Origin of the sequence: Salarchaeum sp. III (assembly GCF_036418315.1) — an archaeon.
Classification (GTDB): domain Archaea; phylum Halobacteriota; class Halobacteria; order Halobacteriales; family Halobacteriaceae; genus Salarchaeum.
Window position 1 is genome coordinate 110,782 of the sequence record NZ_JAZHPG010000019.1, and the last position, 41,044, is coordinate 151,825.

Here is a 41,044-nt window from a genome sequence, read left to right on the forward strand (position 1 = left end):
AGCAGGTCCGCCTGCTCTTCGGTCACATCGAGTTTGACCGGAACAGTGCGGTGGACCTCCATATACATCACAAAACAACCTGTGATTAAAAGTATTAATAAGGAATAGTAGAGAGTCAACCCTGCTATGGACTGTGAGACGGCTCACGAGTGTCGGTTTTATCCCACACCCGTAGTCTCGGTTACTCCTATTGATCTACTATGAGACCAACATTCGGCCGCGAGTACATCGAGAACGAATTCCAGCGAATCGGGGACGGGTTATCTGAACCGCTCACAGTCTACCTGATCGGTGGTGGCGCGATGTCGCTGCGCGACCTCAAGGGGGCGACGAAAGATATCGACCTGGTCGTCCCGGATGGCGACGCGTACGGCCAGCTGTGGGCCGTCCTGATGGACCTCGGGTATGCAGAGGTCCAGTCGCTGGATCCAGATTACCGGGCGCTTGGCGCGACGAGCTGCGTCGAGAACGACGATGGGTGCCGCCTCGACATCTTCAACCAGCAGGTCGCGAACAAGCTCGTGCTCACCGACGGGATGCAAGAGCGCAGCGAGCCGTTCCTCGACACGGATCGACTGACGGTCCGGCTGGTCAGCAACGAGGATATCTTCCTGTTCAAGGCAATCGCAGGCCGCGATGACGACATCGAGGACATGAATATGCTCGTGCAGGCCGGCCTCGAATACGACGTCGTCCGGGATGAACTCGAAACCCAGATCGAACGCCTGGAGGATGATCAGTTCGCCACGTTCGCGAACGAGGCCCTGGTCGAACTCGAGGAGCGGTACGGAGTGACCACGCCGATCGAGGACCGCGTTCAGGAACTGACGAACAGGTACTACCGGGGGCTCGAAGTCCTCCAAGCACTCGACGAGCCGATGACCGTCGACGAACTGGCCGCCGAACTGGAGATGGATGACGAGGAGGTTCACGACCGGATTGCGTATCTCTCAACGTTCGATCGGGTCCGTCGAGAGGACGCGACAATCTGGCCGTTAGAGTAGACAATCGCAATCATTGCTCGCTGCTCAGTTATTCAGTGGAATCCCATGCTGATTGGACTATAAGGTCCTTATCACAATCTGGTTTAATAGTAAACAACAGGGGTCTTGGCCCTCTAGTGGGTAGTCAATGATATGACCAGCGGACGCCGTGTACCCGCCGAATTCGTGACTGGTGTATCCCACCCCTCATATGACTTCCACATCTAAGACCATTCTCGACGCGTCAACCATCGTCGTTGTCGGCGACACGGAGTGGACTGAAGCGTATACTGTTGCACTTCGAGAGCAGTTCGACGTGACGGCCCAGACGGCCTTAACAGTAGAAGCGGCGAGAGAAACGCTCCAGCACACTGCAGTTGATTGTGTCGTCACCGACTACAGACTCCCCGAACAGACCGGCGTCGATCTCGTTCGACATATCCGCGAGACGACGATAACGCTTCCAATTATCTTGGGGACTGCCGACGGAAGTGAAACAATCGCCAGTGAGGCTATCGAAGCCGGCGTTACGGACTACATCGCTGTTACCGATCCACTCGAGGAAACCGTCGATGACGCACTTCGGCGAACCGGACAGGCACTCCGTGACGCACAGCGAACGGACACCCAGCGCGAGCGAGCTCGCCAGTTCGACGCCACATTCCATGACACCAGATCGGCAACGTGGGTACTCGATCCCGACGGGACACTCACGCGCGTCAACCAAGCAGCCCGCGACATGATCGACGCGGACGCCGACGCAGTCGTCGGCGACCCGTTCTGGACGCTCCCCTGGTGGCCTGACGACACGCAGACCAGCGACGACGTCCGCCAACTCGTCGAGACGGCGCGACAGGGCGCGTTCGGACACGTTGTCGTCACTGAGGACGGCGTGACCGGCGAGCGTGTACTCGAGCTCTCCGTCCAGCCAGTCACGAACGAGCGCGGTGAGCCCGTTTCCATCATCGCCGATAGCGTCGACATTACCGACCGCGTCGATCTCGAGCGCGAACTCCGACAGTCGGAGGAACTGCACCGCGTCACGCTCAATAACATGACGGATACCGTCCTGATGACCGATGAGGACGGCGAGTACACGTACGTCTGCCCGAACGTCCACTTTATCTTCGGGTACACTGCCGACGAGATCCGTGACCTGGGCACGATTGACAACCTCCTCGGTGAGGACCTCTTCGACCGCGAGGAACTCGCCGCCGAAGGTGTCCTGAAGAACATCGAGACGACAGCGACGGACAAGGCCGGCCGCGAACACACCCTACTGGTGAACGTCCGCGAGGTCGACATTCAGGACGGGACGGTCCTCTATAGCTGCCGGGACATCACGAAGCGCAAGCAGCGCGAGCAGGCCCTGGCGACGCTCCAGGAGACCGCTCGGGACTTCCTATACGCCGAGACCCACCAAGAGATCGCCCAGCACATTGTCGACGACACGCCCGACGTACTCGGGCTCGATGCCAGTGCCGTCTACCTCTTCGATGCTAACGACAACACCCTTCAGCCAGCCTCACACTCGCAGGCGTTACGGGACGCACACGGGCCGCTTCCGGACGTCCACGCCGATGGACGCGACCTCGTCAGCCACAGTTTCGTCGAAAACGAGGCCCTGTTCTTCGATGATGTACACGACGCGGACGGTCTCGCTAATCCTGCCACCGATATTCGGAGTGCCGCGTACATCCCGCTCGGGAATCACGGGGTGTTTATCGCCGGGGCGACTGCTGTTGGAGCCTTCGATGACGTAACCCGGGAACTCGCTGATCTGCTTGCCGCAACCGCGGAAGCGGCACTCGATCGCGTCAGCCGGGAATCCCAGCTCCGCGAGCAGGACCGCGAGTTGCAGCGACAGAACGACCAGCTCAGTACGCTCAACCGCATCAACGAGACGATCCGTGAGATCGATCAAGCGCTCGTGGCAGCTGAGACCCGCGAGGAGATCGACCACACGGTCTGTGAACGACTCACCGCTGATGATCGGTTCCGGTTCGCGTGGATCGGCACACGCGACGACTCAGGGGAGGTAGTGACACCCCGGGCGTGGGCCGGGGCCGGTCAGGGGTACCTCGATACGCAATCCTTCCCAGTGTCCGAAGAGAACGTGGAGCCGGCTGGCCGGACTGCGGACACGGGCGAGGTCATTCACGTCTCGAACGTGGCGGCCGACCTCCGGGCGTCTCCGTGGCGGTCGGACGCCATTTCGCGTGACCTCCTCTCGGTGTTGAGCGTCCCACTGGTGTACAACGGCCTCTCGTACGGGGTCCTGACCGTGTACGCGGAGACGCCTGAGGCCTTCGACGAGACGGTCCAAACGGTGCTCACGGAGCTGGGTGAGACGATTGCTGCCGCGATCAGCGCGAGCGAGCGCAAGCAGGCGTTGCTCACTACGTCGATGACGCGGGTCGAGTACGCTATCGATGAATCTTCGTTCGTGCTCACACAGCTGGCGGCCGCTGCTGAGTGCACGCTGACCTACGAGGGTGGCGTCCAGCAGACCGCCAGCGGCAGCAACGTGTTCGTCACCGTCGATGATGCGCCCCTCGATACCGTCGTGGACGCAACAGACAGCCTCACGGTCGTTGAGGATGTCCAGCGGATTCGGGGTGGTGATTCCGGCGGTGTGTTGCGTCTTCGACTGTCTGAGCCGTTTCTCGCGACGGAACTAGCTGACCACGGCGCCGTCCTCCGGAGTGCGACAGCGACCGGCGGAGACACGACGGTCGTCGTCGACCTGCCCTCGAGCGTCGAGGTCAGGCACGCCACGAAGCTCCTCGCCGACAAGTTCAACACCGTCAATCTCGTGTCGAAGCAAACCCGCGAGCAGTCCTCCGAACACGGGTTCTACGCGTCCGTCCTCGATCGCCTGACGGACAGACAGCTCGAAGTTCTGGAGACGGCCTACTACAGCGGGTTCTTCGAATCACCGCGGAAAGCGACTGGCGAAGCCGTCGCGGACTCTCTGGATATCTCGCCGCAGGCGTTCTACCAGCACATCAGAACCGCCCAACGGAAACTGTTCGGCACACTCGTCGACGACCACACGCCGGTGGCCACTCAACACGCTGACTGACTTCGCCCCCGAACATGGTAAATGGATTGTAGGCGAGAGGGAGTGGAGACGAGCATTACTGTCGGTACCTCGTCGTGGGTTGGATAGTAAACCACGTCGTTCGATATCGGGTTCGGAGTTCAACTACCGAATATTCCCTTATATCCTCAATATGGGGAGGTAGAGTACCCCGCGCAACTCAGCTGGGACTTTCAATTAGCAATGAGAGACGTCGACCAGACCCCGACCGAGGAATCGCCATACGAGTGTTTCGAGTGCGGAAATGTCGTGTTCGCAGAGGACAATCCCGGGCTGTGCTCGGACTGTGGTGGAGAGATGCGGAACCGACGGACGCCGATCGAATAACTATGGCTTCGACATCCACGACGCACGACGACGAGCCGCCGGAGGAACCGACCGAGGAGGAGTCCGCGCTGGAGACCGCCCGCCGCCAGCTCGAGCATGCCGCTGACCACCTCAACATCGACCAGCACATCGTCGAACGCCTCAAACACCCCAAGAAGGTTCACGAGGTAACTGTCCCTATCGAGCGGGAGAACGGCGACGTTGAGGTGTATACTGGCTATCGAGCGCAACACGACAGCGTCCGTGGTCCGTTCAAGGGCGGCCTCCGATACCATCCTGATGTCACCCGTGAGGAGTGTGTCGGCCTCGGGATGTGGATGACTTGGAAATGCGCTGTGATGGACATCCCGTTCGGCGGCGCCAAAGGCGGAATTGCCGTGAACCCGAAGGAACTGACTGACGACGAGAAAGAGCAGTTGACCCGCCGGTTCGCCGATGAGCTCCGGGCGGTCATCGGCCCAACGCAGGACATCCCAGCCCCGGACATGGGGACGGATCCACAGACGATGGCGTGGCTGATGGACGCCTACTCGATGCAGGAGGGCGAGACCATCCCCGGCGTCGTCACCGGTAAACCGCCAATCGTCGGCGGCAGCAAAGGCCGTGATGGGGCACCGGGGCGGAGCGTCGCCATCATCACACGCGAGGCGATCGACTACTACGAGAAGGACATCAAGGAGACGTCGGTCGCCATCCAGGGGTACGGCAGCGTCGGGTCGAACGCCGCCCGCCTGCTCGACGACTGGGGGGCGAACGTGGTCGCCGTCAGCGACGTCAACGGCGGCATCTACGACCCGAACGGTCTGGACACGCATTCGATTCCCTCGCATCACGAACAGCCGGAAGCCGTCATGGGCCACGAGGCACCCGAGACGGTGAGCAACGATGAGCTGCTAGAACTCGATGTGGACGTGGTGATTCCGGCCGCTATCGGGAACGTACTGACGGCTGAGAATGCCGACGACGTTGTCGCGGATATCGTCGTCGAGGGTGCGAACGGTCCGACGACGACTGCGGCGAGCAAGATCTTTGCTGAACGCGGCGTTCCCGTGATTCCGGACATCCTCGCGAACGCCGGCGGGGTGACGGTGAGCTACTTCGAGTGGTTGCAGGACATCAACCGCCGCGCGTGGTCGCTGGAGCGCGTCAACGACGAGCTGGAGACAGAGATGCTAGCCGCCTGGGGGGACGTCCGCGAGGAGTTCGAAGCGCGGGATGTGACCTGGCGTGATGCAGCGTACATCGTCGCACTCTCCCGGATTGCGGAGGCTCACGAGGCGCGTGGGCTGTGGCCCTAGCTTCGGTCGCGCTGGGTTCTAGCCCGTGGCGTTGCGTGCATCGCCATTCGTGGTACTTGCACGGGTATCTTCGTCCCAAACAAAATCGAATGCTCCGGAACGGCCCCACGGGGCATCTGGAACCGACTGACGCTGTGGTAATAGATGGTAGGAGATACGATTAACACGGTTGTCAACCTCGGAACGACCGTCTTCGTCCTCTCGACGATGCTCGCTGTGGGGCTAGACTTGTCTCTCGGGCAATTCCGAGAGGCAGTCGGGAGACCTCGACTCGTGACGAAGTCGCTGCTGGTGAACTTGGTCGTTGTCCCGACACTCGCATACCTACTTGTCCGTACGATCCCGATGGCGCCCAGCTACGCCGCCGGCGTGGTGTTGCTCGCGGTGGCGCCCGGGGCACCGTTTGGGCCGAAGCTCGCCGAAATTTCGGACAGCGACCTCGCATTCGCGAGCGGGCTTATGGCTATCCTTGCAGTCGTGTCGGTTGCGACAATCCCCGTGTCTCTAGCGCTTCTCTTGCCAGGTAGTGTGACCGTGGACCCGTTCGCGATCGGCCGACTGGTCTTCGGCGTTCAACTCGTCCCCCTGCTCGCTGGGCTCGCTGTCACGGCCCTCAAGACGCCCGTAGCGGATGCGCTGTACCCGTCGGTGCAGCGGCTCTCGGATTACTCGTTCGCCTTCCTAATCGTCGTCCTGCTGGTCGCTTATCTCGACGACATGATGGCTCTCGTCGGGACGGGCGCACTGGCTGCTTCGAGTGTCGCTGTTGTCGGTTCACTGCTGGTGGGATATGCTCTCGGTGGCCCAAGGCGGTCAACACGTGAAGTGTTGGCAACGACGACCGCCGCCCGGAATGCTGCTATCGCGCTGTTCGTCGCTACTGCTGGGTTCTCTGATCCGGATGTCCTCACCGTTGTTCTGGCTTTCTCGTTCCTCGGTGTTGTCTCATCAGCGCTGATTGCAGCGAAGTGGCGGCGCCGTCCTCGGTGAATAGCGGTTCGGTATTGGAGCTGGACCAACTCAAGCGTGTCCGGGTGATGGAGTGTTGTTACTGGTGATCAGTCGCGTTGCGCCCCGAGATTCTGTGCCGTGGGGAGCTTCCAGTCGTACGTCACGGCGACCAATCGGGTTCCGACAGTCACGACTGCACCCATTATGGCTGCTGTTCCTCCAGCAGCTCCAACTGTCCCGGCAAGCCAGTATGTGGTGGCCCCGAGGACGGAACAACTCGCGTAGAAATCCTCAAAGAGAATGAACGGCGACCGGTCGAGAAGGATATCTGCGAAGGCGCCCCCACCGACGGCGTTGATCGTCCCAAGCGCGACGATTCCAAACGCTGAAACGCCTGCCTCAGTGGCGACGATCGCACCGGTTGTCGTGAACGCGGCGAGCCCGATGGCGTCCGCGACGAGGGTGACTGGATGCGTGTCGGGCGACGATCGGATAACGTTTAGAGAGATTGCCAGAGCGACGCCGAACAGCGCCAAACTGATCTCGATTGGAGATTGGAGGACCAATGGTATCCGGGAGACGAGAAGGTCACGAGTGGTCCCGCCAGCGAACGCCATCGCTAATCCAACGATGCCGATTCCAAACACGTCGAACTCTTCGCGGATCGCCTTCGATGCCCCGACGAAGGCGAAGGCGACCAATCCAATCGTGTTCATGACGGCGAAGGGGTCACCAAAGAGGATGGTTATGACGTCCTGACTCACTGTGTTCAGCTATGGGGACGAGTATCTTGAGTCCCACGTATCGTCCTTTCACTCTATTCTCCTTCATGAAGAGCTGCCCGTACAGTTGAGGTCCATTCGCGATCCCGACTCCGGCCATGTAGACCTTTTCTGGAAACTCGACGAGTACTGTCTACTGGTCTGCTGGAAGGCGGCCGTCTGGTCGAGGAACGCGGCCCCGTTTGATCTCGTGATCGACGCGACGCAGGTGTTTGCAGCCGCCTTCGGGTGAACGCTGCTGCCAGTCGGGACAGGTACACGATTCGTCGACGACGTCGACTTCATACCTGTTGCCGGACGCGGACTGCACCTCGTAGCGGCCACCTTTCGAGAGGAGTGAGACGTCCATCGCTTCGGCGACGGCACGCTTCGTGCGGGGCTCGAGATCGTCCTTTGACTGTGCGTTCTCGTCGACGACCAGTCGGTCGCGAACGTCGCCCGTTCGGCCCCCGTCGGGAGCGACGGCTTCCGCAGGGCCACTGAGCCGCTCGTGGAGCACTTCCTCCACCGGATGGCCTTCCGGCCACAGGTAGTGGACCTCGCGGCGCTCGCGATGGTCGTAGGAGCCGCACGCGGCTGCGCTCCCGGTCCAGACGCGCCAGGCACCGAGCGCGGCCATCACGTTGACGATGTCGCGGGGGACCGTCTGGTGGTCGTCCGGGAAGAACACTCGGAAGCGGGTACACGCTTCTTGCGGCGGGAGGGTCTCCCACCAGTCTTCGCTGGAGCCCCAGCTATTGTACATCGCCTCGTCGCTCCCGTAGCCGACGGTTACGCCGTCGATCGGCGTCCAGTCCGCCGGGAGGTGATCCGCCTCTCCTTCAAGCACCCGGAGAACGGCGTATCGAAGGTACTCGTGGGCTTGGTTGTCTGTCGTACGAGCGACCTGGTCGTGCTGCTCGGCAACGTGCTCAGCTTCCTCGAGGACCGTCGTGAGATAGGGTTCAGTCATCATTCGACGGAGGTCAGAACGCGCCTCCGGCTCTCGGCGGGCGCAGAAAAACTTAACCAACAGAGCGGGAGGAATCCATCACTCTGTTGGTTAATCAGGTAGGGACGAGGATTCGCTCTCAAGAACGTCGATGAGCTCTTCTGCTGTGGAACTGATCCGTCCGAGCCGCTCGCGAACGACCTCGGGATCGTCCGACTCCCACGCAGCGAGGTAGAACGCCGACCCACTAGTGTCGAGCCCGCAGTACCGCCCGACGACGTACGCGACGGCTTCGGCCTCGACTTCGCGTTTCGCCCGCTCGGTGTCGTCGTCGACGTCGAAGTGGAGCAGAGCGTGGGCGTACTCGTGAATCAGCGTCCGCGCGAGGTCGGCCTCGTTCTCCCGATCACGCACCTCGACGAGCGGCTGAACGTCGACGAGGCTCAGCTGCTCGCAGATGCCCTTCGCCTCGCCGTGGGTCCACTCCTCGGCTGGAACGATCCGCACCGTCACGCCGAGGTCGTCAGCGGCGTCAGTCAGCTGTTCGACGAGGTCACCGGCGTCCCCGGACGCTTCCGTGTCCAGGTCGGGAAGCGGCTCGCCCTCTGTCTGGGAGACGTCGAACACCGGCGCAGGCTTGAACCCGACGAGGCCCTTCGACCACTCCTCAGGTGGCGTCTCGTCGTACTCACAGTCGGTGTCCTCGTGGTAGCTCGGGGAGTTTTCGCATTCCGGGCACTGCTTGGTGATGATCGGCGCCCAGATCCAGATGGCCGACTCGCCCTCCGTGACGTGGCGGTCGAACTCCTCCTGCCACGTACGGTAGCCCGCAACCCGGCTCGCCTCGGGACACTGCCGCTTGATGAGGAGCGTGTTCCGATACGAGTAGTCGTGGAAGCGACTCTGGACGTCGAGCCACTCCTGGAACTCTTCGCTGGCCTGCGCGTCGTCGACGCCGACGACGAGGTCGTCGATCCACTGTTCGATAGTGCTGTTCATCTCGTCGGATCGCGTGTCGGTCTGGTCGAAGGAGACCGACGAGTCACTGGTCGTAGCCATTGTGTGCACCGAATCACGTTCACGGCGACTGCGTCTGTTCAGACCGCGCCGCACCCCTCAGGGGCGTTCAAAAACCGCTCTGTCGGTCAGCGGAGCTCGTGGCGTTCGTCCGCAAAGCCAACCGAGATGAGGTACTCGAGGAACTCGTCGAACCGCTCGACGTCGCTAGGCGTGTCGGTCGCAAGATGACGCGCCCACTCGATGGCCCACTGGAAGGCGGGATCCGTGCCGCCCTTGCCGTGAATGTACCACCACCGGGCCGCTTTGAGAACCACTATAGGATTCGTCGGCGGCTGCTCACCGGCGAGCCCACGGGTGATGGATTCGATTTCGTCGGGGACGTCGGCGGAATCTACCTCTGCTGATTGCGTGTTGTCGATATCGACCGGGATCTCGTCGATCGAGACGTTGTCGGGACGCTGTTGTTGACTCACTGGAAGTCACCTCTGAGAGCTTTCGAAGGAGCCCTCGCCCTCTCTGGGGGCACGAAAAACAGGTCGCGAAGTCACGTCGGCGGGAGGTAGACGCTCTGTTCGCCGGCGATCTCCTCCAGGTTGTTTCGATGACGGTGGCTGAAGTAGCACTCGTAGCTGCAGTATCCACAGATCGCGCCGGTATCGTATTCGGCCACGTACGGGCCGCGGCGAGTTCGCCAGACGTTCGTCCCGCACTCGGTACAGGCGGCGTCCTCGAGATCGGCAGGACTCGGACCCTCGTACTCGACGTTGAGCCCCTCGTCTTGTGGAGTCGTTTCGGGCCAGATTCCGTGGGTCCTCCAAAACTCACGGACGCGAGCGAGGCTGTGGCGCACCGTCTTTCGGACGGTGACGTGGTCGGCGTCGCGACCGCTGTCGTCCCAGCCGTCGGCCGTCCAGAACTTGACGTGGTCGGCGTCGCGACCGCTGTCGTCCCAGCCGTCGGCCGTCCAGAACTCACCGAACTGCGCGCCGCGATGCAGCCCGTTCCAGTCGACGCCGACGATGTCGGCTGGTGGCTCGTCCGTGAGTGTCGGTCGGGTCAACTGTCGAATGGCATCGAGCTGCTTGGGCGGACTCCCGCCAAGAATGTGGACGCGCCGCCCTCTCCAATCGGCTGGGTCGGAGAACTCGTGGGCCAGGCGGTCGGCGTATCCTCGTGAATACCCGAGGACGAGGGTCTCGGGAATCGCGTCGATCACCGCCCGCGACTTCGGAACGACGATGAGCTCGGCCTCTGGATAGCTCGCTTGGATCTCACGAGCAGCAGCGACGTGGGCGTCGACGTCGTCGATTTCGTCGACGTCCCCGATGACCCCGACCTGTGGTTCGTACTCGAAGAAACGGTCGACGAACCGCTCCAGATCGGGATTCCGGAAATCGTTGTCGAGCATCCCAACGGGAATCTCGAGGTCCAGGTACTGATCCGTCTGATACCCACAGTCTTCCCGAAACCCGGGGAGAAATCCGAGGGCGAGAGCATCGCCGGCAAAGGGAGCTCGGTGGAGGAACGCCACGAAGTCTGTTTGTCTGGCGGCGGCGATTTCGTGGGCGGTGCTGGCGCTAGAGCTCAGCTTGAGAGACATGATTAGACTCGCGAGGCCGCTGCTGGCTGCCCCGCACCCATTCAGGGACCCGAAAAACCGAGGCACAGTCTGTTAACCAACAGTAGGGGAACCCACGCGGAGTGTGTTGGTTAAGAACAGAACTTCCTCTTCGTTCTCACGCAGCTCTTCAGCCTTCCACTTGAGCCGGCGCAGAATCTGCGTTCGGTTCTGGTGGGCGTTCTCGTAGGCAACGCACTCCTGGAGGATCTCCATATCGGGAATCGTCGCGATACCGGCCTTGATTAATCGGTAATTCGGTGCTTCGAGACGTTTCTCAGGTGGGAATTCGTCGTCACTCCCGTCGCTGATTGTGGACTGTTCCATCTCTGTAGCCCTCCACCCCTTGAGGGCGAGAAAGACAGAACAGACGACTACGTCACCGACACGGCGTCAGGCCATCGCCTCTTCGAAGCGCTCGCGAAGCACATGATACTACTGAACAAACTGATTGGTTTTATTTGAGCCCGGTGTTATCGAGTGATTTCAGTCGTATAGTTGCGAACATTCGGTAACTCCCATCCATATCTGACTGCAATAAGTCGTGATCCCACTGTCATGGTCGCACATCCACCAGCTGCGAGCGCACCGGTTCCAAAATGATTCGACAGTAGCCAGTAGAGACCTCCACCAAGCACGGCACAGCTCGCATAAAAGTCCTGAAGTAGAATAAACGGGGGACGATCAAGAAGAATATCAGCGAATGCACTTCCGCCAACGGCATTAATTGTCGCGACAGCAACTACGCCGAAGGGAGACACTCCGGCATGGGTCGCGACGATTGCTCCGGTGGTTGCGAACGCGCCAAGACCGATTGCATCGGCAACCAGTGAAACCGGATGCCAATGCGGCTCATCGAGGAGCACCGAGAGTGCTACGGCTAAAATCACTCCAAGCACTCCAAACCCGATATTTGATAGTGTCTGGAGCGAAAGTGGCATTCGCAAGACGAGGTGATCCCGTGTTGTGCCGCCGCCAAATGCAGTAACGAGCCCAACCACACTGACGCCAAACGGATCAAATCCCTCTCGAATGGCTTTACTGGCACCAACGAGTACAAATGCGACCAATCCGACTGCATTTGCAACCCAGAATAATGCGTTTTCCAACATCAATCACTACGAACTTCGTGGTCCGTATGTGCCGATGAATCTGTTTCTCGGAGGCTGACAATCGCTTGACGCATTGTGGAACGACTGACAAGTGTGAACCCTGCAGCCACGGCCACAAACCCGACAACTGTTGTCATACTAATTGTTTGGCCAAGGAGTAGAACTGATACGACCGTTGCAGCTACTGGTTCCAGATACGCGACAAGTGTCGTTTCAGTCGCGCCAACCTCTCTTACCAACCGGAAGTACAATAGATACCCTCCGGCTCCAGCGACGAGAGTGATGTATACAAACGAGACAACTGCTACTGGGGAAAGCGACTGTACATCCGGCACCGATTCACCACGAAGAAAGCTACCACAAAACAGAAGTGTTGCCCCAACTAGCATTGCCCACCCTTGGAGTGCTTCCATAGGGAGCCCTTCGTCGAATAACTGGATTGTCACAGATCCAACTGCAAACAGTATCGTTCCGAGAAAGACCAAGCCGACACCGAGTGCCGTCGACGACAGTGATGTAGTACCCACTGATGGTTGTGAGAGAACTACAACGCCACTTATGCCGAGACAGAACCCAATCACGTCGGGAAGTCCACGGGATTCCCCGAGGATGGGGACTGCAACAAGAGCTGCAACGACTGGCGACATCGTGGTGACGACGGATGCGACGGCGCCTGTAATGTGCTGTGTGCCCAAGTAGAGACCCGCTTGATAGCCACCAAACATGAACCCGCCAACGATGCTGATACTCAGGAGTTCGCGTGTCGTTTCTGGTCGCAACCGGTCCGTAGTCAATCGTGCATACCCGAGGACGATACAGCCAGAGACAGCATATCGAATCCCAGCAGCACCTAGTGGGGGAAGCTGTGAAACGACGATGTCAATTGCGGGGAACCCGGCTCCCCAGAGAAGACCCAACCCGATGATAGCTAAGCCTGCCGGAATGTGAAATCGGAATGTGTTTAGGACCCCCATATTCTGTTGGTCGACGGTATGTGGTAGATTGGGAATAAGTGAAGGAATGCGGTATTACTCCGAGCGTATTACGGTAAGTTCGTCATCTATTCGAAACTGGGGCTGCATTTAGTGAATAAGCTGAAGTAGCTACGAACTATGGCATTAGTCACAGCGTATGGACGAGAAAGATATCCAGATTTTGAAATCGTTAGAAGAACTCGAGACGACGAGTACCGAAGCGGTGAGTGACGCAACGGGGATTCCGTTATCGACCATTCATTACCGCCTCAACAATCTCCGTGATGCTGGGGTCATCACAAACGAACGATTAGACCTCGATCTCGACGAATTCGGACTTGGAGTAACAATCCTTGCACAGATATTTACGAAGGATGATCAATCCCATACCGAGAGTGGGCAAGCTATTGCGGGTGTTGAAGGGGTAACAAAAGTCTTCTTCACGATGGGGAGTACTGACTTTATCGCGTTAGCACGGTTGCCAAACAGTGACAGCGTGGAGCGATTGATTTCCGATTTTGAAGCGCTTGAGGAGGTTGCTCGTACTGACTCAACGTTTGTCATCGAACGGGAACTCGATAGTCACTACCCACTCCAACAGTACAGCGAAGAGACTCTCGTTGAAGAAGTCGGGTAGTAGTTAACTGACGCGGTCGTATCACCCGGATAGGGGAGTTGCGCGTTGTCACAAGACATTCAATTGTCGCTCGAATCTATCGACGATCTCTGCCTCTATCACACCTACTACACCAAACCGGAATTCGAAGTTTGTCGTAGTCGCGGTTCCGGTCGCCGACGAGACTCGCCATCTCATGTCTACGGAAGAATTCGCCGCGATGTGCGACGACGCGATTCTGATCAACGTCGCGCGTGGCCCTATGGTCGACCAGGCGGCGCTCGTCGACGCCCTCGAAGCTGGAGTGTTCGGTGGCACTGCCCTCGATATCTTCGAAGCGGAACCGCTGCCCGAGGAGGCTACACTCTGGGAACTCAAGGAGATTCTCATTACTCCACATTGCGCAGGGTCCACTGAGGACTACTATCGGAACGTCGCGGACCTCGCCCGGGAGAACCTCGCCCACATCGCCGCCGGCGAGGAACTCGTCAATCGGATCGTGTAGCCGAGTGGCTTGGGATTACGCAGATCGCACAGGTCGAACCGTGGCACACGATAGACTTTTACTATAGTTGATCAGTGATATTCTCTTTGAGCAGCGTCCGGTGACAACGTTTCTGGTCGGTGTTCTCGAAACAGACGAGGACGAGGTGTTCGTCGTTACGAAGCCGGTCCGTGAGCTCAGCAACTGCCTCCTGAGCATCCGCTGCTTCGGTGAGATGTGTTCGGTACCGGTCCTCGAATCCGACCTCGTCCCAGGCAGCATTATGGGCGCCTTCGTCACACATCCCCTGCATTTTGAAATCCTCGTGGCGCTGTTTGAACTCGTCCAGGAGGTCTGGCGGTGGACCGAGTGCCGGGTAGTTCTCGTCGATCGTCGTTCTGAACCAGCCAGTAGGCCGTCGTACCACACCCACGAGCGTAGCCTCCGGGGAGATGTCTACGAGATCATGCTGTAGCGCTGCGACGTACGTGTCCTCGAGGAGGTCAGAGGTGGTCACGATCTCTGTCTTTGCCGTTCGGCGCCCAGCGTAGTCAACCTCCCGGTGGATGTCTATGGCCCCTGCCCGCTGGGGGGTTTTGTGATCGTTCGCAGAGCGAGAATATGGCTGGGCTATGCTGTCGAGACTGTCCAGCGGGTAGGACGACCGACATCGATTCGGTTAGCGGATTGACGCATTACTGCCGGAGTACGGTCCAAATAGAAACTGCACGTCCAACAGGTATCGAATCAACGGCTGTTTGTCGATATCGAAAGCTATAGTCCGATTTGTGAGCAAGAGCTAGGGGAATGTCGTGGATCTTGCTCTTTGTAGCTGGCCTGTTCGAGATCGCTTGGGCAATTGGCTTAGAGTATTCTGACGGCCTCTCAGAACCAATCCCGACAGCGGGTACAGTCATCGCGCTCATCATCAGCATGGTGTTACTCGCGAAAGCGATACAAAACCTGCCGATCGGAACCGCGTATGCTGTCTGGACGGGGATCGGCGCAGTTGGCACTGCCACGCTCGGCATCGTCTTATTCGACGAACCGGCGACGAGTGCCCGTCTCCTCTTCATCTCCGTGATCGTCTTCGGGATCGTTGGCCTCCACTTCGTCTCTGGAGGCCATTAACGACGACTCACCGAACGGAGTCCGGCGGTTACCAGCCGTACTCCTGGTGGATCTGGCGACCTTCTTCGTTCAACAGTGGTCCGACCACATCGCTGACGCCATCCAGAATTTCCGCGCACCGAACTGTTGGCTCGCTCCCGGTGAACGCCGCGATTTCATCACTCCCGACACTGTAGACGACGCGGCCGAACCCAGCTGTCGCCATCCCACCAGCACACATCGGACACGGCTCGGTGCTCGTATACATGACCATTGCAGCGCGCTCATCAGCGTCGTACTCTCGGCACGCACGGTACGCGAGATGGAGTTCGGGATGGCGTCGGATATCATCCTCCGTAATCTCGCGGTTCGAATCGTTCATGATGACAGTATCGTCGCGGACGAGCACGGAGCCAAACGGTTTGTCGCCACGAACGGTAGCCTCGCGCGCTAGCTCGAAGGTCTCGCGCATATGTGCGTCGTGATCAAAATCGTCGAAATTGGGAGCTGCCATAGCTGTATGGTAGTCTCTCTGGGTGAAGTACTTGGTTGGAACGGCGACTCAGGCTTCGTTTGGCCTGTGACGGTCCCTGTCGGTTGGTCTATCCTTCGGGAGGTGATGACGGTGATTTTTCACCCCGCTGCCAGCCTCCCCTCTGACCTCCAGTATTCCAGATGTAGAGTGGTTAAGAGTCTGCAACGCGGACTTACCTACCGAGGAATGATTCTAAGTGACGGATAGAATGAAGGCTGTTCGCATGCACGAGTTCGGCTCACCGGATGTCCTCAGATACGAGGATGCGCCCCGCCCGGATCCGGTTGATGATGACGTTCTCGTTCGGGTTCACGCAGCGGGTGTCAACCCAGTCGACTGGCGGATTCGTCAGGGAATGCAGATGGTGTCGATGCTGCCCGAGAATCCGTTCCCCATTATTCTCGGGATGGATGTTTCAGGCGTCGTTGAGGAGGTTGGCGCGTCAGTTACCGAATTTGAGTCGGGCGATGCAGTGTTCGGTGTCAATGGGTTCCCGGAGTTAGGCTCCTATGCGGAGTATTCGACTACACCTGCCGAACAACTTGCCCCGAAGCCAAAATCTCTCGATCACGAGGGGGCAGCTGGCGTGCCGGTCGTCACGCAGACCGCCTGCCAAGCGTTGTTCGAGTATGCTGATTGCACGGCCGACCAGCGAGTTCTCATCCACGGCGCAGCCGGTGGTGTCGGACACATGGCCGTTCAGCTGGCGAAATGGAAGGGGGCCGACGTAATCGCCACGGCATCGGGATACAGCGAAGACTATCTCCGGGAGTTAGGCGTCGACGAGTTCGTGAACTACCGCGAGGAGCGCTTCGAGTCAGTGATTGACGAGGTCGATATCGTGGTAGATACAGTCGGGGGTGAAGTCCCAGCACGCTCAGTCGACGTGCTCAAGGAAAATGGGGTGCTCGTTTCAGTCGTTGGACAACCATCGGGAGCGCTCACCAACAACCACGACATCGATGTACAGGTGGTAAGTGGGCGGTCGAATTCCCCGTCACTGCTAACCACCATTAGCGAACTGATTGACGCCGGGGAAGTACGCCCCACGATCAGTGCCGAATTCCCACTCGAAAATGCAGCTCAGGCACACGAAGTAGGTGAGACAGAACACGTACGAGGGAAACTGGTTCTCAGCGTAGCGTGATTCGACGTGTCATACATTGAATTGGGATCTACAGCCAATATCGAGAGGATCTACCATTTCAATTTTGTGACAATAATATTAGAACTAATCCTCCAACACCGATCAACGTGACCATCGCCCTGTAGCGGATGACTTACGGGATGCACTTACCGAGAGAGTAATAGAACGGATGGAATGGATACGGAAACTCCGGAACTCACCAGCAGCAGCCGTGATTTTCGCGAGTACGCTCGTCGCTGTCATGGGTGTCTCACTCATCAGCCCAGTACTCCCAGCGGTACAGGAGGCGTGGAACATTTCGGAGGCACAGGCCAGCCTCTTGCTGTCGGCGTTCACGCTCCCCGGAATCTTTCTCACTCTCCCGATTGGACTGCTAACCGACCGCATCGGTCGGAAACCGATTTTGATCCCGGCGCTCGTCATCTTCGGACTCAGTGGCGGCGGCATCATCTTCATTTCCGATTTCACCCTGATCTTGGTCCTGCGAGCCATCCAAGGGGCGGCGAGTAGTGCGATTGCGATGCTCACGGTCACACTCCTCGGCGACCTCTATTCCGGTGAACAACGACGAGTGCTGATTGGGACCAACGCGGCGATTCTCGCGGTGGGTGCTGCTGGCTATCCGTTACTCGGCGGTGCGCTCGCGACAGTCGCTTGGTCGGCTCCCTTCGCGTGTTTCTTCCTCGCGTTACTCGTCGCTGTTCCCGGTATAACTCTGCTTGAGGAGCCACAACGTGAGGAGAACGGTGGGAATTCGAGCATCCGTGCATTCCTCACCGGGCCCACATCGATGACCCCCTTCGTCGTGCTCTATCTCGCAATCTTCGGTATCTTCGTCATCCTCTATGGCGCGCAACTCACTGCCGTTCCGTTCCTGCTCGCCAACGAATATCAGCTCTCTTCAGCGGGTATCGGCCTTCTCGTGGGATTACCCGCGGTTACGATGGGAGCGACAGCCATGCAGGGTGATCGCGTGCTTCGGTCGCTTACCAGTTTTCAATCGATCGCACTGGGATTCATGAGTTACGGGGCCGGACTCGTCATCGTCGCCGCCGCGGACTCCATCCACGTGGTTGCTGTCGCACTCTTACTGTTCGGTCTTGGCCAGGGACTCGCTGAACCGATTACGGATACTGCACTCAACGAACGAGCACCAGAGGAATTTCGCGGAAGCATCATGAGTGTGCGAACTAGTGTACTCCGACTTGGCACGACAGTCGGCCCGCCGCTTAGTGTCGGGGCTGCAGCACTGTTCGGCTATCGTCAAACCCTGTTAGTGTCTGGTGCCGCTGCCTTCTTGATCGGCGTAACGTGGTTTACGGTGAGACGTCAGTGAACACTCAAAGTCAGCTAACAGATTGGAGATGGAATGTGTTCATTGGTGGGTATCCAGAATTCGACGTACGGTGACCTCGGCAAGCTGTGTGAAACCCACTGTATCCGGCATAACATCGACAGCGATCCCATGCTTGTCGACAGCACGTTTTGTTGGTGCTCCTATCGCTCCAACAATCGTCTCCTCTAGCTCGCGTTGGAGTGCAGCGACAGCGTCACGTTCAGTCGCAATTTGAACGAAGTGCTCTACCGTCTTTGGCGAGGTGAACAGTATACCGTCCAGCTTACCGTCTACCGCAAGTGAGACCGACTGTCCCGCAGTCTCCGGTCGTTCCAAGCGATATAAGGCTGTTTCGCTGACAATTGCACCAGCTGCTTCCAGTCCTTCAACAAGTACTTCGCTGCCGTGTGCACTCCGAGCAAGTTCAACGGTTTGGTCCTCGACATCAGTAGATAACTCGTCGACGAGTCCTGTGGAAGTGAACGTCGATGGAACGATATCGACTGAATAGCCCCGATTGCATAATGCGGTTGCAGTCTGATCCCCGACAGCACAAACAGTGGCTCCTCGTTGTTTCCATCCCGCTGTCGCAGCTAGATCGACACCGGTCTCGCTTGTGAAGATACAGTAATCCGCATGTTGGGGAACCTGACCGGTCGGTGTGATTGCCAGCATCGGATCTGGAATCGGGGATACATCGAGTGACTGGAGATACTCGACCGCCTCAACGATACGGCTGTCGTCGGGTCGGAGAACAGCCACCGTCGGCTGGGACATATTGAACAGTTAGCCGATGCTGGACTTGTGTGTATCGAGAATCGGCGACCAGTCTCGAACGATTCAAACCGGCATCCTGCTAATTGCCGGTATGGACGAGGAGTCTCACGACCACGTTGTTCCGGGAAGTGATGAAGAGTTGACCACGCCAGACGTGCAGGGCTACGACTTCCGTGGCGAATTCGATTTTCAGGAGATGCTGGAAGCGTATGCAACGACGGGATTTCAGGCGACGCAACTCGCAGAGGCCATCGACATCGCCGAGCAAATGCAAGACGCCGATGCCACGATCTATCTCACATGCACGTCGAATATCATTTCGTCGGGATTGCGTGAAGTCGTCGCCTACCTCGTTCGTGAAGGGTATGTCGACGTGCTTATCACGACCGCGGGATCGCTGGCGGAAGATGTTATCAAAACGGCGAAGCCGTTCAAAATGGGAGAGTGGGATGCGGACGAGGCCGCGCTCCGGGAACAGGGAATCAACCGTCTTGGGAATCTCTTTGTTCCTTCCGACCGATACGTCTGGTTGGAGGAGTACCTGTACGACTTCTTCGAGGAGTTCTTCGCCGACGAAAAGGTCCGGACGCCGACGGCGTTTGCCCGCGAGTTAGGGGAGACACTCGACGATCCCGATTCGGTCCTGAAGCAAGCCGCGGACAACGACGTTCCCGTGTACTGTCCGGCGCTGACGGACGCCGAAGTTGGGAACTTTCTCTACTATTACAGACAGGGATACGACTCGGAGGTCGGCATCGAAATCCTCGACGATTATGACTCGCTGATCGAGGACGGGATGCTTGCTGACACGACAGGTCTGATCGCAGTTGGAGGGGGCGTCCCGAAACACCACGCGATTATGACAAATCTGTTCCGTGGCGGGGCGGATTACGTCGTCTACATCTCGACTGGTATGGAAGGGGATGGGTCACTCTCTGGAGCGCCCCCGAACGAGGCAGTATCGTGGGGAAAGATCAAAGACGATGAGCGGACGAATTACACGCAGGTTGAAGCAGAAGCAACGCTCGTCTTCCCACTGCTTGTAGCGGGTGCTTTCAGCGAGTGAGTGCGATCTGCTGATTAAACTGGCGCTGTAGCAGACCGTAGCTAGAAAGCGTAGTAGGGTGGTTACAGTTGATGCTTGGCGGTCGACCGTTCAGTCCGAGTGTGCGGGAGATCCAAGTTGATCGTTGCCTTCGCTAGAGTCGGTTGCAGCCACCTGATCTCCGTTCGCCGAGAGCAGGCGGCGCTTCGAGTTGAAGACGACGATGAGACTACTGACCGCCATCATAACGGCGGCGATCAACGGCGTGATCACGCCAGTCATTGCCAGTGGAAGCGCGATCGCGTTGTAGCCAGCCGCCCAGAGCAGGTTCTGTTTGATTCGGCCTCGTGTTTCACTCGCCAGCTTGAAGACTTCGGGAACGGCGTCGAGACGGTCGTCCAGTACTACCGCGTCGGCCGCCTCGATCGCCAGATCGGTGCCGCTCGAGACCGCGATCCCGAGGTCTGCGCTCGCGAGGGCGGGCGCGTCGTTCGTTCCATCGCCGATCATTGTCGTCGTCCCGCGCTCCCGGAGACCCTGGACGATCGCTTCCTTGGACTCGGGGCGCACGCCTGCAAATACGTGATCGATCGCTGGATGGTTTGCAAATGTTTCGGTCATCCGTTCGTCGTCGCCGGTCAGCACGACGATTTCCCGGTCCGCATCCGTGAGATCGGTAACCACGCGTTCCCAGTTCTCACGCGGCGTATCTCGGACCGAGACGATCCCCTGGACGACACCCTCCCAGGCAATCGCTGTCGGATGATTGCCCGATTCGTAGGCGTCCGTGACGGCTGTCTCGATCTCTGCAGGTATCGTCCACTCGTCGGCGTCAAAGGAGTCTGGATGGCCGATAATCACGCGGGTATCGTCGACGAGGGCTGACACGGTACGGTCGGCGCTCTCGAAACGCGACACAGAGCGTGTGGTCGGCGGGGCGGCATCGTCGATCGCAGCGGCGATGGGGTGGCTTGACCGGCGTTCGACGGCGGCCGCCATCGCAAGCACTTCGTCAGGATCGTCGCCAGCGACGTCCACAAGCTCCATCTCCCCCGTGGTGAGCGTCCCAGTCTTGTCGAACACGACGACCGCGGAGTCGTCGATCCGCTCGAGCACTGTCTCGTTGAGGACGAGTATGCGATTATCGGTGGCATCGCGGGTGGCCGCCGCGAGAGCAAGCGGGGTCGCGATCCCGAGCGAGCACGGACACGAGACCACTAACACAGAGACACCGACCATTATAGCTGTATTCGGGTCGTTGCCGAGGACGAACCAGCCAGTGGCAGTTAGCACGGCAAGCCCGAGTACGAACGGAACGAACAGTACCGCAAAGCGGTTGACAATATGCTGGACACCCGTCGCAGAACTCTTGACGTTCCAGAGGAGTTCGACGAGGCGATCCATCGTGCTGGTGTTTTCTGGACCAACTTCGACGACAACCGCATTGTCTGTGGGGATCGACCCGCCGAGTACAGTGTCCCCGACGGATTTCCGTTGCGGGAGAGATTCACCTGTGATGAGTGCCTCGTCGATCGCGGCAGTCCCGTCGACGATCTGGCCGTCGACTGGCACCCGTTCGCCAGGTTTGACTAACAGGTGATCGCCAGGCTCACACGCTTCAATGTCGATGGTTTCGGTGGCCTCGCTGTCGTCGTCGAGCCGGCGGGCGTCATCGACGCGTGAATCAGTGAGGTCAGCGCGATTGCCGAGTGCAGCGCGTTTGACCCGTGACTCAATATGGTTGCCGATAGTGACGATCGCGAGCACCATCACTGCGACGTCGAAGTACGGGTCGCGCCCGCCCGTGAGGTAGGTGGCCAGCGAGTAGAGGTACGCTGCGAGCACCGCGATGGCGATCAACACGTCCATGTTCGGGCGACCGACTTTCAGGCTCACATAGGCCCCGCGGAAGACCGGGTATCCGAGCCCGATAACGATGAGTGTGCTCCAGACCGCGAGCGGCCCGAACACCATCGCCTCAACGGTACTCCCGTAGAGAAAGCTCTCGGGATAGATGCCGAGGTATACCGGATAGATGAACAGGACGTAGAGAATCAACACGGGCATCATCAGTACCGCCGCGAGCACTGCACGGTATTTGCCGAACTCGACGCGCGAACGCAGCGAGTCGTTTTCCTCGTCGGGACCGTGGGCCTGATAGCCCAGTCGACTGAGTGCAGCGGAGATCGCGTTACGGTCGATCTGGGCAGGATCGTACACCACCTGCGCCATTTCAGTGGCGTAGCTCGCACGCGCCTCGTGAACACCGTCCTCTTCCTCGGCAAGGAGTTCGATGAATCCTTCGCAGGTCTGACAGTGCATACCGTCGATCGAGAGGTAGGCCGTTTCGGCGCCCTCGGGGACATCGGGTTGGGAATCCTCGGCCGCGACACGGTCACGGACGGCCGTAATGGAGAGGTCGACGTCCTCACCGTTGTCAACCAGGCGTGCGACCTCTAGACAGCCCCGACAGCAGAACTCGCCGTCGATGGCCTCGTCGATGATTGGGTCTTCGACAGGGAGGTCACAGAGTGTACAGGTGGACATGTTACGCAACCGCCTCCGAGCCGGAGATTGGTTGATAGTACGGGATATCGGGCAACGGGAGCACGACGCCAAACCGCATGAGCCCCATCGCTAACAGGACGTATCCGAGCCCAATGAACAACACACCGAGTCCATAGTGGACCACCTGTCGCTGGCGGGCGCTTACTGACTGGATCACCGTTCCGTAGAGGAACACGCTAGGAATCGTCCCGAGCCCAAGCGCGGCGAGCGAGAGGAGACCATATACAGGCGAGCCCTGTGCGAACGCATACAGGAATGCGGGATAGAGAAGCATACACGGCAACAATCCATGAAGCGCGCCAAGCCCGACGATGCCGATGCCGTTGACCCAGCGGTCGATCCGTGTCGAGATCACTGTGTAGGTTCGCGCGAATACTGATCCGATACCAGTATCGGCAATCACACCTTCGACGGCTCCTTGTTGGTAGCCGGCCAATCGGGTGATCCCCATCCCGAGGATTGCCACGCCGATGCAGATGCCGACGACACCCTGGACTGGCCCGAGAATCCCGGCGAGCCCGATCGTCCCGTAGAGTAGCGCGCCAGCAGCCCCGAAGACAGCCCCGATGAGGGCGTAGCTCATCGTCCGGCCGAGGTTGAACAGCGCGTGCTGCCGCACTTCATAGAGAGTGAGTGCGCCAGACCAGCGGTCGTCGGTTTCCATACGCTCGGCGTAGGTTGCAACGAGCGGGCCGCACATTCCAATACAGTGTGCACCGCCGAGGAGACCAATCAGAAAAAACACCACCAGTCCGTAGCCACTCGCGATGCCGATCTCACTCAGTTGTACTAGGACTGCCGAGATCATACTCACGGCTGGCAAAGCCAGCATAGATTAGAGTATACCACCCGTCCTGTGTAGTTGGTTTCGGTTCGGGCCGTGACTTCGAAAGTCGCTGATGAGAATAAATAGGAACACACAGCCCGAATGTTCATTAGATATGCCCGAATTCATGCAGCGATCGGCACGGGAACTTGCGTCTGAAGCCCGTACTGGGTGTGTGTCTGCGCTAACCCTCCTCGAGTCAACCCTAGAGCGTATCGGAGCAATCGATGATTTGAACGCATTCATCACGATCACTGAGAAATCGGCACGGGAGCGTGCTCACGCGGCCGACGCTGCAGCGGCCCGTGGAGAAGACCTCGGCCCACTCCACGGTGTGCCAGTCGCAATCAAAGATCTTCGGAGCCGGAAAGAGGGTGTCAAGAATACGATAGGACTCGCTCCATTGGCCGATAACGTGGCCGACGAGGATTCCATCACAGTCGAACGGCTGGAAGCTGCCGGTGCCGTCATCGTCGGTACGACCAACACACCGGCACTCGGTCACACTATTAAGACAGAGAATCGGCTCGTTGGTGCGACTCCGACCCCGTTCGACTCCGATCATTCTGCGGGCGGCTCATCTGGTGGCTCGGCAGCGGCGCTTGCGGCGGGTGCAGTACCGCTTGCGACCGGGTCAGATATCGGTGGCTCGCTCCGGGTCCCAGCCTCCTGTTGTAACGTTATCGGGCTGAAACCGACGTTCGGGCTCGTTCCCGAACGTATCCCATTCGACGGATTCGGCACCCACTCTCCGTTTTTTGTGGGTGGGCCGATGGCACGAACAGTTGAGGACACAGCTCTCTTACTCGATGTCCTCGCAGGCTATGACGACCGAGATCCATTTAGTGTGCCCCGTCCAGAGACGGAATACGTCGAGACCACTAACCGGCCGACTACTGAGCTATCGGTTGCGTACAGTCCGAATCTGGATTTACAACCAGTTGCATCGACGGTGCGTGAAACAGTTGATGCTGCCGTCACGGACCTAGCGGCCGGCGGTGCGACAGTCGATACTGTGGACGTCTCGCTCCCGTCGTATGAAGAGCTCTCGATGGCGTACGTCACGCAGGTTGGCGTCTTCTTCAGTGCATTTGCTCAACGAATCGAAGACCGGTACGGCATCGACTTCGAGACGGCAGATGTCGAAGACACGGTTCGATCGACGATCGCATTAGGAACAGAGACCGACGCTGCCGACAATCGATTACAGAACGCGCCACGGACTGATGCATACGATGGCATTCAGGACGCGGTGACGGGCTACGATGTTCTCGTCACACCCACTCTGACCGTCCCACCGTTCAGCAAGCATCTCACCGACGGCTATCCAACGGAAATCAACGGTCAATCCGTGATTGGTGTCCCGACAGACGTGATGTTGACATGGGTGTTCAATATGACTGGCCACCCTGTGGCGTCAGTGCCTGCTGGGATTACCGACAACGGTCTCCCTGTTGGATTACAGATTATTGGCCGGCGATTTGCTGAAGCAGATATTTTGAGCGTCGCAGCAGCGCTCGAACGAGTTCGACCGTGGATAGATCAGTATCCTGTACGGTGAACCGACCAGTTATCGGTGGCTGACACAGCATCTGGACCTCTTGAGCAGCTCCCGAGATCAAACACAATAACCGGTTCCTTTCTCATTTCTACAGAAGACTGCTTACTATCTCAGCGAGACATGCTTGAACGGCCCCGAATGTGACTCGCATCGTAGCGGCCCCAAATCCAAGAGCAATGAAACTCACCATGACAACGAAATTGGCCTTCGAATCGTTGGGGCTAAGCAGGAGCGTGAGCGCTGCGAGCGTTCCAGACATCGTACTGATGAAAAGCCCCGTCAGAAATGACAAGCTCGTAAAAAATGGGTCAGTGAAACCCATCACGGAGTACGCTGGTTCATAGACCCCAACGAGAGATAAACTGAAACCGATGACGACGTATCCAATAAAACAGATAGTAACGAGTATTGCTCCCGGACTAGCAAGTTGATACAGTCGAAACAGTCCTCGTTCAAGCGGAGTAGTTGGCTGTCGAATCCGTCTGAATGGTCGATGATCCATCTCCCTACGGCCAGAGCCCCCGCGCCTCGTGGGCTTCAGCGATTCGTGAGAGAGCAACAATATAGGCAGCATCTCGCCACGTCACCTCACCATCGGTGAACTCGTCTCTGACCACATCCCATGCCGTCAACATTTCTTCTTCGAGTTCGTCGTGTACCCGTTCCAACGACCACGTACGGCGATTGATATCTTGTAGCCACTCGAAGTAACTCACTGTGACGCCACCGGCATTCGCCAATATATCCGGAATAACAGGTATCCCTCGCTCAGTAAAAATACGATCGGCCGCGCTCGTCGTTGGTCCGTTCGCTCCCTCGACGATGATATCCGCCCGCACATCCTCGGCGTTCTCGGCTGTAAGGACGTTCCCCAAGGCGGCAGGCACGAGAACGTCTACGTCAAGTTCAAGCAGTTCCGCGTTGGTGACGGTTTCTGGAGCGTTGTGACCCATCACAGCCTCGGGTTCTTCGTGGTGTGATGGAATCGAATGGGTATCGAGGCCGTTCGTGTCATAGACACCACCGTTGACGTCACTGACCGCAACGATGTTCGCTCCCCAGTCGTCGAGTAACCGTGCAGCATTCGAGCCAACGCTTCCGTATCCTTGGATGGCGACACTCGTTTCGTTAATATCCTTCTCGTAGTGCTTGATTGCCTCCCGAACGATGATGGCAACGCTCCGGCCAGGCGCTTCGTCACGGCCTTTACTGCCCCCGATGACAGGTGGCTTCCCCGTGACGACACCGGGAATGGTCTCGCCTTCCTGCATCGAATAGGCGTCCATCAACCACGCCATCGTCTGTGGATTTGTCCCCATATCTGGCGCGGGAATGTCTACTGTCGGGCCGATCGCTCCGCGGATCTCTTGGGCAAACCGTCGGGTGAGCCGCTCTTTCTCAGCCGAACTCAACTCCTTCGGATTGACCGCAACGCCACCTTTGGCACCCCCGAACGGGAGATCCATAACGGCGCATTTCCAGGTCATCCACATGCCGAGGCCGACACACTCGTCCCGCGTCACCTCGGGGTGATACCGGAGCCCCCCTTTATACGGACCTCTTACACTGTCGTGTTGGGCTCGGTAGCCCGTGAACACCTCGACCGTCCCGTCGTCACGTTCGATAGGAACGGTGACTTCGTGGACTTTCTTTGGGTGTTTGAGCCGTTCGACGATGTTCTGATCAATATCGAGATGAGTAGCAGCGTGGTGAAGCTGCCGGCGCGCTGTTTCGAGGGCTGATTCGGGTTCGGTCGAATCTGCCGCCTCGTCTTCTGACTCGTCGCGGGTACTATTAGATTTCGATGCCATGGTCATTCGAGCGGCATTCGCCGGTTTCGCATTGGACCGCTACAGTCGGGACACTGGCCCGGGCTATCCTCCGCGATGATGATTTTGCCACATTCGAAGCACTCGTAGGGGGTTTCTTCGTCTGATTCAGGGTCGACATCTTTCATTGTGAGTTCACGAGTGCCGCCAGGTGGAGTGGCGCACTCTATAAGGTGTAATAAGTGTATAAGGGAATACTCGGCTGTTGACTACCAAACAGCGCTTCAACCAGTGGGTTTATTATTGAACTGTGTCCGTGGAGGCCGCCACCGGGAGATTGTTCTCTTCGAACAGTGCAGCAAACAGTTTCCGTTGGACGGTCCGGGCGTGTTGATAGAATGCAGGTGGGGAGATGCCGAGTGTCTCCGCTACGTCTTCGCCCGTGCTCTCACGGGGCGACTCGAAGAATCCACTGTAGTACGCCGTCTGGATCACCTCCAGTTGCCGCTCCGTCACTGAATCGAGGAACTTCGAGTAGAGATTGTGTTCTGCGGTCTGATCGAGCGTCTGCTTGGCACGGAGTTCAGCGCCAGCGAACGTCTCACGGACGAGCTGCGTGATCGTTCGGACGTCGATGCTGTCCGGGATATCGATGACGAGCGTCGTCGTGGTTGGATCAGCGGTCGCTTCGCGGAAGACGGCACCGTGATCGGCCAGCTCCAAGGCGAGGAACGGTTGTGTGAGCCGGAGCCGTAGAACGCCCCTCTCGCCGTCCGCGCTGATCTGCTGCACGTCGTCGATACCGACCAGTTGCGAGGCCGCGTCTGCCACGTCAGTTACCGGCCGGTCTTCGACGGTCACGAACACGTAGCTGCCTTCCGTGGACTGCTGGACGCCACCTTGATACGAGAGGGTGCACTCCGCGTCCTGTGCCAGCCGTGAGAGGACAAACTTCGGGTCGTCGATGGTGACCTCGACACGTGTCATCGACGTCGTGAGCAACGCATTCTTCCGTTCGATTGCACTGAGAGCGGATGCGATGGTTTCGCCGAGTTCTCCTAGGACGGCCTTCGCCGTCTCGTCGAACGCATCCTGGGTTGGTGCGTACACCGTCAACACGCCGTGAGTGAGGTCGTTGTACACGAGCGGGATGCTCAATACGGACAGGTAGTCCCGGGAGATGGCGTCTTTCCGCCACGCCTCGTCACGGAGACCAGCAGCGACGTTCGTCACCATCGTCACGTCGCTAGTGGCTGCGGTTTGGCCGGCTGGTTCTGCACCCGATGCCTGGACGGCGAACGACTGACTATCCAAGTACCCCTGTTCGGTCCCGGCCCAGGCACGAGGCTCCAAGGTGTCGGTCGTCGGATCGATTGTCCCGATCCAGGCGAACCGGAACCGGTCGTCGGCGGTCAGCAGTTCACAGACCGTGTGATCGATTTCCTCGCGCGTCTCCGCCTGTACGAGAGCCTGATCGATTTCCCGTATCGTCTCGTTGATGCGGTTCAGGGCGGTCAATTGCTCGTTTTGCGTCTGGAGTGTTCGGTCCTGTTCCCGGAGTCGTGATTCCCGTGTGACGCGGTCGAGGGCTGCTTCAGCAGTAGCCGCGAGCAGATCGGCCAACTCTCGCGTCACCTCATCGAATGCACCGACCTGGTTCGAGCCCGCAACGAACACACCGTGGTTGCCGAGCGGGATGTAGGCCGCAGTTCGGAGGTCAGTTGCTCGATTTTCGAGTCGGTCTGCGTCGTGAACGTCGTCGAAGAACAACGCTTCGTCTTCGACGAAACTGTAGCTCGGGAGCGTTTCCCCGTCGGCGTGCACGATCGGGAGTGGCCCGTTCAGCTCGGTCATCGTCGTCGAGTGGGCTGCGGGTCGAAGATTGTTGGCCTCACCGTCGAAGAGGTAGACCGCACTCGCATCGAGAGTTAGCACACCAGGTGTGTCGTCGACGACGTGCTGGGCGATTTCTTGGTGAGTTTCGGCGTAGAGGAAATCGCGGGCCGTTTCGTGGAGCGTGGCGAGTGCCTCTTCGCGTTGCTTGCGTTTCGTGATGTCCCGACAACTGAAGAGGAGAGTCCCGTCCTGGATCGAGACTTCGCGCACGTTGACGAGGAGCGTGTGCTCGCGCCCAGCTTTATCGGTCGCCGTCGTCTCAATGTTCTTGAGGACGCCGTCTTCCGCGAGTTCCTCCCGGTCGAAGAGGTCGTCGCCGAGAAGGTCGTCGATCGTTCCGAGGTTCCGGATCTCGTCGACGGTGTAGCCGAAGATGAAGTGGACGTTGGGACAAACGTAGGTGTACTCGCCGGCTTCGTCCGTGATGAGGATGGTATCGGTCATGTTGTTGAGCGTGACCCGGTGCAGTTCTTCGGATTCTCTGAGATTCCGTTCGAGGTCGACGCGCTCGGTGATATCGACGCCTTCGACGACGATCGAGACGAGATCGCCGCGCTCGTTCTCGACCGGGCGCACGGAAAGGTCGATAACGCGCGGATCATCGACGTCTGGCGGCTGTGGGACGACCGCGTTGCCGAACGTTCCGTCGAGTGCTTTCTCCACGAGTTGTTGGACGTCCGTGTTCGTTGCATCAGCCTGTGACCACCACGGAAGCGTCCAGAAGGGGTCGCCGACGATCGTGTCGATGTCTTCATCGACCATCTCCCGTGCTGTCTCGTTCACGCGGGCAAGTGCGCCATCCGGGTCAAGCACCCACGTCGCAGTTCGCGAATCGTTGAAGATCGCGTCGAACTGTCTGGCCCGGTCCCGTTGCGTGGCCGACCGCTGTGCGGCTCGGATCGCACGCTCGGTTCGGTCGATGAGTTCGTCGGTCATCTGTGCTGGCGGGTCCGAGAGCGCGATGTAATCGGTGACACCGGCCTTGATGGCCTCGCTGGCGATGGCTTCGCTCCCGGCAGTAGCCCCGAGGAGGACCGGGAGCGCAGGCGATTCCTCGCGGATTTCTCGGAGGAGGTCGAGTCCGGTTGTCTCTTCGAGTGCGTACTCGGTAATGAGGCAGTCCGTGGGGTGCGTCCGGATGGTGTCGATTGCCTCCGTCTTGGTTCGAACGTGTTGTACGGTGGCATCAGTCCGTTTCTCGAGCGTCGTGGCGAATTGCGTGAGCCAGTCGTCTGTCCCGACAAGCAACACCGTCGACACATCCAGAATGGGTGGGGAAGCAGTCATTATTCGACCATTGAGGGACGGCGAATGTTACTCTCGGTGCCGATGCGAACTCGCCTCCAGCTCCGGTACTGGCCCGGGTCGGAATGTACGTCCATTGCTAGTTAACTATCTAACCGCCTCGCGCCAAAGACGTTTGTTGTTTAACCCCGTGAGATAGGGAGCGCGCTACGGAATATGAAAACGCGATTATCGGGACTTTTCGCGGTCGACCGACTCTTCCCGATTTCAGCGTTCCGCTATCCAACCAGACTCTCGAGGAATGACTACCCGACCTCCCACCACCCAGCCCGAAGACGCCACGAGCAAGGAACCGCAACAGCAGCGCCAGCCGGCGTGGAGACTCGTCGCTGGAGCGAGTCTCATCTCGACGGGGCTCGCTGCCTATGAGATCGTCCCGGCGAGTGTTACCCCACTCATTCGCGACGCACTGAATATTGGGCCGACGATCGCAGGGTTCCTGGTCGGGGTCATGTTCGGCACCGCGGTGATCGCAAGCCTCCCAGCTGGAGCGGCGCTCGACCGGGCGGATTCCCGGACTGCGATGGCACTCGCAGTGCTGACACTCGTTGTCGCCGGGACGTGGGGATGGATCGCTGGGCGGCGAGGGGATTATCGGTCTGTGATTGCATCACGAGCGCTTGGTGGGGTCGCCTACGTCGTCGTCTGGAACGCTGGCATCGACATTGTGAGTCGGGCAGCGACCAGCGAGAATCGAGCGACCGCGGTCGGCATCTTCACCGCGAGTGGTCCGATCGGATTCGCGCTCGGGCAGGGGACCGGGCCACTGATTGCGCATCGGTTCGGGTGGCCCGCCATCTTTGTCGCATTCACCGGCCTCACGGTCGTCGGCCTCGTCCTGTTCTGGCCGGCCAGTCGCGGACTCGGAACGAGCCGGGGAGACGCTCCTTCTCTCGAGGAGTTCGGTGCGGTCCTCCGGAACCGGAGTGTCTGGTCGGTCGGGCTGCTCGGCTTTCTCGGCTATTCATTATACCTGTTCGTGAATAGCTGGGGCGCGTCGTATCTCACCGCCGAACTTGGCCTGTCACTCGCAGTGAGTGGCCTCTTGGTGGCAGTATTCCCCGCAATCGGGGTGGTCTCCCGGATCAGTAGTGGCCTCCTGTCTGATCGTGTCTTCGGTGGCCGTCGTCAACCCATCGTCCTCGGATCCTTCGCAGTCGCGGCTCCGCTCGTGCTCGTCTTTACGCGGTTTCGGTCGCTGCCACTGCTCGTCGCGCTCCTCCTCCTCACTGGATTTGCGGTCCAGTTGACGCTCGGTCTGTCCTTTACGTACGTCCGGGAGGTTGTTGATTCGCGGGTCGCCGCGACAGCGGTCGCGTTCCAGACGAGTGTTGGGTTGGCAGGCGCGTTCATTGCCCCAATTGCAGGCGGGGTTATTGTCGATCTGGCCGGCTTCGATACGGCATTTTTACTCGCTGGAGGCCTGGCTATCTGTGGAATTGCGGTCGCATGGCGAGCTCCAGAGCCAGGCTACTCGTAGCAACGGAATCAACCAATCCATTATGATTCCTGCTCCCGTAGCTCTTCGGCCTTCCACTTGAGCCGGCGCAGGATCTGCGTCCGATTCTGGTGGGCGTTCTCGTAGGCAACACACTCTTGCAGAGTTTCCATATCCGGGATCGTCGCGATACCGGCCATGATCAGTCGGTAATTGGGTGCTTCGAGACGTTTCTCAGGTGGGAATTCATCATCACTCCCGTCGCTGATCGCGGACTGAGCCATCTCTGTTGGCCTCCACCTCTCGAGGGCTAGAAAACAGACTAAATGACTATGCCACCGACGCGGCGTCAGGCCATCGCCTCTTGGAACCGCTCACGCAGCGCGTCCTCGCGTTCTTCGAACTGCTCGACTTTCTCCTGCAGGTCGTCGCTGACGCGCTCGATGCTCGCCAGCGCTCGTTCGCCGGCCAGCGAGGCTTGCGACCCGTCGTCGCCGTCCGCCTCTAGCTGCTGCTCGTACGCCTGCTCGACGCGCTCGATCGTGCCTTCCGGGTTGAACAGGATGTCGTTGGCAATGCGGACGTACTGATCGAGGGACGCCCCCTCTTTCCCTTGGAAGAAGTGGGTGAGTGCGTACGTCGCGCCGGAATGCAGCGTCCACATATCGATCTCGAAGGGGGACGCCGCATTGGCTTCTGCATCGCCGGCGGCACGCTCGGCCAGGTAGTCCGGGAAGCCCAGCAGGGTGTAGAACTCCGTGACGGTGAACGGAAGCTCCGAGAAGTCGAGGTCGATATCCTGAGCGTCCCGGATGAACTCGAAGAGGTCATCGGCGACGAGTTCGATCTGTGCGAGGAGTTCCTCCCACCAGGTCCGGAAGTTCCGGACGTCGCCGACGTGTTTGATGACCTCCTTGTCGGTGAGCGAGCGCATCGTGTTCGACCAGTAGCCATCCTGGGCGAACCCCTCCACGTAGACGGCGTGCTCGCCGAAGAAGTCGTAGCCCGACGTGACGCCCATCGTGATCGGGTCCGACCGGCCGGGCAGGCGCACCTCGAGGCCGTCGAACATGATGTCCATATGGACTTCGCCGCCGCCCCGGTAGCGCCGAATCTCGCCGAACATCACCTCGCCCAGCGGGGTCCCGTCGATGGTCTCCTCGCGGAGGACCTCCTCCAGCGGCCCGTAGACGTCGACCGGGTTGATGATCGCGTACGAGTCGGTGGGCACGTGGAACAACGGATCCGTCTCCGTGTCCTCATCTCGGGCCTGCTCCCGGGCTCGACTCGGCTCGACGAGCGCGTTGAACCGCTCCGTCTCGACCCACTCGTCGGTGTACGGATTCTGGTACGCCACGGTCGTCTCGACGGCCTGCGGAAGATCGCGAATCGCCTCGGCGAAGGTCACAGGGTCTGCATCCCCGTGTCGCTCTCGGTACCACTCTGGTAGTTCGGTGTCGGTACGTCCATCGACGCCAGCGAAGATGGTTCTGGACTCTGGATCTTTCATCTTAGTCACCTCACTTTAGGAATCCTCGTCGACGTGCGACTGCATCGTCTCGCGCCCTGCGCCCCTCTCCCGGGCGCAAAAACAACACCACGTTAACCAACACCCGCCTCTGAACGGCGAGGAGTGTTGGTTAATCCAGGTCCAGTCCGCGGCTCGGATCAGATGTCAGAACTACTCAGATTCGTCTCTCCGTACCCGGACCTGCTCAGGGTTTGGAACCCAGGGGTGTGCTTCCCAGCAATGCCGAGCGTGGCTTTGCGGTGAGTCGAACTCTCTACTACAGGATCCACACTCGTAGGTGGCATCGGGCCAAGGCTCGCTGACGAACATCGCTGTCACCGTCGTCGCCACCGGCTCGGGGGCCTCGCTCCGCGTAACGTACCTGTAGCCGAGAACCGTCCGTTGCCCCATCGCTGTTCGGGCGATCTCGGTTGGCTTGTCCTCGGGGAGATACACCCAGCGAACGAAGTCGTCGACCGATTTCTTGGCTGAGGGCTGGAGGATGAACCATCGCTCGTGGTCATCTCGGAACAGGTAGCGTTCGGTCCCCCTGTTTTGGAGGTATATTGGGTCACCCCTGCCGGGGACGAGCCGTAGTCCGAGCGACGGCGATACCGGTTTCAAAAGCTGGTCGACGACCGATGGGCCGTCATCTGTCTGGCTGTCCGAATCAACCTCCGCTACGAATTCATCGAGACTGGCATTCGTGGTCACGGGGACCACCTCCCGAGTGAGGCCTGTTCCCGGTCGGACTCAGCTGGAACTTCGCAGAGAAACCGCCACTTTGGCTGCTCTCGGATCTGCTTATCGGGGCGATTTCCCGCTTGGCCGGGGTCCGTTTTACCGGCACAGTGCCAGCCCTTGTCTCTGAGCGCTTTGATCATCGAGCCGTCGAAGTCGGCTCGCACGAACGTCAGCAGGAGCCGAACGCCTCGTCGCCGACCGTGCCGACGCACGAATCGTTCCATCGACCGGGCGAGGGCGGCAGAGGCGAGATTGGGGAAATCGACGCCGATGCAAATCCGTGCTGCCTCGACGATTTCGTCACCCTCGAATCGCGTCCCGTCGTACTCCAGTGAGCGAATCAGCGGATAGCGCCACGTAATCGCACCTAGTAGCTGGTCCTGGTAACAGAGTCCGTGATGGACGAGATTCGTCCGGGGGATATCGTCCATATAGGAGTGATGCGCTTCGTAGATCGCGCCGGCGACGTGGCGCGGGATCGATTCGATATGGACGCGCTCTGCGAACCCCAAACCGAGCGGCGCCGTGACCGGCTGGCCTTCCCGATGGATGGGACACGAACACCCATCGGGGGTAGGCGTATACTGGAAGCCGGTACTCCGTATTTGGTCTAGAGAGTGAGTTTCGGTCACGAGTCGGTGTCGTCGGTGCGCTCCTGTCGGTCGTTGTATCGCTCCAGTTCACGCCCGATTTTCTCGAGCGCCTCGACACCACGTTCGAGGAGCTGATGGGTGGCTCGCGCCAGTCGAAGCGTCTCCATCAGTGCTCCCCCTCCGGGGGTTCGATGAGGTCGTTGCTCTCTTCGGCGAGTTCTTGGATTACCCGTTCTACGTCAGCCTCCTCGACAACTGTCCGATGTGCGAGCGGGGCAGGATATGCCCGGTCACCCTGGCTGCAGAGCACGACCAGCCACTCGTCGCTTCCATCCCCGAGCACGATGTAGTGGTCGCGATCAGCGCGCTGGAAGACCCGCCGGTCCGGGCGAGAGACGGCTCGCCAGTTCTCGGGGAGCGTCGGTGACGGCCGTCCGCCGTCGGCGAGGGCGACGACGTCGTCGGTAAGGGTCGCCATCGCGGCGTCGATCTCCTCGCCAGTGAGGTGCCAACACGCCGCTGCACCGTCGCACTCCAGCTGTGAGACTACCTGATTCCGGAACGCGATGTAGTGCTCACGGGCGAACTGTTCATCGTCGTAGTAGTCGAGTAGGAGTGCGCACGCGAGCTGGGCGGGCCCGCTACCACTATACCCGACCTCGAAGCCACTCGGACTGTGATTGACAAGATCGAGACTGCGGTCGGGCGTGAGTTCTGTGTCCTCGGGACGGCGAGTGACAACGAGCTCTCCTCGTCGACGTCGGCCGACGTACGCCGTCGTCATTTGAATCGCCCCCGTTCGTCCCGCTCGCGATCGGACACGTCCCACTCGTGGTCCGTTGGTTTAATCTCAGACCCGAAGCCGTGTCGTTCGGCGTGTTCGGCGCGACTGAGGAGTTCGAGATTCTCCGGCCGGTTGTCCCATCGGACGTCATTTTTATGATGAACGTGCTTGTCAGCGACGGCGGCGAACCCACGCTCTGCCACCATTACGAGTCGGTGAATCCCGACGGAATCCGTCGTCCCACGATAGTTCGAGGCGCAGATGACGTAACCACGATCGGTGAACACGGCGGGATGCCGTCGACGGTTCGGGGCCGCTTCTCGTGCGTCTCGACGTGGGATGTCGAATCGCTGCATCCACTTCGAGACCGTCTGTTGCGTACAGCCCAGTTTGTCCGCGATCTTGACCGTGCTCAACTCCTGTTCCCAGTAGAGTTCGTAGAGGAGCGATTCGTCTCGCCAGGGGTACTCTGATTCGGTCATGGCTCGGTGACGGGGAGTGAATCCCCCCGCACCCCTCTCGGGGGCAATAAACACTACCAACCGGTATTGTACTTGAATTTCAGACCGGGTTTGTCACCGACCCGAGCAGGTCTGTAGACAGCGTGTGTTACGGTGGGAGGTGGCGGTCGTAGATATTCCGGCGATGCCCGACCGCTTCGACAATCAGGACATCTTCGTCTCGGTTCCATGTGATGATTGCACGGTAGTCGCCGGCACGAAGCTTGTAGTACGGATACCCGCTAAGCTTTTCAAGGCGATGAGAGGTCCAATCTTTCGCCTCGTCGAGTTTCTTCACCAACCGCTCTTGGGCTTCCGATTCAAGCCCGTCCAGTAAATCGAGTGCTTTTGGTGTCCACTCGACCTCAGTCATCGATGCCCAGCCGGTCCTTCACGTCGTCCTGCGACACCGTCTCGCCCTGCTCCCGCTGCTTGCGGCTCTCGGCCAGATGCTCCAGCGCTTCCTCGGAAAGTTGCGTTGGCGGGTTGACAGCGTCCCGAAGCGCGTCGCGGATGAACTCTGATTTGTTCGCGTAGCCACGCTCCTCCCAGACGTCGTCGACCTGTGCCAGTAGGGATTGTGGAACTCGGACGTTGATCTTCTCCATTTCACCGTCGCCGCCGGCGTCGCTGTCAGTGCTCATATGCTGTGATACGCCTGTATCACGTAAGTAGCTTCGGTTGGATACGCGAACTGTGGTTGGCGAGGTCCAGACTGCGCTCGAGGGAGAGTCGCCGATGCTCCGATAGGTTCAGGACGACGGCTTGGCCGTCGACGCGGAAGCCGACGTACTCGACTGTGTCTCGGTGGGACTGTGCGGGCGATGCTTCTGGAACCGATTCCGAACTTGCTACAGGTACATTCCCATTCATTCGTTGCTCGCGGGCGGTTCGGTGACCCCCGCACCCCTCTCAGGGGTTCAACAAACAGGACGGCGTAGCGTTCGGCAACGTACTGTCCACTTGACCTCCTCCCACCCCTGAAGAGATGGGATTCCCGAGCGTTGGGATATTAAGGTTTAGAGTCCACCACCTCGGCCTGCGGTTCGAATCCGCAGGAGAGGTCGTACAGGTAGACTCCGGGCTGGGCCAACCAGCCGGTACTCCTATCCCCAGAGGTGGACTCGGAGTTACTTGCGCTGTCGTTGATGTCGAGACGGATGTTCTCCGCCCCATTTACGTCTGCGTTGAACGCTGCGTCACACTCCTCACAGACGTACAAGCCGCGCTCAACACGCTGCCCATCGTCTTCTTTCCCGCACACAGAACACGTCTTCGATGTCCCACCCTCGTCCACTTCCACGACCTCGATCCCCTCGGCCTTCGCCTTATATTCGAGAATCGAGGTGAAGCGGTCGAACGCCCACCCGTGCAGGTCAAGGTTGCCGTGCTGTCCCCAGTTCTTCGCCTGACCGTTCTCATCCTCACGCACGCTACTCAAATCTCCGACGTTGACTCGGCCAACGCCCTTCTCCACACACCGCTGGACGATGTGCTTGGCGAGGGCGTGGAAGAAATGCCGGCGGCGCTCAGACCACTTCCGGTGCAGCCGTGCCGCCCGCTCGCCACCACTGTCGTCACACTTGGCAATCTCCTTCGGGAAGTAGTAGCCATCCTGTTTCAACCGATTACCCGGGTATAGGTCGGCCTCTTCCATACTGTAGGCGACAGCGGCGAAATTCGAGATACCGAGGTCGATGCCAGCGGTCTCCTCTCCGGGTGCGTCTGGCGTCTCAATATCGTCTGTGCAGACGAGGTGGAGTTCCCAGCGTTCCTTCGCGTTGTCGTAGACGGCACGAACCTGTTGCAGGTTCTCGACCGAGATGCCGGGTCGCGTCTCGTATTCGACGAGGATGTAATCGCGGTCCCGTGGGTGGTCTTTGTGATTCGCGCCTTTGCTGAGGCGGACGCGATTGTGTTTCGGGTCGTGTCGGATGCCCTTCTGCTTCCACGTAACCGTGCTGCGCGGGTGTTCTTCGTGGACGCAGCGGCCTTGGTCGTCGTAGTAGTTGCGTTTGCGGTATCCGGGCGGGTTGTCCCGGTCATCGTCTGAGGAGTACCACGAGTTGAAGGCTTCAGCGAGTTCCTCCAGAACCCGCTGACTGGACTGACTGTGCAGCCCCCGGTACTTGTCGTGATCCTTCAGCTCGCTTTTGAGTTCCTCGTGACCAGGGATCTCCCCGGTGTCTTCCCATTGTTGGCGGGAGTAGTAGTTGGCGACGTTCCAGAGTTTGCTGGCACTCCACCCGTGCCGGTCGAGTGGCTCTGCCACCTGTGAGTGGTTGTGGATTCGCGCTCGGTGGGTGCGGTGGATTTCCAACATCCGTGGAACGTCTCTATAATAGGTTATACTCGTCTGAATTGTAAATATTAATGTTTGTCAACGGTGGGCTCTTTGGCTTATCATCGGCGGTGAATTCCCGTTCGCTATGTCGGTTTATCCCATCGCAAAAGAGATGGTTATTCCTCTCACACTATCCACATAATTGAGGATGGCTGTACTGGACGATCTCTCGGGGTTCGAGTTCGAGGACGTGATAGAGGACGTGTTCCGCAACCTCGGCTACGAGAACGTCCGCCAAGCCGACCGCACTGCTGACGAGGGTCGCGACGTCATCATGGAGGAGGTCGTCGACGGCACGCGGCGTGCGATTATCGTCGAGTGCAAGCACACGGGGACAGTCGGGCGGCCGGTCGTCCAGAAGCTCCACTCCGCCATCGCGACGTTCGACTTCGACGGCCCCAAACGCGGGATGGTCGTCACGACCGGCCGGTTTACGAACCCTGCTCAGGAGTACGCCGACCGCCTCCAGCAGAACGACGACCCACATCCAATCGAGCTGCTCGATGGCGAGGACCTCCGGGAGATCGCCGACGAGATCGGCCTCGACCTCTACAACGGTCGCATCGAGATTCTCTGCAACGAGACCCTACGTCCCTACGATCCAGCCGCCGACGTCGACGCGCCAGTCACGGAGGCGTTCCGCGACATCGAGAACATCGAGGCCGCCGACCTTCCAGACCCACACTCATCGGTGACGTTCCGCCCGGTGGTCGCTGTCACCGCGGACACGAACGCTGTCTTCGAGACGTCGGTGGGCGTCATCCACCGGATCAACGACCGGACGCGATTCGTCGCCCACGCCGAGCGCGGACAGCCACAGGTCGTCGACGAAGATGTCGCGACGCTAGTCACCGAGAACCTCCACGCGACGGTTGACCTCGACGCCGAGCAGTTCGGCGAGGTGTTCGACGACGTCGAGGAGCGCCGGTTCGGACAGACTCAGACGGAGTACAAGGAGTGGGCCGTCGAGCGCCTCCAGCAGCACCACACGACGACGGTGACCTACACCGGCGACAACAACGTCACGTACAACAAGACCTGCGAGCCGAACCGCTCGGACATCTCCGTCCAATCGATCGAACCAGTGTACCTCCCCGAGGTTCGGCACACGACCGACCTTCAGGAGTACACCTACCCATACGAGTACTACGTGGCAGGCCCATCACGAGTAACAGCCGAGGACGGCATCCACCGCTGCGTCCACTGTGACACGAGCGGCGGCGACGAGACGTACACCTACTGTTCGAACTGCGGGGCAATCGCCTGCTCCAGCCACATCAAAACGGAGCGGCTGGAAGGCGAGCCGGTCTGTACGGGGTGTGCGGTGACGGAACGGTTCGCGCTGAAGACGAAGTACTTCTACGACGAGGAGAATCTCGAAGCGTTCCGCGAGGAGTACGCCGCGATGCCGCTTCACGAGAAGGCGATGGAGAACAAGTGGCTGGCCGGGGGAAGCGTTGTCGCGACGCTGCTGGTCGTCGTCGGCCTACTCGTCATCGGCGGCATCATCTGAGCGGGCTACGCGTTCACGCCGGCTCAGCGACCAGCTCTTCGAGCGCGTGCTCAAGCGGGCCGCGGAACTGCCAGCTGGCCCGCTCGAAGGCTTCCTCGGTCGGACCATCCCAGCGCGGGAAGGCGGAGTGACCACTCACCTTGACGGTCCACTCGGACGGCTCCTCGAACGGATTCCGGGCCGGGAGCTCGACGACGTAGAGATACTCCTCGTCGCCGTGAATGCCGTCGGCTGGATTCTCGACACCGTGTCCGAGCAGGAACATCGGCTGGTCGAGGTGCTCCATATTGTCCGGCTCGAGGAGATCCGCTGGCTGTGTTGCGTCGATTGTTCGATCTGCGTCACCATCCAGATACAGGTCGACTGTCGAGAGCTTGTCGAGGAACACGAACGACGCTGCCGTGTAACCCGGTCCTCGCTCGGCACGGGTCGCGTCGAGAAGTTCCTTCGACTGCGCAAGATCGCGAAGCACGCTCTCCGGGTAGCCGTCCGAATGTCGGTACACTTGCGCGACACGGTCGTTATCGGTTGGTTCGCCGTCCTGGTCCACTCGTTCGACGAATCTGAGTTGACTCCGTGTCGACATCGATCATCGCCGGCACGTGTGCGCCGGCACCCATCACCGGCGCAACAATAGACTCTGTATGTCCACGATCTGTAGCACCTCGTCTTCTGCACCAACCCAAAATATAAATACTTTGTTTGATTACCCTATCAGTAATCACTATGTCCGACAGCGCAGACCAAGACACGATTACTGACCGAGATTTAGCCGTTCTTCTCCGTGATGGTCACCCCGGACTTGATGCCAATCTCTCCCGTATGGCACTCGAACAGGTTGTTAGTAACTGGGAGAACAATCCTGAGAAAGAGAAAAAGCTGGAATTCCTTCGTGAATCACCGATGGGGATTGATTTTGTAATCCCCGATATACACTGGGATGCGGAGGAGGAGGAATTCTATGTCGGAACAAACCGTGGTCCTGGGGTCCTCGGCGAAGTTGCCTCTGGGGGTGGATTTCACGTCGCAGCTGAATTCTCCCGTGAATATGTGGAGGCGTATCGGGAACAGTATCAGGAACTGCTGGATAACTCCACCCTCACGAAAAAGCAGTTTTTGACCTACGTGATGCGTGAAGCAAACAAGAACGAGTACGTAATCGCCGATGCGCTTGACGTGAAGACCGGGACTGTACGTAGTCACGCTGGTCGAGCCCGTGAAAAAGTACAAAAAGCGCAAGCGACAGCCCGAATCCCTGAGCTATTCGAGTTTGAGGGGTACGACGAATTGCAGGAAAACATGGAATCACTGCTTGAACCGAAAACGGCCTAACTGTTGGTTATGCGAGGTGTGACACATTCTCTGGCTCCTCGACGTCGTCGAACTCGCCGCGCTCGACAGGTTCCCAGTCTTCACCCGGCTCTGGACTCCACCAGTCGACCTTGTAGGCGCCCGGTGCGCCGAGGATCTTCATGCGCGCCGACCCATCAGGCAGGTCGCGGCGCAGTTTCTCGTCGACGTGGAGGTTCCAGGTCGTGGTTGTA

44 protein-coding genes and 1 pseudogene (1 of these 45 cut by a window edge) are annotated in these 41,044 nt (G+C 59.3%); 15 read left to right on the plus strand and 30 right to left on the minus strand.

Annotated elements, in window-relative coordinates; genetic code table 11:
* Window positions 1-62: the 5' portion of an RNA-guided endonuclease InsQ/TnpB family protein gene (locus U3A55_RS04005; RefSeq protein WP_330990202.1), read on the minus strand. 1,168 nt of this gene lie to the left of the window's left edge; 62 of the gene's 1,230 nt are visible here — the first part of the coding sequence; the start codon lies at window positions 60-62; the stop codon falls past the left edge of the window.
* 138 nt (window positions 63-200) lie between these two features.
* Here U3A55_RS04005 and U3A55_RS04010 point away from each other — a divergent pair, with 138 nt between their 5' ends.
* The 5 genes from U3A55_RS04010 (at window position 201) to U3A55_RS04030 (ending at window position 6,701) form a co-directional block, all read left to right on the plus strand.
* Window positions 201-1,004 carry a DUF6036 family nucleotidyltransferase gene (locus U3A55_RS04010; RefSeq protein WP_330990203.1) on the plus strand — a complete coding sequence of 268 codons (804 nt, stop codon included), beginning with the start codon at window positions 201-203 and terminating at the stop codon, window positions 1,002-1,004.
* Between the two features lie 190 nt (window positions 1,005-1,194).
* On the plus strand, window positions 1,195-4,068 hold the full coding sequence (locus U3A55_RS04015; protein ID WP_330990204.1) for a bacterio-opsin activator domain-containing protein: 2,874 nt from the start codon (window positions 1,195-1,197) through the stop codon (window positions 4,066-4,068).
* A gap of 201 nt (window positions 4,069-4,269) precedes the next feature.
* Window positions 4,270-4,413: a rubrerythrin-like domain-containing protein gene (locus U3A55_RS04020; protein WP_330990205.1), complete on the plus strand. Its 144-nt coding sequence runs from the start codon at window positions 4,270-4,272 to the stop codon at window positions 4,411-4,413.
* Window positions 4,414-4,415: 2 nt separating this feature from the next.
* Window positions 4,416-5,711 carry a glutamate dehydrogenase GdhB gene (gene gdhB / locus U3A55_RS04025; protein WP_330990206.1) on the plus strand — a complete coding sequence of 432 codons (1,296 nt, stop codon included), beginning with the start codon at window positions 4,416-4,418 and terminating at the stop codon, window positions 5,709-5,711.
* Between the two features lie 144 nt (window positions 5,712-5,855).
* Window positions 5,856-6,701: a bile acid:sodium symporter family protein gene (locus tag U3A55_RS04030; RefSeq protein WP_330990207.1), complete on the plus strand. Its 846-nt coding sequence runs from the start codon at window positions 5,856-5,858 to the stop codon at window positions 6,699-6,701.
* A gap of 68 nt (window positions 6,702-6,769) precedes the next feature.
* Here the strand turns inward: U3A55_RS04030 and U3A55_RS04035 are convergent, their stop codons facing one another.
* From U3A55_RS04035 to U3A55_RS04070, 8 genes are all read right to left on the minus strand, one after another.
* Window positions 6,770-7,426, minus strand: coding sequence for a trimeric intracellular cation channel family protein (locus U3A55_RS04035; protein ID WP_442978264.1), 657 nt, complete (start codon window positions 7,424-7,426; stop codon window positions 6,770-6,772).
* 151 nt (window positions 7,427-7,577) lie between these two features.
* Window positions 7,578-8,396 (minus strand): hypothetical protein, encoded by an 819-nt coding sequence (locus U3A55_RS04040; protein ID WP_330990208.1) that lies wholly within the window; start codon window positions 8,394-8,396, stop codon window positions 7,578-7,580.
* A gap of 90 nt (window positions 8,397-8,486) precedes the next feature.
* Window positions 8,487-9,434: an ArdC-like ssDNA-binding domain-containing protein gene (locus U3A55_RS04045; RefSeq protein WP_330990209.1), complete on the minus strand. Its 948-nt coding sequence runs from the start codon at window positions 9,432-9,434 to the stop codon at window positions 8,487-8,489.
* Between the two features lie 86 nt (window positions 9,435-9,520).
* Complete coding sequence (locus U3A55_RS04050; RefSeq protein WP_330990210.1) at window positions 9,521-9,868, minus strand: hypothetical protein; 348 nt, start codon at window positions 9,866-9,868, stop codon at window positions 9,521-9,523.
* 71 nt (window positions 9,869-9,939) lie between these two features.
* Window positions 9,940-10,995: a DUF6610 family protein gene (locus U3A55_RS04055; protein WP_330990211.1), complete on the minus strand. Its 1,056-nt coding sequence runs from the start codon at window positions 10,993-10,995 to the stop codon at window positions 9,940-9,942.
* A gap of 72 nt (window positions 10,996-11,067) precedes the next feature.
* The gene (locus U3A55_RS04060) at window positions 11,068-11,340 is read right to left on the minus strand and encodes a hypothetical protein (protein WP_442978265.1); all 273 of its coding nucleotides are present in this window, start codon (window positions 11,338-11,340) and stop codon (window positions 11,068-11,070) included.
* Between the two features lie 146 nt (window positions 11,341-11,486).
* Window positions 11,487-12,125 (minus strand): trimeric intracellular cation channel family protein, encoded by a 639-nt coding sequence (locus U3A55_RS04065; RefSeq protein ID WP_330990212.1) that lies wholly within the window; start codon window positions 12,123-12,125, stop codon window positions 11,487-11,489.
* Window positions 12,125-13,099 carry a DMT family transporter gene (locus U3A55_RS04070; protein ID WP_330990213.1) on the minus strand — a complete coding sequence of 325 codons (975 nt, stop codon included), beginning with the start codon at window positions 13,097-13,099 and terminating at the stop codon, window positions 12,125-12,127. The genes U3A55_RS04065 and U3A55_RS04070 overlap by 1 nt, the downstream gene beginning before the upstream one ends.
* A gap of 157 nt (window positions 13,100-13,256) precedes the next feature.
* On the opposite strand from U3A55_RS04070, the gene U3A55_RS04075 reads away from it, so the two are divergent.
* Window positions 13,257-13,736: an Lrp/AsnC family transcriptional regulator gene (locus tag U3A55_RS04075; RefSeq protein WP_330990214.1), complete on the plus strand. Its 480-nt coding sequence runs from the start codon at window positions 13,257-13,259 to the stop codon at window positions 13,734-13,736.
* A gap of 97 nt (window positions 13,737-13,833) precedes the next feature.
* On the plus strand, window positions 13,834-14,220 hold the full coding sequence (locus tag U3A55_RS04080; protein WP_330990238.1) for an NAD(P)-dependent oxidoreductase: 387 nt from the start codon (window positions 13,834-13,836) through the stop codon (window positions 14,218-14,220).
* A gap of 61 nt (window positions 14,221-14,281) precedes the next feature.
* Here U3A55_RS04080 and U3A55_RS04085 read toward each other — a convergent pair whose 3' ends face one another.
* Entirely contained in the window at window positions 14,282-14,716 is a 435-nt protein-coding gene (locus U3A55_RS04085) for a DUF488 domain-containing protein (protein ID WP_330990215.1), read from the minus strand.
* A 290-nt stretch (window positions 14,717-15,006) separates the two neighbouring features.
* Here U3A55_RS04085 and U3A55_RS04090 point away from each other — a divergent pair, with 290 nt between their 5' ends.
* Window positions 15,007-15,330: a DMT family transporter gene (locus U3A55_RS04090; RefSeq protein ID WP_114579067.1), complete on the plus strand. Its 324-nt coding sequence runs from the start codon at window positions 15,007-15,009 to the stop codon at window positions 15,328-15,330.
* Between the two features lie 28 nt (window positions 15,331-15,358).
* Here U3A55_RS04090 and U3A55_RS04095 read toward each other — a convergent pair whose 3' ends face one another.
* A complete protein-coding gene (locus tag U3A55_RS04095; protein ID WP_330990216.1) occupies window positions 15,359-15,823 on the minus strand; it encodes a nucleoside deaminase in 465 nt (154 codons plus the stop codon).
* 244 nt (window positions 15,824-16,067) lie between these two features.
* Between U3A55_RS04095 and U3A55_RS04100 the strand changes: the two genes are divergently transcribed.
* The gene (locus tag U3A55_RS04100; RefSeq protein WP_330990217.1) at window positions 16,068-16,991 is read left to right on the plus strand and encodes an NADP-dependent oxidoreductase; all 924 of its coding nucleotides are present in this window, start codon (window positions 16,068-16,070) and stop codon (window positions 16,989-16,991) included.
* A 169-nt stretch (window positions 16,992-17,160) separates the two neighbouring features.
* Window positions 17,161-18,327, plus strand: coding sequence for an MFS transporter (locus U3A55_RS04105; RefSeq protein WP_283102428.1), 1,167 nt, complete (start codon window positions 17,161-17,163; stop codon window positions 18,325-18,327).
* Between the two features lie 39 nt (window positions 18,328-18,366).
* Here the strand turns inward: U3A55_RS04105 and U3A55_RS04110 are convergent, their stop codons facing one another.
* Window positions 18,367-19,104, minus strand: coding sequence for a uroporphyrinogen-III synthase (locus U3A55_RS04110; RefSeq protein WP_330990218.1), 738 nt, complete (start codon window positions 19,102-19,104; stop codon window positions 18,367-18,369).
* Window positions 19,105-19,195: 91 nt separating this feature from the next.
* On the opposite strand from U3A55_RS04110, the gene U3A55_RS04115 reads away from it, so the two are divergent.
* Entirely contained in the window at window positions 19,196-20,170 is a 975-nt protein-coding gene (locus U3A55_RS04115; RefSeq protein WP_135806861.1) for a deoxyhypusine synthase, read from the plus strand.
* 90 nt (window positions 20,171-20,260) lie between these two features.
* Here the strand turns inward: U3A55_RS04115 and U3A55_RS04120 are convergent, their stop codons facing one another.
* Complete coding sequence (locus U3A55_RS04120) at window positions 20,261-22,696, minus strand: heavy metal translocating P-type ATPase (RefSeq protein ID WP_330990219.1); 2,436 nt, start codon at window positions 22,694-22,696, stop codon at window positions 20,261-20,263.
* A 1-nt stretch (window position 22,697) separates the two neighbouring features.
* Entirely contained in the window at window positions 22,698-23,549 is an 852-nt protein-coding gene (locus U3A55_RS04125) for a sulfite exporter TauE/SafE family protein (protein WP_079980352.1), read from the minus strand.
* A 109-nt stretch (window positions 23,550-23,658) separates the two neighbouring features.
* Here U3A55_RS04125 and U3A55_RS04130 point away from each other — a divergent pair, with 109 nt between their 5' ends.
* Entirely contained in the window at window positions 23,659-25,104 is a 1,446-nt protein-coding gene (locus U3A55_RS04130; protein ID WP_330990220.1) for an amidase, read from the plus strand.
* Between the two features lie 506 nt (window positions 25,105-25,610).
* On the opposite strand, the gene gdhB (U3A55_RS04135) is transcribed toward U3A55_RS04130, so the two are convergent.
* From gdhB (U3A55_RS04135) to U3A55_RS04145, 3 genes are all read right to left on the minus strand, one after another.
* Window positions 25,611-26,921, minus strand: a complete 1,311-nt coding sequence (gene gdhB / locus U3A55_RS04135; protein ID WP_442978266.1) for a glutamate dehydrogenase GdhB — start codon at window positions 26,919-26,921, stop codon at window positions 25,611-25,613.
* A complete protein-coding gene (locus tag U3A55_RS04140) occupies window positions 26,918-27,061 on the minus strand; it encodes a rubrerythrin-like domain-containing protein (RefSeq protein ID WP_135806867.1) in 144 nt (47 codons plus the stop codon). Before U3A55_RS04140 ends, gdhB (U3A55_RS04135) begins: the two co-directional genes overlap by 4 nt.
* 112 nt (window positions 27,062-27,173) lie before the next feature.
* Window positions 27,174-30,056, minus strand: a complete 2,883-nt coding sequence (locus U3A55_RS04145; RefSeq protein WP_330990222.1) for a bacterio-opsin activator domain-containing protein — start codon at window positions 30,054-30,056, stop codon at window positions 27,174-27,176.
* A 259-nt stretch (window positions 30,057-30,315) separates the two neighbouring features.
* Between U3A55_RS04145 and U3A55_RS04150 the strand changes: the two genes are divergently transcribed.
* On the plus strand, window positions 30,316-31,554 hold the full coding sequence (locus U3A55_RS04150; protein ID WP_330990223.1) for an MFS transporter: 1,239 nt from the start codon (window positions 30,316-30,318) through the stop codon (window positions 31,552-31,554).
* A gap of 20 nt (window positions 31,555-31,574) precedes the next feature.
* On the opposite strand, the gene U3A55_RS04155 is transcribed toward U3A55_RS04150, so the two are convergent.
* The 11 genes and pseudogenes from U3A55_RS04155 to U3A55_RS04200 all read right to left on the minus strand — a co-directional run bounded on the left by U3A55_RS04155 (window position 31,575) and on the right by U3A55_RS04200 (window position 37,966).
* Window positions 31,575-31,796: a hypothetical protein gene (locus U3A55_RS04155; protein WP_135830752.1), complete on the minus strand. Its 222-nt coding sequence runs from the start codon at window positions 31,794-31,796 to the stop codon at window positions 31,575-31,577.
* A 65-nt stretch (window positions 31,797-31,861) separates the two neighbouring features.
* On the minus strand, window positions 31,862-33,022 hold the full coding sequence (locus U3A55_RS04160) for a hypothetical protein (protein WP_330990224.1): 1,161 nt from the start codon (window positions 33,020-33,022) through the stop codon (window positions 31,862-31,864).
* A 171-nt stretch (window positions 33,023-33,193) separates the two neighbouring features.
* Window positions 33,194-33,736, minus strand: a complete 543-nt coding sequence (locus U3A55_RS04165) for a hypothetical protein (RefSeq protein ID WP_330990225.1) — start codon at window positions 33,734-33,736, stop codon at window positions 33,194-33,196.
* Window positions 33,733-34,278, minus strand: coding sequence for a hypothetical protein (locus U3A55_RS04170; RefSeq protein ID WP_229774172.1), 546 nt, complete (start codon window positions 34,276-34,278; stop codon window positions 33,733-33,735). The genes U3A55_RS04165 and U3A55_RS04170 overlap by 4 nt, the downstream gene beginning before the upstream one ends.
* A 116-nt stretch (window positions 34,279-34,394) precedes the next feature.
* Window positions 34,395-34,526, minus strand: coding sequence for a hypothetical protein (locus U3A55_RS04175; protein ID WP_008458061.1), 132 nt, complete (start codon window positions 34,524-34,526; stop codon window positions 34,395-34,397).
* Entirely contained in the window at window positions 34,526-35,143 is a 618-nt protein-coding gene (locus U3A55_RS04180) for a DUF6166 domain-containing protein (RefSeq protein WP_330990226.1), read from the minus strand. The genes U3A55_RS04175 and U3A55_RS04180 overlap by 1 nt, the downstream gene beginning before the upstream one ends.
* The gene (locus U3A55_RS04185; protein WP_330990227.1) at window positions 35,140-35,625 is read right to left on the minus strand and encodes an HNH endonuclease signature motif containing protein; all 486 of its coding nucleotides are present in this window, start codon (window positions 35,623-35,625) and stop codon (window positions 35,140-35,142) included. Before U3A55_RS04185 ends, U3A55_RS04180 begins: the two co-directional genes overlap by 4 nt.
* Window positions 35,626-35,752: 127 nt before the next feature.
* Window positions 35,753-36,016, minus strand: a complete 264-nt coding sequence (locus U3A55_RS04190) for a type II toxin-antitoxin system RelE family toxin (protein ID WP_330990228.1) — start codon at window positions 36,014-36,016, stop codon at window positions 35,753-35,755.
* Window positions 36,009-36,287, minus strand: a complete 279-nt coding sequence (locus tag U3A55_RS04195; RefSeq protein WP_121570670.1) for a ribbon-helix-helix domain-containing protein — start codon at window positions 36,285-36,287, stop codon at window positions 36,009-36,011. Before U3A55_RS04195 ends, U3A55_RS04190 begins: the two co-directional genes overlap by 8 nt.
* A 49-nt stretch (window positions 36,288-36,336) precedes the next feature.
* Window positions 36,337-36,516 (minus strand): annotated as a pseudogene (locus U3A55_RS15200) (DUF6166 domain-containing protein); the annotation flags it as partial.
* Between the two features lie 139 nt (window positions 36,517-36,655).
* On the minus strand, window positions 36,656-37,966 hold the full coding sequence (locus U3A55_RS04200) for an RNA-guided endonuclease InsQ/TnpB family protein (protein WP_330990229.1): 1,311 nt from the start codon (window positions 37,964-37,966) through the stop codon (window positions 36,656-36,658).
* Window positions 37,967-38,135: 169 nt separating this feature from the next.
* Between U3A55_RS04200 and U3A55_RS04205 the strand changes: the two genes are divergently transcribed.
* Entirely contained in the window at window positions 38,136-39,500 is a 1,365-nt protein-coding gene (locus tag U3A55_RS04205) for a restriction endonuclease (RefSeq protein WP_330990230.1), read from the plus strand.
* A 13-nt stretch (window positions 39,501-39,513) separates the two neighbouring features.
* On the opposite strand, the gene U3A55_RS04210 is transcribed toward U3A55_RS04205, so the two are convergent.
* On the minus strand, window positions 39,514-40,086 hold the full coding sequence (locus tag U3A55_RS04210) for a hypothetical protein (RefSeq protein WP_330990231.1): 573 nt from the start codon (window positions 40,084-40,086) through the stop codon (window positions 39,514-39,516).
* 140 nt (window positions 40,087-40,226) lie between these two features.
* Here U3A55_RS04210 and U3A55_RS04215 point away from each other — a divergent pair, with 140 nt between their 5' ends.
* Window positions 40,227-40,832, plus strand: coding sequence for a hypothetical protein (locus tag U3A55_RS04215; RefSeq protein ID WP_229774170.1), 606 nt, complete (start codon window positions 40,227-40,229; stop codon window positions 40,830-40,832).
* Between the two features lie 7 nt (window positions 40,833-40,839).
* Here U3A55_RS04215 and U3A55_RS04220 read toward each other — a convergent pair.
* Window positions 40,840-41,044: DUF7567 family protein (locus U3A55_RS04220; RefSeq protein WP_442978267.1), on the minus strand; the 205-nt coding region annotated here is incomplete at its 5' end.

Excerpts from the sequence above, each read along its gene's own strand:
- U3A55_RS04010 (WP_330990203.1), top strand. The coding sequence starts at position 201 with ATGAGACCAACATTCGGCCGCGAGTACATCGAGAACGAATTCCAGCGA.
- U3A55_RS04015 (WP_330990204.1), top strand. The coding sequence starts at position 1,195 with ATGACTTCCACATCTAAGACCATTCTCGACGCGTCAACCATCGTCGTT.
- U3A55_RS04020 (WP_330990205.1), top strand. The coding sequence starts at position 4,270 with ATGAGAGACGTCGACCAGACCCCGACCGAGGAATCGCCATACGAGTGT.
- gdhB (WP_330990206.1), top strand. The coding sequence starts at position 4,416 with ATGGCTTCGACATCCACGACGCACGACGACGAGCCGCCGGAGGAACCG.
- U3A55_RS04030 (WP_330990207.1), top strand. The coding sequence starts at position 5,856 with ATGGTAGGAGATACGATTAACACGGTTGTCAACCTCGGAACGACCGTC.
- U3A55_RS04040 (WP_330990208.1), bottom strand. The coding sequence starts at position 8,396 with ATGACTGAACCCTATCTCACGACGGTCCTCGAGGAAGCTGAGCACGTT.
- U3A55_RS04045 (WP_330990209.1), bottom strand. The coding sequence starts at position 9,434 with ATGGCTACGACCAGTGACTCGTCGGTCTCCTTCGACCAGACCGACACG.
- U3A55_RS04055 (WP_330990211.1), bottom strand. The coding sequence starts at position 10,995 with ATGTCTCTCAAGCTGAGCTCTAGCGCCAGCACCGCCCACGAAATCGCC.
- U3A55_RS04060 (WP_442978265.1), bottom strand. The coding sequence starts at position 11,340 with ATGGAACAGTCCACAATCAGCGACGGGAGTGACGACGAATTCCCACCT.
- U3A55_RS04065 (WP_330990212.1), bottom strand. The coding sequence starts at position 12,125 with ATGTTGGAAAACGCATTATTCTGGGTTGCAAATGCAGTCGGATTGGTC.
- U3A55_RS04070 (WP_330990213.1), bottom strand. The coding sequence starts at position 13,099 with ATGGGGGTCCTAAACACATTCCGATTTCACATTCCGGCAGGCTTAGCT.
- U3A55_RS04075 (WP_330990214.1), top strand. The coding sequence starts at position 13,257 with ATGGACGAGAAAGATATCCAGATTTTGAAATCGTTAGAAGAACTCGAG.
- U3A55_RS04090 (WP_114579067.1), top strand. The coding sequence starts at position 15,007 with ATGTCGTGGATCTTGCTCTTTGTAGCTGGCCTGTTCGAGATCGCTTGG.
- U3A55_RS04095 (WP_330990216.1), bottom strand. The coding sequence starts at position 15,823 with ATGGCAGCTCCCAATTTCGACGATTTTGATCACGACGCACATATGCGC.
- U3A55_RS04100 (WP_330990217.1), top strand. The coding sequence starts at position 16,068 with ATGCACGAGTTCGGCTCACCGGATGTCCTCAGATACGAGGATGCGCCC.
- U3A55_RS04105 (WP_283102428.1), top strand. The coding sequence starts at position 17,161 with ATGGAATGGATACGGAAACTCCGGAACTCACCAGCAGCAGCCGTGATT.
- U3A55_RS04110 (WP_330990218.1), bottom strand. The coding sequence starts at position 19,104 with ATGTCCCAGCCGACGGTGGCTGTTCTCCGACCCGACGACAGCCGTATC.
- U3A55_RS04115 (WP_135806861.1), top strand. The coding sequence starts at position 19,196 with ATGGACGAGGAGTCTCACGACCACGTTGTTCCGGGAAGTGATGAAGAG.
- U3A55_RS04120 (WP_330990219.1), bottom strand. The coding sequence starts at position 22,696 with ATGTCCACCTGTACACTCTGTGACCTCCCTGTCGAAGACCCAATCATC.
- U3A55_RS04125 (WP_079980352.1), bottom strand. The coding sequence starts at position 23,549 with ATGCTGGCTTTGCCAGCCGTGAGTATGATCTCGGCAGTCCTAGTACAA.
- U3A55_RS04130 (WP_330990220.1), top strand. The coding sequence starts at position 23,659 with ATGCCCGAATTCATGCAGCGATCGGCACGGGAACTTGCGTCTGAAGCC.
- gdhB (WP_442978266.1), bottom strand. The coding sequence starts at position 26,921 with ATGACCATGGCATCGAAATCTAATAGTACCCGCGACGAGTCAGAAGAC.
- U3A55_RS04140 (WP_135806867.1), bottom strand. The coding sequence starts at position 27,061 with ATGAAAGATGTCGACCCTGAATCAGACGAAGAAACCCCCTACGAGTGC.
- U3A55_RS04145 (WP_330990222.1), bottom strand. The coding sequence starts at position 30,056 with ATGACTGCTTCCCCACCCATTCTGGATGTGTCGACGGTGTTGCTTGTC.
- U3A55_RS04150 (WP_330990223.1), top strand. The coding sequence starts at position 30,316 with ATGACTACCCGACCTCCCACCACCCAGCCCGAAGACGCCACGAGCAAG.
- U3A55_RS04155 (WP_135830752.1), bottom strand. The coding sequence starts at position 31,796 with ATGGCTCAGTCCGCGATCAGCGACGGGAGTGATGATGAATTCCCACCT.
- U3A55_RS04160 (WP_330990224.1), bottom strand. The coding sequence starts at position 33,022 with ATGAAAGATCCAGAGTCCAGAACCATCTTCGCTGGCGTCGATGGACGT.
- U3A55_RS04175 (WP_008458061.1), bottom strand. The coding sequence starts at position 34,526 with ATGGAGACGCTTCGACTGGCGCGAGCCACCCATCAGCTCCTCGAACGT.
- U3A55_RS04180 (WP_330990226.1), bottom strand. The coding sequence starts at position 35,143 with ATGACGACGGCGTACGTCGGCCGACGTCGACGAGGAGAGCTCGTTGTC.
- U3A55_RS04185 (WP_330990227.1), bottom strand. The coding sequence starts at position 35,625 with ATGACCGAATCAGAGTACCCCTGGCGAGACGAATCGCTCCTCTACGAA.
- U3A55_RS04190 (WP_330990228.1), bottom strand. The coding sequence starts at position 36,016 with ATGACTGAGGTCGAGTGGACACCAAAAGCACTCGATTTACTGGACGGG.
- U3A55_RS04195 (WP_121570670.1), bottom strand. The coding sequence starts at position 36,287 with ATGAGCACTGACAGCGACGCCGGCGGCGACGGTGAAATGGAGAAGATC.
- U3A55_RS04200 (WP_330990229.1), bottom strand. The coding sequence starts at position 37,966 with ATGTTGGAAATCCACCGCACCCACCGAGCGCGAATCCACAACCACTCA.
- U3A55_RS04205 (WP_330990230.1), top strand. The coding sequence starts at position 38,136 with ATGGCTGTACTGGACGATCTCTCGGGGTTCGAGTTCGAGGACGTGATA.
- U3A55_RS04210 (WP_330990231.1), bottom strand. The coding sequence starts at position 40,086 with ATGTCGACACGGAGTCAACTCAGATTCGTCGAACGAGTGGACCAGGAC.
- U3A55_RS04215 (WP_229774170.1), top strand. The coding sequence starts at position 40,227 with ATGTCCGACAGCGCAGACCAAGACACGATTACTGACCGAGATTTAGCC.